General features: G+C 56.2%; 42 protein-coding genes and 1 pseudogene (2 of these 43 running past the window's edge). 29 read left to right on the forward strand and 14 right to left on the reverse strand.

The annotated features are described in order from the left end of the window. Both IAE55_RS24790 and IAE55_RS24795 read left to right on the forward strand, forming a co-directional pair. Window positions 1-295, forward strand: the 3' portion of a protein-coding gene (locus IAE55_RS24790; RefSeq protein WP_192716759.1) for a TetR/AcrR family transcriptional regulator. 293 nt of this gene lie to the left of the window's left edge; 295 of the gene's 588 nt are visible here — the last part of the coding sequence; its start codon lies off the left edge, out of view; it ends in the stop codon at window positions 293-295. A gap of 180 nt (window positions 296-475) precedes the next feature. Next, entirely contained in the window at window positions 476-1,732 is a 1,257-nt protein-coding gene (locus IAE55_RS24795; RefSeq protein ID WP_200634171.1) for an MFS transporter, read from the forward strand. An 81-nt stretch (window positions 1,733-1,813) separates the two neighbouring features. Here IAE55_RS24795 and fumC read toward each other — a convergent pair whose 3' ends face one another. Beyond that, entirely contained in the window at window positions 1,814-3,202 is a 1,389-nt protein-coding gene (gene fumC / locus IAE55_RS24800; protein ID WP_076171931.1) for a class II fumarate hydratase, read from the reverse strand. A 236-nt stretch (window positions 3,203-3,438) separates the two neighbouring features. Here fumC and IAE55_RS24805 point away from each other — a divergent pair, with 236 nt between their 5' ends. Together IAE55_RS24805 and IAE55_RS24810 are read left to right on the forward strand one after the other, a co-directional pair. Further along, window positions 3,439-4,698, forward strand: a complete 1,260-nt coding sequence (locus IAE55_RS24805) for an alkaline phosphatase (RefSeq protein ID WP_105445532.1) — start codon at window positions 3,439-3,441, stop codon at window positions 4,696-4,698. Between the two features lie 172 nt (window positions 4,699-4,870). Further along, window positions 4,871-6,310 carry an amino acid permease gene (locus IAE55_RS24810; RefSeq protein ID WP_105445533.1) on the forward strand — a complete coding sequence of 480 codons (1,440 nt, stop codon included), beginning with the start codon at window positions 4,871-4,873 and terminating at the stop codon, window positions 6,308-6,310. Here the strand turns inward: IAE55_RS24810 and IAE55_RS24815 are convergent. The 3 genes from IAE55_RS24815 to IAE55_RS24825 all read right to left on the reverse strand — a co-directional run bounded on the left by IAE55_RS24815 (window position 6,252) and on the right by IAE55_RS24825 (window position 9,265). Then, complete coding sequence (locus tag IAE55_RS24815; protein ID WP_105445534.1) at window positions 6,252-6,881, reverse strand: LysE family transporter; 630 nt, start codon at window positions 6,879-6,881, stop codon at window positions 6,252-6,254. The genes IAE55_RS24810 and IAE55_RS24815 overlap by 59 nt on opposite strands. Window positions 6,882-7,072: 191 nt before the next feature. After that, window positions 7,073-8,617 (reverse strand): DHA2 family efflux MFS transporter permease subunit, encoded by a 1,545-nt coding sequence (locus tag IAE55_RS24820; RefSeq protein WP_200634172.1) that lies wholly within the window; start codon window positions 8,615-8,617, stop codon window positions 7,073-7,075. 12 nt (window positions 8,618-8,629) lie between these two features. Further along, window positions 8,630-9,265: an HlyD family secretion protein gene (locus IAE55_RS24825; protein WP_105445535.1), complete on the reverse strand. Its 636-nt coding sequence runs from the start codon at window positions 9,263-9,265 to the stop codon at window positions 8,630-8,632. 178 nt (window positions 9,266-9,443) lie between these two features. Here IAE55_RS24825 and IAE55_RS24830 point away from each other — a divergent pair, with 178 nt between their 5' ends. The 3 genes from IAE55_RS24830 to IAE55_RS24840 all read left to right on the forward strand — a co-directional run bounded on the left by IAE55_RS24830 (window position 9,444) and on the right by IAE55_RS24840 (window position 11,580). Beyond that, window positions 9,444-9,992 (forward strand): NAD(P)H-dependent oxidoreductase, encoded by a 549-nt coding sequence (locus IAE55_RS24830; RefSeq protein WP_105445536.1) that lies wholly within the window; start codon window positions 9,444-9,446, stop codon window positions 9,990-9,992. A gap of 10 nt (window positions 9,993-10,002) precedes the next feature. Then, a complete protein-coding gene (locus tag IAE55_RS24835; RefSeq protein ID WP_105445537.1) occupies window positions 10,003-10,407 on the forward strand; it encodes a hypothetical protein in 405 nt (134 codons plus the stop codon). 168 nt (window positions 10,408-10,575) lie between these two features. Continuing rightward, window positions 10,576-11,580, forward strand: a complete 1,005-nt coding sequence (locus IAE55_RS24840; RefSeq protein WP_200634173.1) for an alpha/beta hydrolase — start codon at window positions 10,576-10,578, stop codon at window positions 11,578-11,580. Between the two features lie 82 nt (window positions 11,581-11,662). Here IAE55_RS24840 and IAE55_RS24845 read toward each other — a convergent pair whose 3' ends face one another. The 3 genes from IAE55_RS24845 to IAE55_RS24855 are packed head-to-tail and all read right to left on the reverse strand — an operon-like array spanning window position 11,663 to window position 15,699. Beyond that, window positions 11,663-13,510 carry an ABC transporter ATP-binding protein gene (locus IAE55_RS24845; RefSeq protein ID WP_442793348.1) on the reverse strand — a complete coding sequence of 616 codons (1,848 nt, stop codon included), beginning with the start codon at window positions 13,508-13,510 and terminating at the stop codon, window positions 11,663-11,665. Then, complete coding sequence (locus IAE55_RS24850; RefSeq protein ID WP_200634174.1) at window positions 13,494-15,239, reverse strand: ABC transporter ATP-binding protein; 1,746 nt, start codon at window positions 15,237-15,239, stop codon at window positions 13,494-13,496. Before IAE55_RS24850 ends, IAE55_RS24845 begins: the two co-directional genes overlap by 17 nt. A gap of 10 nt (window positions 15,240-15,249) precedes the next feature. Continuing rightward, window positions 15,250-15,699, reverse strand: a complete 450-nt coding sequence (locus IAE55_RS24855) for a hypothetical protein (protein WP_186382053.1) — start codon at window positions 15,697-15,699, stop codon at window positions 15,250-15,252. Window positions 15,700-16,033: 334 nt separating this feature from the next. On the opposite strand from IAE55_RS24855, the gene IAE55_RS24860 reads away from it, so the two are divergent. Then, window positions 16,034-17,104: a LacI family DNA-binding transcriptional regulator gene (locus tag IAE55_RS24860; protein ID WP_076171904.1), complete on the forward strand. Its 1,071-nt coding sequence runs from the start codon at window positions 16,034-16,036 to the stop codon at window positions 17,102-17,104. A gap of 186 nt (window positions 17,105-17,290) precedes the next feature. Here IAE55_RS24860 and IAE55_RS24865 read toward each other — a convergent pair whose 3' ends face one another. Together IAE55_RS24865 and IAE55_RS24870 are read right to left on the reverse strand one after the other, a co-directional pair. Next, window positions 17,291-18,271 (reverse strand): glycoside hydrolase family 113, encoded by a 981-nt coding sequence (locus IAE55_RS24865; protein WP_200634206.1) that lies wholly within the window; start codon window positions 18,269-18,271, stop codon window positions 17,291-17,293. Between the two features lie 268 nt (window positions 18,272-18,539). After that, the gene (locus IAE55_RS24870) at window positions 18,540-20,384 is read right to left on the reverse strand and encodes an LTA synthase family protein (RefSeq protein ID WP_325168679.1); all 1,845 of its coding nucleotides are present in this window, start codon (window positions 20,382-20,384) and stop codon (window positions 18,540-18,542) included. Between the two features lie 502 nt (window positions 20,385-20,886). On the opposite strand from IAE55_RS24870, the gene IAE55_RS24875 reads away from it, so the two are divergent. The 3 genes from IAE55_RS24875 to IAE55_RS24885 all read left to right on the forward strand — a co-directional run bounded on the left by IAE55_RS24875 (window position 20,887) and on the right by IAE55_RS24885 (window position 26,723). After that, window positions 20,887-23,094: a methyl-accepting chemotaxis protein gene (locus IAE55_RS24875; protein WP_200634175.1), complete on the forward strand. Its 2,208-nt coding sequence runs from the start codon at window positions 20,887-20,889 to the stop codon at window positions 23,092-23,094. Between the two features lie 166 nt (window positions 23,095-23,260). Continuing rightward, the gene (locus IAE55_RS24880) at window positions 23,261-25,576 is read left to right on the forward strand and encodes a helicase C-terminal domain-containing protein (RefSeq protein ID WP_145162794.1); all 2,316 of its coding nucleotides are present in this window, start codon (window positions 23,261-23,263) and stop codon (window positions 25,574-25,576) included. Window positions 25,577-25,748: 172 nt separating this feature from the next. Then, window positions 25,749-26,723 carry a Gfo/Idh/MocA family protein gene (locus tag IAE55_RS24885; protein WP_200634176.1) on the forward strand — a complete coding sequence of 325 codons (975 nt, stop codon included), beginning with the start codon at window positions 25,749-25,751 and terminating at the stop codon, window positions 26,721-26,723. 4 nt (window positions 26,724-26,727) lie between these two features. On the opposite strand, the gene IAE55_RS24890 is transcribed toward IAE55_RS24885, so the two are convergent. Both IAE55_RS24890 and IAE55_RS24895 read right to left on the reverse strand, forming a co-directional pair. Continuing rightward, window positions 26,728-27,402 (reverse strand): CidB/LrgB family autolysis modulator, encoded by a 675-nt coding sequence (locus IAE55_RS24890; RefSeq protein ID WP_089549660.1) that lies wholly within the window; start codon window positions 27,400-27,402, stop codon window positions 26,728-26,730. Next, on the reverse strand, window positions 27,402-27,773 hold the full coding sequence (locus IAE55_RS24895) for a CidA/LrgA family protein (protein WP_089549661.1): 372 nt from the start codon (window positions 27,771-27,773) through the stop codon (window positions 27,402-27,404). Before IAE55_RS24895 ends, IAE55_RS24890 begins: the two co-directional genes overlap by 1 nt. Window positions 27,774-27,973: 200 nt before the next feature. On the opposite strand from IAE55_RS24895, the gene cidR reads away from it, so the two are divergent. From cidR to IAE55_RS24925, 6 genes are all read left to right on the forward strand, one after another. Then, entirely contained in the window at window positions 27,974-28,867 is an 894-nt protein-coding gene (gene cidR / locus IAE55_RS24900) for a cidABC operon transcriptional activator CidR (protein WP_105445544.1), read from the forward strand. Window positions 28,868-29,145: 278 nt separating this feature from the next. Then, a complete protein-coding gene (locus IAE55_RS24905; protein ID WP_200634177.1) occupies window positions 29,146-30,516 on the forward strand; it encodes an MATE family efflux transporter in 1,371 nt (456 codons plus the stop codon). Between the two features lie 157 nt (window positions 30,517-30,673). Continuing rightward, a complete protein-coding gene (locus IAE55_RS24910; protein ID WP_200634178.1) occupies window positions 30,674-31,216 on the forward strand; it encodes a MarR family winged helix-turn-helix transcriptional regulator in 543 nt (180 codons plus the stop codon). Beyond that, a complete protein-coding gene (locus IAE55_RS24915) occupies window positions 31,210-32,937 on the forward strand; it encodes an ABC transporter ATP-binding protein (RefSeq protein WP_200634179.1) in 1,728 nt (575 codons plus the stop codon). Before IAE55_RS24910 ends, IAE55_RS24915 begins: the two co-directional genes overlap by 7 nt. After that, window positions 32,934-34,814: an ABC transporter ATP-binding protein gene (locus IAE55_RS24920; protein ID WP_200634180.1), complete on the forward strand. Its 1,881-nt coding sequence runs from the start codon at window positions 32,934-32,936 to the stop codon at window positions 34,812-34,814. Before IAE55_RS24915 ends, IAE55_RS24920 begins: the two co-directional genes overlap by 4 nt. Window positions 34,815-35,029: 215 nt before the next feature. Continuing rightward, entirely contained in the window at window positions 35,030-36,004 is a 975-nt protein-coding gene (locus tag IAE55_RS24925; RefSeq protein ID WP_200634181.1) for a DNA-3-methyladenine glycosylase family protein, read from the forward strand. A gap of 74 nt (window positions 36,005-36,078) precedes the next feature. On the opposite strand, the gene IAE55_RS24930 is transcribed toward IAE55_RS24925, so the two are convergent. Then, window positions 36,079-36,639 carry a TetR/AcrR family transcriptional regulator gene (locus IAE55_RS24930; protein WP_234489833.1) on the reverse strand — a complete coding sequence of 187 codons (561 nt, stop codon included), beginning with the start codon at window positions 36,637-36,639 and terminating at the stop codon, window positions 36,079-36,081. A gap of 375 nt (window positions 36,640-37,014) precedes the next feature. Here IAE55_RS24930 and IAE55_RS24935 point away from each other — a divergent pair, with 375 nt between their 5' ends. The 3 genes from IAE55_RS24935 (at window position 37,015) to IAE55_RS24945 (ending at window position 41,156) form a co-directional block, all read left to right on the forward strand. Next, window positions 37,015-39,234 carry an MMPL family transporter gene (locus IAE55_RS24935; RefSeq protein ID WP_200634183.1) on the forward strand — a complete coding sequence of 740 codons (2,220 nt, stop codon included), beginning with the start codon at window positions 37,015-37,017 and terminating at the stop codon, window positions 39,232-39,234. A 204-nt stretch (window positions 39,235-39,438) separates the two neighbouring features. Further along, the gene (locus tag IAE55_RS24940; protein WP_200634184.1) at window positions 39,439-40,563 is read left to right on the forward strand and encodes a nitric oxide synthase oxygenase; all 1,125 of its coding nucleotides are present in this window, start codon (window positions 39,439-39,441) and stop codon (window positions 40,561-40,563) included. A 122-nt stretch (window positions 40,564-40,685) separates the two neighbouring features. Next, window positions 40,686-41,156, forward strand: coding sequence for a hypothetical protein (locus IAE55_RS24945; protein WP_200634185.1), 471 nt, complete (start codon window positions 40,686-40,688; stop codon window positions 41,154-41,156). Between the two features lie 153 nt (window positions 41,157-41,309). Here IAE55_RS24945 and IAE55_RS24950 read toward each other — a convergent pair whose 3' ends face one another. Together IAE55_RS24950 and IAE55_RS24955 are read right to left on the reverse strand one after the other, a co-directional pair. Next, window positions 41,310-41,630, reverse strand: a complete 321-nt coding sequence (locus IAE55_RS24950) for an antibiotic biosynthesis monooxygenase (RefSeq protein WP_200634186.1) — start codon at window positions 41,628-41,630, stop codon at window positions 41,310-41,312. 41 nt (window positions 41,631-41,671) lie between these two features. Beyond that, window positions 41,672-43,219, reverse strand: coding sequence for an FAD-dependent oxidoreductase (locus tag IAE55_RS24955; protein ID WP_200634187.1), 1,548 nt, complete (start codon window positions 43,217-43,219; stop codon window positions 41,672-41,674). Between the two features lie 210 nt (window positions 43,220-43,429). Here IAE55_RS24955 and IAE55_RS24960 point away from each other — a divergent pair, with 210 nt between their 5' ends. From IAE55_RS24960 to IAE55_RS25000, 9 genes and pseudogenes are all read left to right on the forward strand, one after another. Next, entirely contained in the window at window positions 43,430-44,371 is a 942-nt protein-coding gene (locus tag IAE55_RS24960; RefSeq protein ID WP_200634188.1) for an aldo/keto reductase family protein, read from the forward strand. A 279-nt stretch (window positions 44,372-44,650) separates the two neighbouring features. Continuing rightward, window positions 44,651-47,121 (forward strand): annotated as a pseudogene (locus tag IAE55_RS24965) (GH39 family glycosyl hydrolase). 305 nt (window positions 47,122-47,426) lie between these two features. Then, entirely contained in the window at window positions 47,427-49,712 is a 2,286-nt protein-coding gene (locus tag IAE55_RS24970) for a beta-glucosidase family protein (RefSeq protein WP_200634189.1), read from the forward strand. Window positions 49,713-49,967: 255 nt separating this feature from the next. After that, window positions 49,968-51,335 (forward strand): MFS transporter, encoded by a 1,368-nt coding sequence (locus tag IAE55_RS24975; RefSeq protein ID WP_145162824.1) that lies wholly within the window; start codon window positions 49,968-49,970, stop codon window positions 51,333-51,335. 131 nt (window positions 51,336-51,466) lie between these two features. Continuing rightward, entirely contained in the window at window positions 51,467-51,874 is a 408-nt protein-coding gene (locus IAE55_RS24980; protein ID WP_076171863.1) for a ribbon-helix-helix protein, CopG family, read from the forward strand. A 149-nt stretch (window positions 51,875-52,023) separates the two neighbouring features. Further along, entirely contained in the window at window positions 52,024-52,440 is a 417-nt protein-coding gene (locus IAE55_RS24985; RefSeq protein WP_105445556.1) for a MerR family transcriptional regulator, read from the forward strand. Between the two features lie 359 nt (window positions 52,441-52,799). Continuing rightward, window positions 52,800-54,758: a methyl-accepting chemotaxis protein gene (locus tag IAE55_RS24990; protein ID WP_234489847.1), complete on the forward strand. Its 1,959-nt coding sequence runs from the start codon at window positions 52,800-52,802 to the stop codon at window positions 54,756-54,758. Between the two features lie 192 nt (window positions 54,759-54,950). Further along, window positions 54,951-56,522, forward strand: coding sequence for a spore germination protein (locus IAE55_RS24995; protein ID WP_234489848.1), 1,572 nt, complete (start codon window positions 54,951-54,953; stop codon window positions 56,520-56,522). 7 nt (window positions 56,523-56,529) lie between these two features. Continuing rightward, a protein-coding gene (locus IAE55_RS25000) for a Ger(x)C family spore germination protein (RefSeq protein WP_200634192.1) crosses the window boundary here: on the forward strand, window positions 56,530-57,671 show its 5' portion. 46 nt of this gene lie beyond the right edge of the window; 1,142 of the gene's 1,188 nt are visible here — the first part of the coding sequence; it begins with the start codon at window positions 56,530-56,532; its stop codon lies off the right edge, out of view.

Consider the following 57,671-nt stretch of genomic DNA (forward strand, 5'->3'; position numbering starts at 1 on the left):
TAACGCGGCTCGTGGGCGCGGCTGCCTCATGACGAACACGACCCTGGGAGCGGTAGCTTATGTCCCGAACGTCGCCAGCCGGATTGATGCGCACTATATGCATACGGAAGGACTGCTGTTCAGCTTCTTGATGCGGGCGCAAAACAAAGGGCTGGTGCGAAGCAAGCAAAGTCCGCGCCAGCTGGCCCGTTTTTTGAACGGCGTCAAGCAGGGCGTCCATGTCATGGCCCGGACGACGGCTGATCGCGGCGTACTGGAGGATATTTGTGCTGTTGCGGTGTCTACGGTTTTTTAAAGATAAATAGAAATGGGGGAAGTTTTCAGCGAGTCTGGACCCTATTTTTTTGAGATTTTCTTGAACGATCGTTCAGATAAATGTAGTTACAGCACCGGCTGCTTCTCCCTTTTGTAGGTAGGAGGCCGATTTTTATACCTTTTCTTGAACGAACATTCCAATAAAAGTGAGGGTGATCATATGAAGCGCATGCTTTGGATCATTTTGATGATGTCGATCGGGGCGACGTTTACGTCCCCGTTATTTCCGCTCTATCAGGAGCGTTACCATTTAAGCAGCCTGCAGATCACGATTTTGTTTGCGGTATACGCCTTGTTCCTCCTGCCGTCACTGCTGATCTCCGGATCCCGGGGAAGCGGTTGGGGGCTCAAGCGGGTGCTACGGATCAGCATATGGATCTCCATATTTGCCACTCTGGTATTTATGGGCAGTCAGCAGGCATGGCTCGTGTATGCCGCAAGGATTCTGGAGGGGATCGCTTACGGGACGTTTACCGGTACCGCGGTGGCGTTTCTGCTGAAGCAGACGCCGGGTGACAAAATCCCGCTGGCCATCACCTTATCGGGTATAACGGTCTCGGTCGGATTCGGTCTCGGTCCGGCTTTGACGGGACTCGTCATTCAGTATCTGCACTTGATGCCGCTGCGTGTTCCTTTCTGGCTGTTGACGGCATTATTGGTGACCGCGTGGATGGCTCTGGAAACGTTGAAGGATGCCGATTTTCTGGCGCAAAAAGGCAAGCCGAAAGCGGCACCTGCACCGATATCGCTGGGAGTGCCGTCTGAGATCAGCCCGCATTTCTGGTCGTTCAGCGCCCTGCCGATCTTTACGTTGTTTACGCTGAATGGTATTATTTTGTCCCTGATTCCTTCCTTTGTGAAAAGCGTGCTCCATTCATCCAACCTGTCCGTCTCCGGCCTGCTGATACTGCTGCTGCTTGGAGGAGGGGCCCTGCTGCAATTGTTGCCGCTGGCGAGCGAACCGGTTACCCGTCTGCGGCTGGGCATCGCGCTGCTGTCGATCGGGGCATGGCTGGTCGTCTTCTCGGGATCCACCGGAAGTATCGTTCTGCTGTGGATCGGGGTGCTGGTTCAAGCCCTTGGCAGCGGCTGGACGTTCCAAATCAGCTTGCGTCTGGCTGGTGAGCTGCCGCACGCCGAGGTTCGGTCAAAGGTCATCACGACCTTTTACCTTGCCGGCTATGCCGGGTTTATCGTACCTGTTGTGGGTACGGGGGTGCTGACGTACTTTTTCGATCTGCATGTGTCGCTCGTGGTGCTGAACACGCTGGCCTCGCTGCTGGTGCTGTACGTGCTCGGTTATTCCGTCCGCTTCCGGCGTTATTACGCCGCTAGAAAGCAGGAGGAAATCCGGCTGGCACACTCCAAAGCCAAACTTGCCTCCGCTGGGGCAGACCAAGGGGCAATGACAAGCTGAGGGGAGTATGGTGAAATAAAAAAGTCGAGTAGGCCAGGAAGATTCCTGACCTTAACTCGACTTTTTTGCTTCTATCCCGAACTATTCCTTCGGATGAATCATTTCCTCCGGACGCACGACCGCGTCGAACTGCTCTTCGGTGAGCAGGTTGCTCTTCAGGGCCGCTTCTTTCAGCGTCAGGCCTTCCTTGTGTGCCAGCTTGGCGACCGCGGCGGCGTTTTCGTAGCCGATGTGCGGATTGAGCGCCGTCACGAGCATGAGCGACTGATTCAGGTTGCGCTCGATGACTGCGCGGTTTGGTTCGATGCCCACGGCGCAATGGTCGTTGAATGAGCGCATGGCGTCGCCCAGCAGGCGGGCGGACTGCAGGAAGTTATAGATGATGACCGGCTTGAACACGTTCAGCTCGAAATTGCCTTGGCTCGCCGCGAAGCCGATCGCTGCATCGTTGCCCATAACCTGGCAGACGACCATCGTCAGCGCTTCGCTCTGCGTCGGGTTGACCTTGCCCGGCATGATGGAGCTGCCCGGTTCATTGGCCGGGATCGTCAGCTCGCCGATGCCGCAGCGCGGACCGCTGGCCAGCCAGCGCACGTCGTTGGCGATTTTCATGAGATCAGCGGCAAGCGCTTTCAGCGCGCCGTGAACATAGACGATCTCGTCATGGCTCGTGAGCGCGTGGAATTTGTTTTCCGCCGATGTGAACGTTTTGCCGGTCAGCTTGCTGATATTGGCTGCCGTCATCTCGCCGAACTTCGGATGGGCGTTAATCCCGGTTCCTACCGCGGTCCCGCCGATCGCCAGCTCGCGCAGGGATTCCAGGCTGCTGCGGATCATGCCTTCGCTTTTCTCCAGCATCCGGTGCCATCCGCTGATTTCCTGGCCCAGGGTCAGCGGAGTCGCGTCCTGAAGGTGGGTCCGGCCGATCTTGATAATATCCATAAACTGCTCGCTCTTCGCCCGGAAAGTCTCCTTCAGCTTCACCAGGGAAGGCAGGACTTGATCCTCCACGGCGATCAGGGCGGCAATATGCATAGCAGTCGGGAAGGTGTCATTGGAGCTTTGCGACTTGTTGACGTCGTCGTTCGGGTGGATACGCTGGTCGCTGCCTTGTTCCTGAAGCAGCTGGTTCCCCCGGTTGGCGATGACCTCGTTTACGTTCATGTTGGACTGGGTGCCGCTTCCGGTCTGCCATACGGCGAGCGGAAAATGATCGTCCAGTTTGCCGGCAATCACTTCGTCGGCCGCTGCGACGATAGCGTCCGCTTTCTCTGCATTCAGCTTGCCGAGCTCTTTATTGGCGAGAGCTGCGCTTTTCTTGAGGATGGCGAATTCACGAATCAGCTCAAGGGGCATTTTCTCCGTGCCGATTTCAAAATTTTCAAAGCTGCGCTGGGTTTGCGCCGCCCAAAGCTTGTCCGCCGGAACCTTGATCTCGCCGATGGTGTCTTTCTCAATTCTGAATTCCAATTGTGTTTCCTCCTTCTCCACTTCTATGAAAAATAGGTCTTCCTGATATGAAATATATCATAATCCGGGGACCAGGAGAAAACAGATTTCACCCAAAGCCAGTTTGGGCCTGTCCGGCCCCGATCCGCTTGCCTCTTCTCAAAGATGAAATACATTTTACAAACTCCGCCATCCCGCTTAACAATCGGCTCCTATAATGGGGACATGCTAGAATCCTTTAAAGGAGTGAATGATGAATGAAACGCAGTAAACGTCTGGTTCAAACCGCTTTCTGCCTGAGCGCGGCGGCAAGTTTAATTTTTACGGGCTCGGTCAGCGCCCAAGGAAACTCGAAAGCCCCTTCACCCAATGCGGGCAAAGCCAAAAACGTGATTCTGTTCGTCGGTGACGGCATGGGCACCGCAGCGCGCGACGCCATCCGTCTGAGCACCGTTGGCGTCAACGGCAAGCTGCAAATGGACGATATGCCATATGTTGGACTTCTTCGCACCCATTCCACGACTACGGTTACGGATTCCGCCGCAGCGGGAACGGCCATTGCCAGCGGCGTGAAGACTTATAATGGAGCCGTCGGTGTGGACGCCAACAAAAAACCGGTCAAAACGCTGCTTGAAATCGCCAAGGAGAAAGGCAAATCCACGGGTCTCGTGACGACAAGCCAAATTACCGATGCAACGCCTGCGGCATTCGCATCCCATGTGGAAGACCGCTCCAAGCAAAGTGATATCGCCAAGCAGTATCTGGAGAAAAAAGTAGACGTTCTGCTCGGCGGCGGTGAGGATTTCTGGTACCCGCAAGGTACGCCAGGTCCGCATCCGGACCAGCCGGCTGAAGATCCGACAGAAGGCAGCAAGGGCACTCAGGGCAACCTGGTGGAGAAAGCCAAGCAGCTCGGATATCAATATGTAACGAACAAAGAAGAGTTGAGCAAAGCGAAGAATGGCAGAATTCTCGGCCTGTTTGCGAATGAAGAAATGTTCCAGCAAAGAGAGGAAGGGCAGGGTGACCTGTACAATCCAACGGTACCGCTCGTGGACATGACGAAAAAAGCGCTGGATACCCTCTCTACCAATAAAAAGGGCTTTTTCTTGATGGTTGAAGAAGAAGGCACGGATGAATTCGCCCACAATGACAATGCCAAGCTGACGATCAAAGCCGGCCAGGAGCTGGACAAAGCCGTTGGCGCAGCTAAGGAATTCGCGAAGAAGCATCCTGATACACTGGTACTTGTGCTGGCCGACCATGAGACAGGCGGCTTGACGATCGAAGAGCCGGATGACAAGGACGAGTCTGGAGACGGCATTTCTAAGGAAGACGGTCCGTTCGCTATCGCGAACTCCAAGGATCAGTTCTATGTGGACTGGACGACTTCCGGCCATTCCGGCGTGGACGTGCCGCTGACGGCCATGGGCAGCGGAGCCGAGCTGTTTGCAGGCGTCTACGAAAACACGTATGTGCATGATGCCATTTTGAAAGCTTGGGGAATCAAAAAGTAACGAATCGTAAAAGGAATCATAAAACTATTGTTTTAAAGCCGCAGTTTGCAGGATGGCGAAAGTCCCTGCAGCTGCGGTTTTTTGGTATTTCGGGGCCCGCCATAAAGTACATAAGATGTCACCTCCCGGGGATGATAACAGAGTTCGACCAATACGGTGGAGGGAATCATTTATGGCACAGAATCAAGGCTCCCAGACGAAAGAAAAGAAACTGAAATGGTGGCAGCTGTCGCTCCTTGGGGTGGCCTGCACGGTCGGTACGGGTTTTTTCCTGGGCTCTCATATTGCGATTGAGATCGGCGGTCCTTCCGCGGTCGTTGCGTACGCCCTGGCGGCGTTCGGGGCCTATTTGGTCTACGATAAGCTGTCTCAAATGACAGCGGAGGATCCGATGGAGGGCTCGTTCCGCTCTTACGCCAAGAAGGCTTTCGGCCGGTGGGCAGGGTTCAGCAGCGGCTGGGTGTACTGGTCGTCGGAGCTGCTTATTATGGGGAGCCAATTAACGGCGCTTGCCTTGTTTTCACGCTTTTGGTTTCCGCAGGTTCCGATGTGGTGCTTTGCGGCGGGGTACGGTGTTCTCGGGCTCCTTATCATTTGGATTGGAACCAAGGGATTCGAGCGAATGGAGAACATTTTTGCTGTGCTAAAAATTGCGGCGATCTTCATGTTTATGGTCATCGCCATTCTGGCGGTATCCGGCGTACTCCCGACCAAAGCTCACGGTCCCGCTTTTCCGCGGGATTGGGTACCGGGCGGGCTCACAGGATTTTGGGCAGCGCTCATTTTTGCTTTTTACGGATACGGGGGACTGGAAGCGTTAGGTCTGATGACCATGAGGCTGAGGGAGCCCAAAGACGCGCCGAAGGCTGGCAAGGTGATGCTGCTGCTGTTAGTGTCCATCTATGTCATTTCCATTGGACTGGCGCTTATTCTCGAGCCATGGAAATCCTATGCTGCCGAGGAGAGCCCGTTTGTGGTGGCCCTTGTCGATTATAAGCTGCCGTTTGTGCCGCATTTGTTTAATGCGGTTCTCATTATTGCCGGCTTCTCGACGATGACGGCCTCGCTGTTTGCGGTGACGACGATGATCGTTACGCTGGCCAGCGACGGGGATGCACCGCCCTTTTTCATCAAGGGCAAGAAGAAGGAAGGCAAAAAGCCCCTGCCGGCTATCGGTCTGACGGCTGTGGGGCTCCTCGCTTCCGTGGTATCCGCTCTGCTGATGCCGAAAAGCGTATATGAGTACATTACGACGGCCGCGGGCATGATGCTGCTGTATAACTGGATGTTTATTCTCGTCACGTCCGGCAAGCTGCTGGAGCTGACCGGATGGGGCAAAGTCAAGCGGTATATCGGCATGGTGCTGATCGCCTTGACGCTGATCGGAACGCTGTTTCATAAAATCAGCCGTCCCGGTTTTTTCATCAGTCTCGGATTTATCGTCGTGATCGGCTGCGTTACGCTGGTCATGCGCCATTTCTGGAACAAAACCGATGGGCCGAAGAAGGGCTCGTACGATACCGAAGAGCACGCAGAGTCTGGCCCAAGAACGATCAGGACCCGAACAAAATTCGGTATGCCTCGTATCCGAAGTAGAGGCCGAATCCGATAAGCGAAATGCCGGAAATGACTGAAATCGCGCTGACCAGGCGCTGCGTGAGCACCCGCCGGAACATGCTGGCTACGATAGCCATCAACACATCCCACAGCATGAGGCCGGCCATGATCGCACAGCTGTACAGGAACACCTCTTTGGCTTCGTACTTAGCTATCATGTCGGCGAGAACCGACCCGTAAATCCCCATCCAGAACAGGATAGACAGCGGGTTAGAGATGGACATGATAAAGCCGGCGCTGAAGGATTTCACATGCGATTCATTACTGCTGCGGGTTTCCATACCCGCTTTTCCTGCGGTCAGGAGGCTTTCTACGCCGATATAAGTCAGGATAAAGAAGCCGAACAGCAGCAGAAACGTTTTCATAAAAGGGATGTTAAGAAAATGAATGACCCCGAAATACACAAGCAGCATGAAAATTCCGTCGGCCACCATGGCTCCGAGGCCCACCAGCCACGCGTGTAAAAAGCCTCCGCGCAGCCCGCGGTCCATCTGTGCCGCATTGATGGGACCGATCGGAGCGGCCAGGGAAAGGCCAAGCAGGAAATGGCTGATCCATACACTCATTCAAAGAGAACCCCCTTCATCGGTCTGTCGCATTGTTACATCCTATGTGAAGGGCCCTGCTTGTACGACTAAAAAAGCAAATCTTGTCCGAAAAATAAAAGAGCCGTTATCCCATGCGGGATAGCGGCTTTGTATATGTACCCCAATCATGAGGTCCAATATCGTTGGTGCTGCGCTTTGGGTCTAGAAGCTTAGGGCTGCTTGGCCGGACTCCCGGACCGTTTGCCTTTGCGCGCCCGGCGCAGGAAGAGGGAAAAGAACAAGGCGGCGATGGCGAACCAGGTCGCAACGATAAAGGCGTCGTTGATGCCGTTGACGCTTGCGTTCGACGACACCAGCCCGAGTACCGACTGCAGTGCCAGCGATACGCCGGTCTCGGCGGGAACCCCTGCGGTGGCGGCAACCTCCTGCCCAAGTGCAGCGATATCCTGCATGATGAACGGATTATCCTCGTTGTACAGCGTGGACGATTCCGCGATGTGAAAAGTGGTCCGCGTCGACATCACCGTCACCAGCAGCGCGGTCCCGATCGACCCGGCCACCTGCCGCATCGTATTGGACATTGCCGTTCCGTGGCTTCCGAGGTAGTAGGGAAGCTGGTTGAGCCCCTCGGTCTGCACCGACATCATGATCAGCGACATGCCGAAGCTGCGAATTGTGTAGAGCATCATCAGATGCGAATACGATGTGGTGTCAGTCAACCGGCTGAATTCAAAGGTCATGACCGCGGTGATGAGCAGCCCGATAATGGCCAGGGGTCGTGCGCCGATTTTATCGAAAATCGCTCCCGAGATCGGGGACATGATCCCCATCAGAATCGCCCCTGGCAGAAGGAGCAGACCGGACTGAAGCGGGGTGAACCCGCGGATATTCTGGAGGTAAATCGGGAGCAGCAGCATCGCCCCGAACATCGTCATGTTGACGAGGCCGCCGACGACCGTCGAAACCGAGAAGATGTCGTATTTAAACACGCGGAAATCGAGCATCGGCGAGTCCATGTTCAGCTCGCGCACGACAAACAGGATGATAAAGACAGCACCCACAATAAGCGAGCCGAGCACCGTGAAGCTGGTCCAACCTTTGTCTCCGGCGGAACTGAAGCCATAGAGCAGAATTCCGAAGCCAAGGGTGGAGAAGATGACGCCCCAGGAATCAAATTTCGGTTTGGTCAGGCGGTTGATATTTTTAAGCCACTTCATGGCGAACAGTATATCAAGAACGGCCAGCGGAATGACCATGAAAAACAGGATCCGCCACGTATAGTGCTCCACGATCCATCCCGATAACGTCGGTCCGATCGCCGGTGCGAACATCAGGGCAATCCCCATCATGCCCATCGCGGTCCCGCGTTTTTCGGGCGGGAAAACCGTCAGGAACACGTTCATCACGACGGGCATAATGATCCCCGCCCCGCTGGCCTGTACAACGCGGCCAAACAGCATCAGCGGAAAGTTGGTGCTGACGGCGCAGAGCACCGCACCGATGGTGAATAGGCTCATGGCCGTAATAAAGAGCACCCGGGTCCCGTAGGACTCAATCAGAAAAGCGGTGACCGGAACGAGCACGCCGTTCACCAGCATGTAGGCGGTGGACAGCCACTGCACCGTCGTTGCGGACACGTTGAAATCGTTCATCAGGTGGGGGATAGCCACGTTCAGCAGCGTCTGGTTCAGGATGGAGACGAACGCCCCGAGCATGAGCACCGTCAACGTCCGCCCCATATGTATATTTTCCATTAGACAAGCCCCCTAAATATGGATTCGAACGGTCGCATTCATGCCCGGAACGAGCCCGAGGCCTTTATACCCTTCAATGGTAACGACGATAGGGATGACTTGCGTCACTTTGGTGTAGTTGGCGTTGGAATTGGTCGTTGGAAACAGCGAGAACGTAGACGCGGTAGCCAGTCCGATTTGATCGATCTTGCCGGTTAGCGTCGTATCTGGAAAAGCATCAACATAGACGTCGACGGTTTGGCCGACCTTGATTTTATCCAGCTTGGTTTCTTCAATATTGGCCGAAATCCACAGGTTGTTCAGGTTGTAGGCTCTTGCCAGCGAAGTCCCTGGGGATACAAAAGAATTGGGAACTGCCGTTTGCTGAACGATGGTGGAGTTCACAGGGAACGTTATATCAAGCCGGGTACCTCCGGAAGTTACGCTTCCTACGACATCGCCGGAATTGTAATATTTACCGACGGATCCGTTCCAGGTCGTAAGCTTGCCGGCCGCTGGTGCGGTGATGGATACCCCTTGTCCGGTGACTTGGGCATTGTCGGTTTTAATGTAGTTGGACGTCTGGTTGTAGTAATAAATGGCCGCGCCGCCCAGGACGAGCACAATGATGACGACTACAACGTTGACCAGCAGTGCACGCGAATTCATAAAAGCATGATCCCTCCTAAAGGTGCTTCCTAGTTATCGATTGAAAACAGATATCCAAGAGCATCTCCTAATTGCCCCATTCATATTCAGCAGAGGAATTTCCCGGATCGCCGCTCGGATAAAGGAACGCCGCCCTGGAGATAAATAAGAAATCCAGTTGATGAAAGGGGAGTTAAACATGAAAGTGTACGTGGTTTACGACAGCGAAAACGGCCACACGGAAGCCTTGGCGCGTTCCGTATGGGAAGGGGCATCGAGCGTAGACGGAGCTGAGGCGGAAATCGCTCACGTTAATGAAGCGGACATTTATAAACTTGAAGATATGGATGCCATCGTATGGGGATGTCCTGGACATTTTGGAACCATCAGTTCAGGACTCAAAAATTGGATCGACAAGCTTGGCTACCTGTGGGCGCAGGGCAAGCTGGTCAACAAAGTCGGGGCCGTATTCTGCACGACGGCGACCGTGCACGGCGGGGTGGAATCCACCATGATCAACCTGCTGACGCCGATGCTTCACAACGGCATGATCGTCGTCGGTCTTCCCGGAAACATACCGGAGAACGCCTTGTACGGATCGTATTACGGTGTGGGTGTGACGTGTCCCGTGGAGCTTTCGGATGACGATCCCAAAAACCTGCCCGGCGAAAACGACCTCGCCCTGGGCCGAGCATTAGGCAAGCGCGTAGCCGAATTGGCCGGACGATTCTCCTCGGCAGCAAGGTAAGGTACAGGCTATGATTATCGCCTTTATCGTTCTGGCTGTCCTCGCCCTGGTTTTTCTTTTTATTTACAATGCCCGGATGTCCAAGAAAGCAGCGAAAAAGCAGGCAAAGGAACCTTTCCAAGAAACGGCGGAGCCAACTGCTCATCTTGAACCTGTGAAGGCGGCGGAACCGCCGCCGGCAACCACCGGACCGGTGGTCTCTGAACCGGTAAGAAGACCCGAGCCGGTGCCGGTGACAACCCGGAGGCCGCAGGCTGCGGAGCAGCAGGGCGACCGGGCTTACCGCGATGCTCTCCGGCAGTTCGCGGGAGGCACGCCGGCCAAGGAGGAGGAGCCGCCCGCGCCGAAGCCGGACTACAGTACGGACAACGCCTACCGGGAAGCGCTGCGGTCGATGGCGAAGAACAAAAAGTAGCACGATCCTGCAGCACTGCGAACAGCCGCTTTCGGTGATGGACCGAAGGGGCTGTTTTTTGGTGACCGAAAGGAACGGACGCAGAACCGCCATTGTATGCCGTGCTGCGGAATGTTATTTTATACATATCCAATAATCGCCTAAGACCGGGAGGGAAAGATCACCATCATGTTCACCGCCGTATGGGTCGCCATCATTTGCCTGGCCGTGATCGTTTTGCTGCTGGCCGCGGCAAGTGCTTATTTTTATAATGTGGGCATCAAGCGCAGCACGAAGGAGTTTTTGGAAGCCGATCCGGCGCTGGTCAAAGAAGAGCACCCCTGGGAGCTTGAGGAGGAGTGGCTCCACAGCCAGCCTGTTGAAACGTTGGAGCTGATGTCCTCGGACGGAATTGCCCTCAAAGGATATTTCATCCCCGCAGCCACGCCTGCCCGCGAAACCGCCATCGTCGTGCACGGCTATTCCAGCCAGGGCCGGGAAATGGGGGCTTTTGCTAAGCTCTACCATGAGATGGGCATGAACGTGCTGATGCCGGATAACCGGGGGCATGGCCAAAGCGGAGGGAATTACATCGGGTTTGGCTGGCCGGACCGCAGAGACATTTTGCGGTGGATCAGCACGGTCATCGACCGTATCGGACCCGGGGCGGAAATCATACTGCACGGCGTATCCATGGGTGGAGCGACGGTGCTGATGGTAAGCGGGGAGGAGCTCCCCGGGCAGGTGAAGTGCATCGTATCGGACTGTGCATACACGTCAGTGCGTGACATTTTGACCCATCAGCTCAAGCAGATGTATAAGCTCCCGCCATTTCCGCTGCTGCCGGCAACCAGCCTGATGTGCAAGCTGCGGGCAGGATACTCCTTCGGAGAAGCCTCAGCGTTGAAGCAGGTCGCCCGGACGAAGCTCCCGATTCTGTTTATTCACGGGGACCGCGATACCTTTGTCCCATACGCGATGCTGCACCGTCTTGTGGATGCCGCGGCAGGAGATAAGGAAGTCTATGTGGTTCAGGGGGCTTCGCATGCGAATGCTTATTTTGTGGACAAAAAAGAGTACGAACGCAGGATACGCCAATTTATTGGGCGTTATATCCGGTTAGAGGAGGGGACGGAAAAGGAGATGATTCCCGAATCGGAGCCGCAGGCTGTTCTGACCCCTGTGGAGGGTTAAATCCTGACCTGACAACATCGTTCAATCAAAAAACTCCGGAAGCGCCCATGAAGGCATCCGGAGTTTTGTTATGATTCCCCAATTATATCGCCCGCTGAAACTGGCTGGTGTACAAGTCATAATAAAAACCTTTGGCTTCCAGCAGCTGACGGTGGTCCCCCTGCTCGGCAATGCGTCCGCCGTGGATGAACAGAATCCGGTCCGCATCCTGAATCGTGCTCAGCCGGTGGGCGATGACAAAGCTGGTCCGTCCCTTCATCAGCGTCTGCATCGCTTCCTGGACATGCATTTCGGTCCGGGTATCGACGCTGCTGGTGGCTTCATCCAGTATAAGGATGGCCGGATCGGCGAGGATCGCCCGGGCGATGGTCAGCAGCTGGCGCTGGCCGTGGCTCAGATTGCTGCCCTCAGCGGCCAGGATCGTATCATACCCGTCCGGCAGACGGGATATAAAGCGGTCGGCATTCGCCAGCCTGGCGGCATGCTCCACTTCGGCATCGGTCGCATCTAACCGTCCGAACCGGATGTTTTCACGAATGCTGCCGGAAAAAACGTAGGCGTCCTGGAGGACGATCCCCACCTTGCTCCGCAGGCTGTCTTTATCCATATCGCGGATGCTCACCCCGTCGATGCAAATGTCGCCATGGTCGATCTCGTAGAACCGGGTCAGCAGGTTGATGATTGTTGTTTTGCCTGCACCCGTCGGGCCGACGAGGGCGATCATCTGGCCGGGCTCGGCGGTAAAGGATACGTCCTGGAGCACCGGCGTTCCCGGTTTATAGCTGAAAGTTACATTCCGGAATTCGACGCTGCCCTTCACCTCTCCAAGCTCCGCGACGGCCCGCTTGTGGTCTTCGGCATACTCGGTGTCGAGGTCGAAAATCTCAAACACGCGCTCGGCCCCCGCAATAGCGGACTGCATCAGGTTGAACTGGTTGGCCAGTTCGGTGATCGGCCGGCCGAACTGCTTGGAGTAGTTCAGAAAGCTGACGACGATGCCGACGGAGGTGTGCCCTTGCAACACCATCCAGCCGCCGTCCGCCGCGATCAGGGCGAAGCTGAGGTTGTTCACCATGTTCATGACCGGCCCGACCATGCCGGAGGCGATCTGCGCACGGATGCCGACCTGATTCAGCTTTTGATTGATCTTCTGGAACTGCTCGACCGCGACAGGCTCCCGCCGGAACAGCTTGACGATTTTTTGCCCGCTGACGGTCTCCTCAATAAAGCCGTTGAGCTCGCCGAGGTGCTGCTGCTGGGCTTTGAACAGCTTTCGGGTCAGCCGCGTGATTTGTCGGGTAGCCACGAGCACGAGCGGAATGCTGATGAGGCTGACGAGCGTAAGGGGCAGGTTGAGCCTCAGCATGATGACCAGCGATCCGGCCAGCGTAATGATGCTGTTCAAGAGCTGCGTTACGCTCTGGTTCAGCGTGTTCGACACGTTCTCGATGTCATTGGTCGTGCGGCTCATCAGCTCTCCGGTTGGATGGGTATCGAAAAAGCGCAGCGGCAGCTGCTGGTATTTATCGAACAGGTCCTGGCGGAGGGCTAAGACGGTGCGCTGGGAAACGGCCGTCATGACGTACACCTGAATCCAGGAAACGATGCTGCCCAGTGCATAGATGCCGATCATCAGCAGGCAGAGCGACCAGAAGCCGTCATGCTCTTTCGGCATAATGAAGCGGTCGATCGCTTTGCCGAGCAGGAAAGGGCCGATCAGGGAGATGACCGCGCTGAGAATGGTCGTAACGTATACGATAATCAACCCGAACCGCTGGCGGCTCAGATAGGCCCACAGTCTTCTGAGGGTAGCGCCAGCCTGCTTGGGTATGGCTTTCTGCATGACCATGTTTCGGCCGGGTCCATGACCCATCATGGGAGGGCCCCCGTGGCGCGGTTCTGTGCCGGCGGGTTTAGTTGGCTGCGGCATGCGTATCTTCCTCCTTCCGCTGCGAACGGTAAATATCCTGATAAATCGCGCTGGTCCGCAGCAGTTCTTCGTGGGTCCCCCGGGCGGCAATGGAGCCGTTCTCCAGCACCAGAATCTGGTCGGCCTCCATGACCGAGCTGATCCGCTGCGCGATGATGATGTTGGTGCTGCGGTTCATCAGCTCCTTCAGCGCCGCCTGGATGCGCGATTCGGTACCGACGTCGACCGCGCTCGTGCTGTCGTCCAGGATGAGGATCCGCGGCTTAACGAGCAGCGCGCGGGCGATCGACAGGCGCTGCTTCTGCCCGCCGGACAGGTTGACGCCTTTTTGCCCGATCACGGTCTCATAGCCGTCCGGCATCTGCATGATAAAATCGTGGGCCTGGGCGGCCTTGGCCGCCGCGGTCACTTCCTCCAGCGGAGCGCCGGGCTGACCGTAACGGATGTTATCCAGCACTGTGCCGCTGAACAGCACGGACTGCTGCAGCGTCATGCCCACCATCCCGCGCAGGATGTCCAGCGGGATGGCGCGGACATCCGTGCCGCCGATGAGCACGCGGCCGCCGGTGGCGTCATAGAGCCGCGGGATCAGGTGCACGAGCGAGGATTTGCCGGATCCGGTAACGCCTAGAATGGCGGTCGTCTGCCCCGGCTTGGCTGTAAAGCTGATCCCGCTGAGCACCGGATCGGCATGCGGATGCTCCCCGTAACCGAAGGATACATTCTCGAAGACCACGTCCGCGGCCGCCGGTTCCTTGGCCTGGGCGCCGGTGGGATCGACAATGTCCGGCTGCGCGTTAAACACTTCCTGCACCCGGGCCGCGGAGACTCTGGCCCGGGAGATGAAGGTCAGCATGTTGCTTACCATCAGCATGGCGAACAGGAGCTGGGTCACGTAATTGATATAAGCGATCAAATCGCCGGCGGGAAGGGATCCGCCGCGGGTAAGGGCGCCTCCGTACCAGAGCACCGCCACGATGCTCAAATTCAGGATCAGCGTCATGACCGGCATGTTCAGCCCCAAGAGCCGGTTGGCCGAGATGGCCTCCTTCGTGTATTCGCCGTTAGCGCCTGCAAAGCGCTTGCGTTCATAGCCTGCGCGGACGAAGGCCTTGACGACCCGAATGCCGGCGAGGTTCTCCTGCAGGACGCCGTTCACCTGGTCAAGCATCGACTGAACCCGGCCGAACAGCGGAAAAGACTTCCGGATCAGAAGCACCAGAAATACGACCAGGACAGGGATTGATACCGCCAGGACCAGCGTCAGCCGGGGGCTGATCCAGAGGGCCAGGATGAGGCTGCCGAGGAACAGCAGCGGGGAGCGGATGCTCCGCAGGATCATCTGGACCACTGTCTGCAGCTGAACGACGTCATTCGTCAGCCGGGTGATGAGCGATCCGGTCTTCAGCTCGTCCAGATTGCGGAAGGAAAAGGTTTGTATTTTCCGGAACAGATGATCCCGGATATCGGTGCCGAAATGCTGAGAGGCATAAGTTGAAAAGATGGTGCACCCCACGCCGCCAAGCAGGCCGACTACGGCAACCCCGATCATCAGAAGACCTGTTCGCTCGATGTACGCAAGGTCGCCGGGGACAATTCCTTTATTAACGATGTTCGCCATCAGCGCTGGCTGCAGCAGGTCCATGGATACCTCAAGCAGCATCAGCAGCGGAGCCAGCAGGGCCGACACTTTATATGGGCGAAGGTAGGATATCATCAGTTTCCACATGGGCGGGGCCTCACTTGGTATCAGAATCGGCTGCCTGCGCCTGGCCTCCCGGCGAAGAACCCGGGGCTCCGCCATCCCCCGTTTCGCGCAGCTCGAACGTATGGATGTACTCCTGGATCATCTGGTCAACGGCTTTCAGCTCACCGGTAATGACCTGCTGGATCGGCTGGAACTCGGGCTGGCTCAGCTGCTGCATCAGCGTGCTGCGCATGACCTGCATACGCTCCAGAAACATCAGCACGCGGCCGCGCCGAAACGTCTGGGCGCTCTGAAAGCTCCGGCCGCTCTCGTCGTCGCTGTGATGCTCCCTTTTGCCGCGCCGGCCGTGGTCGTGGTGCCCGTGTCCGCGGCCCCCGCCGCGCCGATCGCCTCGCTCCCAGCGGCCGCCACCCTCCAGTATCCGGGGATCAGCAGCTAATTCCGGCTGCCGGCCTGCCTCGTTGTTCATATCTTCTTTCATTGACGTCACTCCTTAGAATTAGTGGATGTGTATACGTGTACTTCCGTTTGTATACAAATGTATACGATTGTGTAATGAGAGTCAATTCTTTTTACCCTAAATCTGGAAAAGTCTGGCTTTCACTGTTCTTCGTTATCGTCTCTATATAATGCCGGCGTCCATTTTGTTATAATGTTGTTGATTCTGCAGACTAACAAACATGGTTCCAGAAACGGCTGTATCCGGACCCGGAGCATCACCGGCGTCTAAACCGCCTTGGAAGCGGCACGCCCGATGCAGCCCTTTACGATATTCGTAACATGAATGACAGTTTATTTGAGGTGAAATAGAGACGATGGCCAAAAAGATTACGATGCAGCAAATCGCCGACCACCTGGGCGTATCGAAGTTCGTTGTATCCAAGGCGCTGTCCGGCAAGGGCGGAGTCAATGAAATGACCCGGGAGCGGGTGATCCAGGCGGCTTCCCAGCTCGGGTATTTTTCGCAAAAGAAAGCCTATATGAGAAGCCCCCGCACGGAACCCAACACGCTTAAGCGCAGCGGCGCCAAGCATTCCGTGATCGTCCTGATGCCCAATATCCGTTTTCAGAACAGGGAATCGCTGTACTGGGGCAAGATTATGGAGGGGATTTCGATCAGCCTCGAGGAGCGGGGACTGGGCATGGTGATCATCTCTGAGCAGAACGTGGACAACTTTGTCAGCCTCCTGAATCCGGAAGGGATTCTCGGACTCATTGGGGTCGGGGAAATTTCCACGCCGCTGCTGCTGGAGGTGCACCGGATGGGGCTGCCGATCGTGCTGGTCGACATGGAGGATCCGCTCATTCCGTCCGACACGGTCTTTGCGAACAATATGGATGTGATGGCCCGGCTGACGACCCACCTGATCGGCATCGGCCATCAGCGGCTGCAGTTCATCGGAAACGACCGGTATTCGCGCAGCTTTCGGGACCGCTCCATCGGCTACCGGACGGCGCTGGATGAGCAGGGGCTGCCGAGCCAGGAAGGGCTGGTCATTCCGCTTCCCGATCTGGAGAACGGCAGCTTCGAGCCCGAGATCCGGTCGTGGATCTCGCGGAAAATCAAATCCAAATCGCTGCCGACCGCACTGGTCTGCGCCAACGATGCGATTGCGCTGACGGCCCGGGATATCCTGATCGAGCTTGGCGTGCGGGTTCCGGAGGAGGTGTCGGTCTCCGGATTCGACAATATCGCCGATGCGGCCAAGGGCAGTCCGTCCCTGACGACCGTCCATGTTCCGAAGGAGGCGATGGGCCGCCGGGCTGTCGAGAAGCTGCTCGAACGAATGGACAAGGCGGATACGCCTCTGGAAAAAATCCTGCTCGCCGGCGATATCGTCTACCGCGATTCCACGGCGCCGGCGCCGGATGGCTCCGGGAGCTGACCTCACGGCAGGTACGATACAATCTCAGCCGATCATAACAAAAAGCATCCCGCCCAACAGGCAGGATGCTTTTTATTGATAAAGGAAGTTCCGAAGTTTCCGGAGAGTGCACAAGGTTGCCCGTATGTGCGGGCTGAAAGAGCTGAAATCGCGAGGTTCTGTCTTCCTGTGCGCCCTCTAGATCGCTTACGGCTGAGCAGGCAGTCCACCGAGTTCGCGGATTTGCGCCGTGTAATGATCGCGGATGAGGCTCTCCGCCTTTTTTGCATAAGGGCAGTAATCATCATTCCCGGCGGCGTCCTCTGGTGCATACAGTGCTGCCGGCCAGTCCCACAGCATAAATCCTCCCACCCATGAACGGCTGGCGCAGGCTTCAAACATCCGCTCAAAATAAGCGGCCTGTTCGTCCTCGTTTGGATCTCCGGGCAGTCCCCAGTCGTTTGGAATCCGGCTCGATCCGGTCCGGCTAGGACATCCCGCCTCCATAAAGAAGAAGGGCTTGCCGTACCGGCGGACGACCGGCTCAATGCGCTCCAGCTGTTCTTGCCAGCTGTCGATCGGGTAATAGCCGCTGGATGAAATGACATCCACTGCATCCCACCAAGCCACCTGATCTTCCTGATATTTGTCGCAGTTATAGGTAATGATGCCGGAGTATACTTGCCGAACCTGGCGGATGAGCTCGCGCCATTCCAGTTCCCTGCGGTCGGTCTGCACCATCTCGCACCCGATGCACAGCATTTCGCAGCCGGTTTCCTCGGCCATAGCCGCATTGTGCAGCATAAACCGGATATAAGAGTCAAACCACTCGGACCATTTCGGTTCACAAGGCACGTCAATATCGAAAAAGTTAATATGGGCCCGCCAAGTTCCGTCGGCGCAGTTGACGACCGGTTTCAGGCAGACGCGCAAGCCGAGACGCTTGGCGGAGGCAATCGCATGGCGAACCTCTTCATCCGTTACGGTCGGCTCTTCCGCAAAATGGATTTCCGTCGAATGAGCCGTATCCTGCAGGGCCGCAAAGGTGACGGCCGTCCAGTTCACGCCGAGGCGGGTTACCATTTCCTCCATCGAATGTCCGGCCTCAGGGGTGTTCCATGTTCCCCGGATGCCGGTCCATCCCCAGGTCATGCCGCCGATATATCCTTCCAGCAAGTTATTGCGCATCAAATTCACCGTGTGCACCTCTTCTTGTGTTATTTTGTTAGTATAATTCGTTATTTAGTTATGATAACTTTATATACTTGTTATAAACAAAATACGCCTGAAGATCAAGTGTGCGGATGAGGAAATATGATGATTATAGGTAGTCTGCTCGTATTGGTGTGGAGATAGGTTGTGTGAAAAGTAGATAACACATTGATAACAACGGCAAAAAAATAAAAGCCCTGCCCGTAATTGTACAGGCAAGGCTTGATATGCATGAGGCCATTCTCTATTTAAGCGGCTGCTGATTCACGTAGCTGTCGGACAGGTTCAGGAGCTTAAGCGCCCGGTTATATTCATCTTCGGTGGTCCCGCCGTCCACTGAGGTCCGGCCGCTCAGCGGGTACTGCGCTCCATCCTCGTATCCGGCTCCCGACACGAAGAGCGCATTACCGGTCAGGAAGGAACCGGTCGGCAAATAATACCGCTCCGGAATCAGATTGGAGCTCTGATTTAAGAGATCCTGCCCGAAATGAATATGGTCTTTGACGGAAACGCCCGTCAGATTGGCGACCGTCGGCAGGATGTCGACCTGTCCACCCACCGTGTTGTTCACTTCCGGATGTTTGATCGAGCCGCCCGCCAGAATCAGCGGAATGTTAATCATATCTGAATAGGAATATTCATGTCCGTAAATTTCCTTCATCAATTCTTTATCATCACGATCCAGGGAGTACAGCGGAAGTCCCATGTGATCCCCGTAGATGACGATGAGGCTGTCGTCCCAGAGGCCGTTATTCTTCAGTTCATCGATAAACTGTCCCAGCGCATAATCCGCATAATTCTGGGCGCGGATATAATCCCCGACGAACGTACCGTCATACCGCTCAGGGAGCTGCATGTGGTATTTTCTCTCCGGAATCGTAAACGGATGATGCGCCGACATCGAGATGACCTGGGCATAGAACGGTTTGTCTTCCTGGTCCATTTCCTTCATTTTCGCGGCAGTCTTCTTATACAGCACTTCATCCGATGGGCCGAAGAAGAAGGAGTCTTCGTCACCGAAGAAGGACTTGTCGTAATAATGCTGGAAGCCAAGGGACGAATACAGCTCCCCGCGGTTCCAGAACTCTACGTCGTTCGTATGGAAGGTCGCGGTCGCGTAACCGTTGCTCTCCATCAGCCTCGGCAGGCTCGGCAGCTTCTTGTCGACATAGTTCTGTGTGGCCGCCCCGCTCGGCGGAACATAGAACGAGGTGTTCACGACGAATTCGGCATCCGATGTATTGCCTTGGCCGACCATTTGGTTGAAGTTCGGGAAGTAGTACTGCTCTTTGGCCAGCTTGTTCATATTAGGCGTAATTTCCTGGCCGTCGATCTTCAGGTTGATCAGGAAATTCTGAAACGATTCCAGCTGGATAATGATCACGTTCTTGCCTTTGGCATCCCCGAAATGCTGCGGCTGATCGGTCTTCTTGATGCCTTTGAGCTCATCGATCGAAGCCTGGGTAATGCTGTTCAGCGGAACGATGTCCTCTTTCTTCTTGGAGAAAATCGTATACGCCTCATAATTCAAAATGCCCATTTGCTGGGCTTTTTTGATCTCGTTCATGCTGGCCCGGTTCGGAACGATATTAAACAGGCAGATTACGAGGGACAGGATGAACAGCACGGTAACGACGCTCCGGCGGGCCCGGCGGCTGGTCTGATCCTTCCATTGCCGCGCTTTACGGCCGCGCACCATGATGACAAAGATCACGACGATGTCGGCGTAGATCAGCAAATAGTAAGGGTCCATCAGCGAAAAGACACTGTTGCGGACGGCCGTAACCTGGTTGACCTGCTCCAGGGCATGATAAGTCGCGATGACGCCATAGTATTTGAAGTACATAATGACGGCGAAAAAGATCGTGGTCAGCAGCAGGTTGGCGATGACATAAGCGCCGAATTTCCGCTTGCCGGCAAACCACTCAATCAGACAGAACACGAGCCAAATAAACGGAATTTCGGTAATGATGGGCTTCCAGGGCATCAGGTCATTAAACGTAACGGCCCATGCCAAATACCCCTTTAAAAGTAAAAGAATGGTGAATAAGACAAACGGTTTTCGCAGAAATCCACGAAGTGAAGACACGTTACCAACTTCCTTCCTTTTAATGACGGGCTGACCTGGCTGATCTAAGCCGGGCAGCTGAGTATATCGCGCGAAAAGCTGGATGATTGCGCATAAAATTGAATATCCTGCGGTTGCTTGAGCCCTTTTGTCGCATGGAATCGAGGGCAATAGGTTTATTATGCCTTCGGCTCAGAAAGATGTCAAAAGGCGAATCCTTGTCATTTCTAGTTATCATTTACCATATTGGGAAGTAAATGAACCGCTTACGCCGCTCCTCTGAACCATTCTTTGAAAACGTCCGGAATTCCGATCCGCCGAATAAAGGCGGGCTGAGCCGTAACACCACGACACCCCGCTAAGCACTGCGGTACACTGCTTATTTCCCACCGGTCAATAACCCCCTAAAAACTGTAAAATATTGTGTTGAACCGGGCCTGCATTTTAGGTAAAATGTGCGAAAACCATATTGTGTTAAATAAGTTAACGCGAAATGTCATGTTCGCAGAAGGGGTTGAGGGGGATGTTTGACTGGCTTGGCTTTACAACGGGGCTGCCGCTCTGGTGGTCGTACCGGTTAAACCGTCATTTGAAGGAGGATATCGAAAACATTTTTGAGGGAATCGCCCAGAATCGTATACAAATATTAGAGAGCTGGGTTACGGAGTATTGGTCCCATTTAGAGCGTTTGAGCATACAGCTTGGCCCAAACTTCGGCCATATCGTCCAGGATCCTGCCGGGGCCGCTGCCTTGGAGCCGCTGTTCGCTTCCTATATGAAGAGAGGTGCCGATTTCTCGGAGATTTTCCTGATTCGTGACGACATGAAGGTGGTATACTCCACCCATCCGTCCCGCATTGGGGCAAGCTGCAGCCGGGAGGGTCTGATCGAGCCGGGGCTGAAGTATACGCTGCAGGGGAGTCCTTGCCTGTTCGGCCCCTATTCCGACCCGGCCACATTAGAGGTCGGCCCGAGTACTTCGGCGTTTCACGACGCGATGACGCTGTTGTTTATTCTGCCGGTTATGGAGGATGGCGTATGGAAAGGGGCACTGTGCGGCCGGGTTCCAAACGATGTCCTGGGAGACTTGATCCAACGGGAGCAGGGGCATGTATATCCCGATTCAGGCGATAACTACATTTTCATGGCCAAGCCGGGACTGAACAAGAACATTGCGCCCGGAACGGCGCTGTCGCGGAGCCGCTTCGAGGACTTTACCTTTACGCACGGCGATAACCTGAAAGAAGGGGTGCGGACCGACTACGGGACGGTTCAGGTAAAGAACCATACCGAGCTGGAACTGGTGTTCAAGGACCCGGCCACAGGAGAACTGCATCCAGGAGTAGCGAACACGATACAGAACGGAAGCAATCTGTTTGTGGAGTTTCCGGGATATTCGGACTACCGGCACATTCCGGTGATCGGTAAAGGGGTTACTTTTCAGCTTCCGCATTGCCCGGACGTATGGGGGATGATGTGCGAAGGGGATTTGGAGGAAGTGTACCGCTTCCGGAGCTTCGGTTGGAAGATGAAGAAAATGCATCTGATGACAGGCCTGGCGGGCGTGGTGCTGAACGGTCTTCTATTCGGCCTGTTGGCCTGGAGTCTGCCTCCGGTCACGGGGCTGATCGCGGTTCTGGCGGCAAACCTGCTGTTCGGCTGGATTGCGGTCTCCGTTCTTGAACGCAGGGGGACGCGGCGGACGGCGGAGCATTTTCGCAGCCTGAGCCGGTTCATCCGAATCAATGCCGAAGGCAAAGGGGATTTGACGCAGCGGCTGGACCTGCGCGAATTTGCGGATGACGAGGCCAAGGAGCTCGGCAAATGGGTAAACAGCATGATCGATGCCCTGGAAGGCATCATGCTGCAGGTTAAGCAGGCGGTCCAGGACGTTCAGGACAGCCAGCATGTGCAGCATGCGACAGCCCAGTCGACCGCCAGCTCCACGGAGCGGGTGAGCGGGAAGGTTCACAGCATGATCCGCGGCATCCGCGGCCAGTTGAAGGATATTGACGTGGCCAAGGACGTGTCAGTGGAGATGAGCGTTACCCTGCGGGAAATCGAAGGGGCGGCCGCTCAGCAAATTGCGGTGGCGCAAAGCGAAGTGCAGCATATCGGCGACAAGATGAAGCAAATTCAGGACAAGGTGGAGGAGAGCCACCGGACCATTCGGACGTTTATGGAAACGACGCGGGATATTGCCGGCCTGCTGACGGCAATCGAGAACATTTCCAAGCAGACCAATCTGTTATCGCTGAACGCGTCGATCGAAGCGGCGAGGGCGGGCGAGCACGGTCAAGGCTTCTCGGTAGTGGCGGGGGAAATCCGCAAGCTGGCCGAGCTTACCCGGCATTCCACCGAGCAGATCCAGCGGACGCTGCGGCAGATCGGCGGGCAGGTAGAACTGGCCTTTGCCTCCATGGACGAAGGCAGCCGGGCGGTGGATGAGGGCACGAAAATCGTCGCTTCGGCCTCTGAAATGCTGGGACAGGCTGGCAGCCAGGACAGCCTCAAGACCAAGATGGTCGGTGAAGTGGTGGGCATCATGGAAAAGGTAGCCGCCGTCAGCATCGAAAACCGCAGCATATCAGCAGAGGTGGAAGGCACGCTGCAGGAGCTGCAGGAGGACATGCAGCATGTTCGCGGCACATCGGAAAGTGTGGAGTCCATCACCGGATCGCTGCTTCAGCTTGTCAACCAGTTCCGCCTGACCGAGACGCGGAGAAGATAGCAGGAAGACGGTGGCGCCGTGTGACCTGACGCTGCCTGATGAGTTCATTAGACAAAGCTCGTGCCCCTTTATCAGGGCGGCACGGGCTTTTTTTAGTGGATAGCGAATTGGGACTGCCTGCTCCAGTTATGGTATGATGGGAAAAACAAGGGGAACGGGTGATCCTATGTCTGAAGAGAACCGGGAGCGGGCGGAGGTTCGGATATCGGTCCGGCCGCTGGTGGAATACGCTTTCTCAAGCGGGGATATCGATTCCGGATTCCGGTCGGCCACCGCCATGGTCGAAGGTACACGAATCCACCAGCAGGTGCAGAAAACTTACGGGGAAGGCGACCAGAAGGAGGTGTTCCTGAAGCGGGAAATCCCGTTCGGGGACCTGACTTATGTCATCGAAGGAAGATGCGATGGCCTGATCCAAACGGATGACGGCTGGATGATCGATGAGATCAAATCGACCGCTGCGAGCCTGGATGCGATGGAGGGGGATGGAAAGCCCGTTCACTGGGCACAGGCCCAAGTTTACGCCTATATTTATGCCATGGACCACGGCCTGGATCGGATGACGGTGCAGCTTACCTACGTCGAGACGCATACCGGCACGGAGCGCCGTTTCCGGCGGATGCTGACGCTGGCGGAGCTCGAGGCCTTTGTGATGGGGGTGCTCGAGGTCTACACCCCGTATGCCGCGCTCCGGCTGAAAAATGCGCATCTCCGGGACGAGAGCATCCGCGCGCTGCCGTTCCCGTTCGACACTTACCGGGAAGGACAGCGCAAGCTGGCGGGAGCGGTCTATCAGGCGGTGAAGGAGAAGCGGAAGCTGTTTGCCAAGGCCCCGACGGGGATCGGCAAGACGATGTCCACGCTGTTCCCGTCCGTGAAGGCGATCGGGGAGGGGCTGCTTGGGCAGATCTTTTATTTGACGGCCAAGACGATCACCCGAACGGCCGCCGAGCAGGCCTTTGCGCTGATGCAGGCCAAAGGGCTGCGGATGCAGACGGTGACGATTACGGCCAAGGACAAAGTCTGCTTTCAGGAGGAGACGGTCTGCCGGAAGGACGCCTGCCCGTTTGCGGACGGCTACTATGACCGGGTTAACGGGGCGATTCTGGACATGCTGTCCCAGGAAACGGTAATGGACCGCGCCGTCATTGAGCGTTACGCGCGCAAGCATCAGGTATGTCCCTTTGAGTTTTCGCTGGACGCGGCCTACGCAGCGGATGCGGTCATTTGCGACTATAATTACATCTTCGATCCGCGGGTTTCGTTCAAACGGCTGCCCGAGGAACAGAAGAGGCAGACGGTGCTGCTCGTGGACGAAGCCCATAACCTCGTTGATCGGGGCCGGGACATGTTCTCGGCTGAGATCGGCAAGGCGGCATTTCTCGAGTTGAAGCGTGGATACAAGGGCGTGGATGCCCGGGTTCAGAAGGCGGCGGATGCGGTCAATAAATTTTTTATCGAACTGAAAAAGGAAATGGGTGAAGCCCGCCAGAAGCAGTGGCAGGAACAGCCCCGGGAGCTGAGTGAGCTGCTTACGCTGTTCATCGCCGAAGCCGAGCGGGAGCTGCTGGCTCCCAAAGGTGATCCCGGGCTGCAGGAGCAGCTGCTGGATGCCTATTTTGCGTCGCAGCAATATATCCGGATCGCAAAGCTGTATGACGAACGCTTTCTGACGTATGCCGAGATTCACGGCGGCGACTGCGTGCTGAAGCTGTTCTGCATGGATCCGTCCTACTTGCTCGCGCAGGCGGGAAAAGGCTTCCGCTCAACCGTGTTCTTCTCGGCAACTCTGTCTCCACTGTCCTACTATAGGGACATGCTGGGCGCCGGCGAGGAGGACTACAGCTTGTCCGTGCCGTCGCCGTTCAGCCGGGAGCAGCTGGATGTGCGCATCGAGCCGCTGTCTACCAGGTACCGGGACCGGGACGACACCCGGGACGCGCTGGTGAAGCTGCTGCATGGCCTCATATCGGAGCGCAAAGCGAATTATATGGTCTTTTTCCCGTCGTACCAATATATGCGTATGGTGGTCGAGCCTTTTGCGGAGCTGCACCCGGAGGTTGGCATCATCGTGCAGGATACCGGAATGGCCGAGGAGGAGCGGGAGCGGTTCCTCGCGGCGTTCCAGGCGGACAATGAGGATACGCTCGTCGGCTTCGCCGTGCTTGGGGGCATTTTCTCCGAAGGCATCGACCTGCAGGGGGATCGGCTGGGAGGCGTCGTCGTGGTCGGCGTGGGCTTGCCACAGCTTGGTTTTGAACGGAACCTGATTCGGGATTACTTCAATGAAAACGGGAAAAGCGGATATGATTACGCCTACGTGTTCCCGGGGATGAACAAGGTGCTGCAGGCCGGAGGGCGGCTGATCCGCTCCGAGCAGGATACGGGCGTGCTGGTGCTGGTCGACGACCGTTTTCTCCAGCGGCACTATCAGGGGCTGCTCCCGGATGAGTGGAAGGGGTTCACCGTCGGGAAGCCTTAGACGGGCGAGACGCGGCACAGCAAGTGGTGAGCCGGGCAGCTTGGTCTCGTCGGGATTTGATGCGGCGAACGGGATGGATACGAGGGCGTGCGATGCGTTCCCAACAAATCGTAGCCAAACGGGACGGACCCCGGTATAGTGGAGAAAACAGGATAAGGTGGGATCGCGCAGGATGACACTTCGTATCGGATTGATCGGAACCGGATGGTTCAGCGGCGTACATGCCGACAACTTGGCGGGGATGGATGGAGTAAAGCTGACGGCGGTTTGTGGTACAAGCCTGGAGAAAGCAGAACGGATGGCGCGGCGTTACGGCGCCGAGGGATATGAGGATCTGGATGCTATGCTGGACGCGGGACCACTCGACGCGGTGTATATCTGCGTGCCGCCGATGGCACACGGCGAAATCGAAATGAAGCTGATTGAGCGCGGTATTCCGTTTTTGGTGGAAAAACCGCTTGGGCTCGACACCAGCTTGCCGGAACAAATTCTGGCCCGGGTCCGCGAGACGGGGCTGTTGACGTCGGTGGGGTACCATTTCCGCTACCAGCACAATGCGGCGCGGCTGAAGGAGGAACTGTCGAACCATACGACCGGTATGGTGCTGGGACGGTGGATGGACAGCATGCCGGGCGTGTCCTGGTGGAGACGGCAAAGCGGCTCCGGCGGGCAGTTCATCGAGCAGACGACGCATATGGTCGACATGCTTCGGTATACGGCCGGTGAAGTGGAAGAAGTGTATGCGCTTTACGGGGACCGGGTCAAGCGGAGCCGGGTGGACGGCGTAGAGGTCGCCGACGTAGGAACGGTCACGCTCCGCTTGGCGAGCGGCGTGGTAGCGAACATTTCCAACACATGCATCCTGCCGGAAGGCGGCGGGCTGAGCCAGACGGGACTGACGTTCTACACCGACCGGGGGATTGTCGATTGGAACCCGCAGCGGCTGCAGCTGGCGGCGCCCGGCGTCACAACGGAATATACGGAGCAGGGGAGCCCCTATGTACGCGAAACGGAAGCGTTTCTCCATGCGCTGCGCACCGGAGACCGCTCCCGTATTCTTTCAAGCTATGAGGATGCCTGCCGGACGCAGGCCGTGACTTGTGCCGCGTTGGCCTCGGCATCTACCGGCAAGCCGGTCCGCCTCTAACTCCTTACCACATCAGCATGAGCAGCGGCGCCGCGCCGAGCGTGAACAGGGCGGCCAGGATCATTGAGACGCTGGAGATCGCTCCGCTCATCGAGCTGAAGCCGAAGGCCACGGACGTCCCCGTCCCGTGGGCGCTCGTGCCGAGCAGCACGCCGCGGGCGATTTCGTTCTCGATCCGCAGGAGGCGCAGAATCATCGGCCCGAGCACGGAGCCGAGCAGGCCGGTCATAATGACAAAGACCGCCGTAATGTTCGGCACCCCGCCGATGACCTGCGATACGTTCATGGCGATCGGCGTCGTGATCGAGCGGGGGATCAGGCTGGTCACCAATGAAGTGTCCAGCTTCAGCCCTTTGGCGAGCACCGCCGAAGAGATCATAGCCATGAAGGAACCGGTAAGCACGCTGACGACGATTTCGACGGCGTGCTTTTTGAGTACTTTAAAATTTTTATAGAGCGGCACCGCAAAGGCGACCGTCGCAGGCTGGAGCATATCGCTCAGCCATTTCCCGCCGGCGTTGTAATGTTCATAGGGAATATGCGTGCACAGCAGGAAAATAATAATGATGCAGGGCGTCACCAGCAGCGGCGACAGATACACTTTGGGATACCGCTTATACAATCGTTTGGCTGCCATGTAGATCACGAGGGTTAGCAGCAGACAGATGAGACCGATCATCATGACACCTTCCGTTCTTTATGTTTGGCAATGCGTGCGGCGGTCAAGCCGGAGCTGGCCATGACCACGACCGTGCTGAAAATAACGACGAGCAGGATTCGCACCCCGTCGCTCTCCAGCATCGCAAAATATTTCATTACCCCGACGGCGGCCGGGATAAAGAAGAGCAGGAGCTCGGCGAGCAGCCAGTTCGCTCCGACTTCGATCCATTCGAGCTTGACGACGCCGGATTCGAGCAAAAGAAACAACACGATGATTCCGAGAATGCTGCCCGGCACCGGCAGATGCAGCAGACCGGCCAGCTGGTTCATCGCATATGAAAACAGCATTAAAACGGCGACCTGAAAGGTCCCTTTGACGGCATGCTTCATCAATTGTTTTCGCCTTCCTTTCATTTATAATGAAAATTTTACAGCATTCATTTTCATAGGTAAAATGCATATATCGAATAGATATCATTCCATATGGCTATGGCATAAGGATGACGTATAAGTTGAATAATTGAAATGGATGGTAGGGCAAGTACGTAAAATGTCCCCGATTGACTTACTCAAGGGAAGGAGAATGACGTATGGACATCCGCCAATTGCAGTATTTTATGGAGGTCGCCCGGCTGCAGAGTTTTACGAAGGCGGCGGAATCGCTCTACATCACGCAGCCGTCGATCAGCAAAACGATCCGCAACATTGAGGAGGAGCTGGGCGTCACCCTGTTTGACCGTTCAGGCAAAAAGGTGGTGCTGACCGATGCGGGCCGCATTATTTACGAGCAGGCCCAGCCGATCGTGAAGTCGTTTCAGAGCTTGTCCTCCGAGCTCGGCGATTTGAAAAACCTGAAGAAGGGCCATATCCGCCTCGGCCTGCCGCCGATGGTCGGATCGAGCTTTTTCCCTGAGGTGATCGGGCAGTTTCATCAGAAATACCCGCAGGTGACGATGCAGATCTTTGAGGACGGCGCCAAAAAGGTTGAGGTCGACGTGGAGAGCGGTTTGCTCGACATTGGCGTCGTGGTGCTGCCGACCGACGACTCGCTGTTTCACTCGTTTTCGTTCGTCCGGGAAAACCTGATGCTGCTGGTGCACCCGTCTCACCGTCTTGCGCATCGCGAGTGCGCCGGTCTTGCCGATCTGGCGGAAGAGAACTTCGTGCTGTTCCGGGAGGACTTTGCGCTGCATGACCGGATCATTACGGAATGCGTCAAGGTCGGCTTCCAGCCGCATATCGTCTACGAAAGCTCCCAATGGGACTTGATCAGCGGCATGGTCGCCGCCAATTTGGGCATCGCCCTGCTGCCGGAAACGATCTGCCGGGAAATCAACCGGGAGCGGATCCGGATTATGCCGCTGGTGGAACCGGTCATCCCGTGGCAGCTGGGGATGATCTGGCGTAGGGACCGTTACCTGTCCTATGCCGCACGGGAATGGATCGCGTTTACGCAGGGGAAATTGATGGAGGACAGGGGATAACCGGGCAGACTGGAACAGCATTATTTTTAATGAGGTTACAAGAAAAAATCACATTTACCCACACCTCCTCAGACCTCCTAATTTTGCTTTTAAAGCGTTTTGGATTCAAACATGTATCTCATTATTATTTTTATATTTCGCAACCCTTAAACGGCCGTGTAGATGCCTTAAAACTCGTGTTTTCATGCGATTTCAGTCTGATATAATAAAAGATGGAAATGCGCATTTCTACGGAAACTACGAGCGAAAAGGACTGATTTACCATCAACCACGATGAAATGAGCAGCCGGTTTGCTGCGGGGAGCATCCCCAAGCTGCTGTTGTCTCTTGCACTTCCGGCGATTGCGGCTCAAATCGTCAACGCGCTGTACAATGTCGTCGACCGGATGCTGATCGGCAGGATGCCGGGAGGCGGTACCTTTGCATTAACCGGACTGGGCATCGCCTTCCCGCTGATCATGACCATCTCGGCGTTTGCGGCCCTCATCGGCCTTGGCGGCGCTCCGCTGGCCTCCATGAAGCTGGGGGAAGGGAAACCAAAGGAAGCGGAGAAGCTGCTCGGCAGCTGCTGCCTGATGCTCCTGCTTGTTTCAGGAGTGCTGACGGCGGTGCTGCTGTGTTTTCACCGTCCCCTGTTAATCGCCTTCGGGGCGAGCGGTAAAACACTGCCCTATGCCAGCGATTATATGGGCATCTATTTGCTGGGGACGGTCAGCGTGCTGATGTCCCTTGGGCTGAATTCTTTTATTTCCATTCAGGGTTTTGCCAAAACGGCAATGGCCACAGTCTGTGCCGGAGCCGTACTGAACGCCATCCTGGCACCCCTTTTTATATTTCCGATGCATATGGGAGTCCGCGGGGCCGCCTTGGCAACGGTCATTTCCCAGACTGCGTCCGCTATATGGGTGCTGTCGTTTCTTACATCCAGGCGCAGCCACCTCCGCCTTCGGCTCCGGAACCTGCGGGTGAACCCCCGGATGGCGTGCCGCATCCTTGCGCTGGGGCTGTCCCCTTTTATCATGCAGTCGACGGAAAGCCTGATCCAGATCGTGTTTAATATTTCCCTTGCACGGTATGGCGGCGATTTGTATGTGGGCGCAATCAGCATTCTGACCAGCCTCATGCAGCTGTTTTCCTTGCCTTTATCCAGCTTTGCGCAGGGAGCGCAGCCGGTCATCGGCTACAATTATGGATCGGGAGACTATGCAAGGGTGAAGGCAGCAATCCGGTTTTGTACGACCGTTTGCGGTGTCCTCGGCATCGTGATGTGGGCGGTGGCGGTGTTCTTGCCGCGGTTTCCCGTCATGATTTTCACGGATCAGGCTGAATTGATTGCGCTGACGGAAAGGCTGATGCCGGTCTTTTTTCTGGGGACATGCATTTACGGCATTCAGCTGGCGCTGCAGCAGATGTTTCTTGCGCTTGGGCAGGCTAAGGTGTCCATCTTTATTGCCGTCCTGCGTAAAATTATTTTGCTGATTCCTTTGGTTTTTGTGCTGCCGGAGTTTATATCGCCCAAAGCCGATGCCGTCATTATGGCCGAGCCGATTGCAGATGCCTGCGCGGCGGTCACCTGCTGCATCTTGTTTGCGGCGACGGTCAAACGTCTGCTGCGGAATCCTGATCTTGCAAGCACAGCCGATCCATGAACAAAATATTGTTGGACTTTATTAGATATGTTTTAATTGACATATAAAACGGAAAGGTCATATAATTAGGTTGCCTATTTAATTGGTAACCTAATTATTTTTTTGTGCGGGATATCATCCTTCATAGCACGTTTGGGAAAGGAGGATTGTTGGCGTCATGAACGACGATGGCAACAACCGTCAGAAAGCCTTCTGCCAGGGTACCGAACCGCAGGAGCATGATCAGCACCACGAAACCGTTGTCCAGCTGCTTCAGGCGGTCATGCGATTTAACAGGGGTGAGTTTCGCCACCGGGTAATCGAAGGCTTGAAGATGAGCGAGATGGGGCTGATGGTCCTGCTCATGCGTCATGTCGAGCCGGATAGCCCGGGACTGAAGGTGTCCGAGATCAGTGGGATGCTGGGGGTCACTTCTCCGACCGTCACCCAGTTTGTCAAGGCGCTGGAGAAGAAGAAATGGATCGTACGGACGCCGGATGAGGCGGACCGAAGGGTGGTCCGGATCAAGCTCAGCGAAGAGGGGCGAGAAGCGATTATCCAAGCCCGTAAGGCGACGATCCATTCCTTCAAGGGGCTTGTCGATCACCTGGGCATCGAGGAGAGCGAGAAGCTGTCCGAGCTGCTGACCAAGGCTTATAAGTATTATGAAAGCAAAACGCAGAATGATTCATCGGATGGAGGTGAAGTGCCAACATGCTGAAGCTTTTTCGTTCATTGAAGCCGTTCTGGCTTCTGATCCTGTTCACATTTGTGCTTGTGTTTCTGCAGTCCATGTCGGACCTGTATCTCCCGACGCTGATGTCGGACATCGTGGATAAGGGCATCATCGAGGGAGACATTCCTTACATTTGGAAAATCGGCGGCTTTATGCTGGCCGTAGCTCTGGGGGGAGCCATTTGCTCCATCGCCGCGAGCTACCTGTCCGCCAAAGTGGCGGGCGGATTCGGCAGATCGATGCGCAGCCGGGTATTCCAGCATGTCCAGAATTTCTCCCTGCAGGAATTTGACAAGCTGGGCACGGCTTCGCTCATTACCCGCACCACCAATGACATCGCTCAGACCCAGCAGGTGCTGACCATGATGCTGCGGATGATGATCAGCGCGCCGATGATGTGTATCGGCGGGATTATTATGGCGGTGTCCAAGGACGCCAAGCTGTCCCTGATCATCGTCGTGATCGTTCCGGTGCTGGCTGGCTCTATTGCCATCATAGCCGGTATGGGAATGCCGCTGTTCAAGGCGATGCAGGTCAAGCTGGACAAATTAAACCGGGTGCTCCGCGAAAACCTGACCGGGATCCGGGTCATTCGTTCGTTTAACCGGATTCAGCATGAGCAGGAGCGTTTCAAGGAAGCCAACTACGATCTGACCAGCACAGCGGTCCGGGTCAACAAAATCATGGCGGCCATGATGCCGATCATGATGATCGTCATGAACTTATCGACCATCGCCATCGTCTGGTTTGGCGGCCTGCGCATTAGGGACGGACATATGCAGGTCGGGGACCTGATGGCTTTTATCCAGTACGCCATGCAGATCATGTTCTCCTTGATCATGGTTTCCATGGTCTTCGTCATGGTACCGCGCGCTTCCGCATCCGCTGCGCGGATTAACGAGGTGCTCAGCATTACGCCGGATATCGACGATCCGCTCGTTGCACAATCCTCTGAAGAAGGACGCGGCTATTTGGAATTCCGGGACGTGACGTTCAGCTATCCGGGAGCGGAGCAGCCGGCGCTGTCGGGGATTTCATTCACCGCCAAGCCGGGGGAGACCACGGCGATTATCGGCGGCACCGGTTCCGGCAAGTCGACGCTGCTCAGCTTGATTCCGCGCTTCTATGATGTAGCGGAAGGCAGCGTGCTGGTCGACGGGGTCGACGTCCGCGAGATGACGCAGGAGGAGCTGCGCGCCAAGATCGGCTTCGTGCCGCAGAAGGCGCTGCTGTTCACCGGGACGATTGCGGACAATATCCGCTACGGCAAAAGGGACGCCACCGAAGAAGAGATCCGCGAAGCGGCGGATATCGCCCAGGCGACCGAATTTATTATGAATATGAAAGACGGCTTTGAGTCGGAAATTGCCCAGGGCGGAAACAACGTGTCCGGCGGGCAAAAGCAGCGCTTGTCCATCGCGCGGGCGCTGGTACGCAGACCGGAAATCTATGCGTTCGACGACAGCTTCTCGGCGCTTGATTTCAAGACGGATGCGAAGCTGCGCAGCGCGCTGAAGCCGGTGACACGGGACGCTACCGTTCTGCTCGTGGCGCAGCGGGTCAGCACGGTCATGGACGCCGACCGGATCATCGTCCTCGACGAAGGGCGGATTGCCGGCATCGGCACCCACCGCGAGCTGATGGAGACCAGTGACGTTTATCGCGAAATTGTATCCTCACAGCTGTCAGAGGAGGAGATCGCATGAGTGAGCAAACAAGAAGACCCGGACCCCGGATGGGAGGACCCCGGCATCCCGGCGGCCATCCCGGCCAAATGATGCCTGCGCAGAAGGCCAAGGACTTCAAGGGCTCCCTGAAGCGGCTGATCGGCTACCTGCGGCCGCGGCGGGGGACGCTGATCGTTATTTTTCTGACGGCGATTCTTAGTACGGTGTTCAGCATCGCGAGCCCGAAAATTCTCGGCAAGGCGATTACCAAGCTGCTGGAAGGCGTCATCGCGATGGCGAAGGGGACGCCGGGCGCTGGCATTGACTTTACCTACATCACCCAAATCCTGCTGATTCTGATTGGTCTGTACTTGTTCAGCGCAGCGTTCAGCTATATTCAGCAGTATCTGATGGCCGGCGTGGCGCAGAAGGTTGTGTACGATATGCGGGAGCAGATCAACGCGAAGCTGTCGCGCCTGCCGCTGAAATATTTTGATTCCCGGACGCATGGTGAAATCTTGAGCCGCGCGACCAACGACGTCGACAACATCAGCACCACGCTTCAGCAGAGCTTGACGCAGCTGATCACGTCGATCGTGACGCTGGTCGGCGTCATCGTGATGATGCTGTCGATCAGCCCATGGATGACGCTGATTCTGATCGTGACGCTTCCGCTGAGCTTCATCGTCATTAAAGCGGTAGCTTCCCGGTCCCAGAAGCATTTCATGGCCCAGCAGGCCTCTTTGGGACAGCTCAACGGCCATGTGGAAGAAATGTACACAGGACATAAAATCGTGAAGGCCTTCGGCCGCGAGCGGGAGTCCGTCGAGGATTTCAACAAAATCAACGAAAAGCTGTACAGCTCCGGCTGGAAAGCCCAATTCATCTCCGGCATCATCATGCCGATGATGATGTTTATCGGCAATATCGGTTATGTGCTGGTCTGCGTGGTCGGCGGGATCTTCGTCACCCACGGCCGTATTACGATCGGGGATGTGCAGGCGTTTATCCAGTACGCCAGACAGTTTACCCAGCCGATTATGCAGACGGCCAACATTGCAAACATCATCCAGTCCACCATCGCTTCGGCGGAGCGCGTGTTCGAGCTGTTGGATGAAGAAGAGGAAGTGCCGGAAGCGGCGGATGCGGCTGTCCTGAACAATCCGAAGGGTGCCGTGCAGTTTGAGCATGTGCGGTTCGGATATAAGGAAGACGCGATGCTCATTGAAGACATGGACATCGACGTGAAGCCGGGACAGACGATCGCCATCGTCGGGCCGACCGGTGCCGGCAAGACGACGCTCATCAACCTGCTCATGCGTTTCTATGAGCTGAACGGCGGGGCGATCACCATCGACGGCGTGAACATTACCCACTTGAAGCGCGGCAATTTGCGCAGCATTTTCGGCATGGTGCTCCAGGATACCTGGCTCTTCAACGGGACGATTATGGAGAATATCGCTTACGGCCGGGCCGGCGCCACGAACGAGGAAGTGATCGAGGCGGCCAAGGCGGCTCATGCCGATCACTTCATCCGTACGCTTCCGGACGGCTACGACACCGTGCTCAACGAAGAAGCGTCGAACATTTCCCAAGGGCAGAAGCAGCTGCTGACGATTGCGCGTGCCATTCTGGCCGACCCGTCTATCCTCATTCTGGATGAAGCGACCAGCAGCGTCGACACCCGGACGGAGGTCTTTATTCAGAAGGCGATGAACGACCTGATGAAGGGCAGAACGAGCTTCGTCATCGCCCACCGGCTGTCCACGATCCGCGACGCGGATCTGATTCTGGTCATGAACCAGGGCAGCGTGATCGAGAAGGGCAACCACGAGGAGCTTCTGGCCAAAGGCGGCTTCTACGCCGATCTGTATAACAGCCAGTTTTCCAGCGGAAGCATTCAAGAGGTTGTCTGAGGGTGAAGGCGACCTCACCCGCGACCCTTATCATCCGCATTTCAAAAGAGCAGCCATGACGGCTGCTCTTTTTTTTGGAATATTGGCAGTTTATGCTTGAATATCGAACGTGTGTTTGTCAATATTGATCTTAGAAGTTCATTCAGGAATAAAAAACGCAGACCGAACCTGCGGCGAATGCTTGATCACTTTACAGGAGTCAGGAGGTACGGAACATGAAAGAAACGATCTCGCTGCTTACGCCCTTTAGCATCGAACGAACCATGGTCGCGGTCAGGGGGCAAAATCCCCGGCTCGTGCTGGCTCATCCGGAATACCCGGTATTCACGAAGGTGATTCCGGCGGAAGGGCGCGACATTCCGGTCACCGTGTCCTTGGTGGAGACCAGCCAGGGACCGGCGGCGGAGGTGGAGCTGCTGCAGGCCTGCAATTCGAAGGAAACCGAAGCCATCCGGGTATATGTAGGCAAAATGCTGTCCAACCATGTGGACCTCAGGCCGTTCTATGCGCAGCTTCAGGATGAGCCTGTCATCGGCTCCATCCTTCCGGGGCTGCACGGGCTGAAAATACTGCTGGAGCCAAATTTGTTTCAAAATCTGGTGCGGACAATTATCGGCCAGCAGATGAACCTGAGCTTTGCCGCTTCGCTCGTCTCGCGAATCACCGAGCAGTACGGCACCCCTGTGACGATCGGGGACCATACGCTCTACAGCTTCCCGAAGCCGGAAGCGCTGGCCGCGCTCGAACCGGACGAGCTGCTGCCGCTGCAGTTCAGCCGCCGCAAAGCCGAGTATATTACCGGCCTGGCGCGGCAAGTAGCGGACGGCTCCCTCGAACTTAACGCCATGCCGGACCTTGCGGACGAAGAAATTTTCAACCGGCTGCTCCCGATCCGCGGCGTCGGCAAATGGACGGTCGAGTGCTTCCTGCTCTTCAGTGTAGGCCGAACGGATTTCTTCCCGGCTGATGACATCGGACTGAAAAATGCAATGAAAGTGCTGTGGGGCTTTGACAGCCAGCCGGCTTCTCCGCTCATGCTGGAGATCAGCCGCAGCTGGTCGCCATGGCGGAGCTACGCCGCTTACTACTTATGGGCTTGGCTCGACGATTGGAAGCTGCGGCAGAAGCAGGAGAAGGAACAGAAGAAGCCTGTCCGCGGCAAGTCGGCCCGAAAAGCCTCGGAAGCATAGCGGCGGCTGAGCTACGCCATAATCGAGCTGCATGCCGCCAACCCATCGGGGCCGCCTTCAGCCAGTCCTAACCGCTACGCTTCCTGCACGCCGACCCCGTTCCAGAACATGTTGACGATCTCCTGGGCCAGTTCGCCCGCAGACGGGGCGAATTCTTTGGCAATCTCCCGGTTGCCGATCATCAGCATGGATGCCAGCGTGTGCGCCATAAGGAGCGGGTGTGCGGAGCGCACCTCCCCGTTTTTGATCGCCTCGGTGAAGCTGACGGTCAGCACATCGTGAATCTGGTCCTCGCTGACGCGGATTTCCTCCAGCTGTTCGGGCGCCAGCGAGGCGCTGGCATCGCGCATGATCGTTTCAAAGTCCCCATGCGGGAAACGAAGCTTGTTCTCGGCCAGCTCCACGAGCCGGTCGTAGAGCGGCTTGTCCTGCTGCATAATCCGCAGGGAAGCATTGCGCGCCTTCTGCATCATGGTGGTGACGGCTGCCGTGAAGAGCTGGGCTTTATTTTCAAAGTGATAGTAAATGGAAGCCTTGGTTACGCCGCATACCTGGGCAATTTGCTGCAGCGAGACCGGCTCATAGCCGTACTCCATGAACAGGGCGGAAGCTGTTTTCAGGATGAATTCGTTCATGGGAGTGTCCTCCTGCCGGCGTTTGGGCCGGCCCGGGGAGCGTTTGGCCGGATGTTTTCCCTGGGATTGTTCCATATCGTTGTCCTCCATAATCTAAGTAGTTGATCGTTGTCCTCCAGGAATTCCACAATCCTGTTCTAAAACCTGATTGATAATTAACCTTCCGGTATATATAATTAATGTGGCATGGCAACAGCGGGTGTGCCTTTCATTGAAATACTGCGATTGTATGCCGCCTGATAAGGCTGAAAAGTACGGCGGTCCGTACTGTCCCATATTGTATCACGGAGCCTGCGGAAGCCGCACTTTATCGGCATGAACATGTACTTATACTATACCATTTTGGCACCTGTAACAGGTGGGGAGGAGCAGAATATGGGGGATTCCGGATACGGGCGCTGGGTCGCCGGAAAAAGAAGCAAATGGATCACGCTGGCCGTTTGGGTCATCATCGTGGGCGTGCTGAGTGCCATCTGGCCGATGGTCAACAGCGAGGTCCAGAATAATGCGGCCAATCTGGACGACGCCAAGCCTTCGGTTCAGGCTGAACGCATCGCGGAGGAGCAGTTCAGCAGCGATGCAGGGGTTCCCGCCCTGCTGGTCTGGCACCGTGAAGGCGGGCTGAAAGACGATGATTTACAGCATGTACAGAGGGTGTATGCCGAATGGAGCGCGAATCCGGTTCCTTATCAGGATTCGGTTCCGCCATTTCACCAAATGCCGGCGGCTGCGCTGAAAGCGATGCTGTCCGAGGACCAGAGCACGCTGGTCACCCCCGTGCTGTTCCAGAAAAGCGCAGACAGCGACCAGCTGAAAGAAGGGGTGGAGCAGCTGAAGTCCGGGATTACGCATGAAACCGGGCAGGATCCCTTCGCCGCAAGCCATAACTCCGGTTCGGACCTCAGCGTCCGCGTCACCGGTCCGGTCGGCATTTCGATCGACGCGACCGGCCTCTTCAAGAATGCGGATTTCAAGCTGCTCATGTCCACCGTCATTTTGGTGCTGGTCATCCTGCTGCTCATTTACCGCTCGCCGATTCTGGCGCTGATTCCGCTGATCGCGGTCGGCTTTGCGTATGGCGCAGTCAGCCCCCTGCTCGGACTAATGGCCCAGAAGGGCTGGATCACCGTCGATTCCCAAGCCGTTTCGATCATGACGGTGCTGCTGTTCGGGGCCGGGACGGACTACTGTCTGTTCCTGATCTCGCACTTCCGCCATTTGCTGAAGGAAGAAGAGAACAAGACCCGGGCGCTGCTGCGGGCCGTGACGGAATCCTCAGGCGCGATCGCCATGAGCGGCTTCACGGTGGTCCTGTCGCTGCTGGCCCTGCTGCTGGCGAAGTACGGAGCATACCACCGCTTTGCGGTTCCGTTCAGCGTTTCTATTCTCGTGATGGTGATCGCGAGCTTGACGCTGGTACCTGCGCTGCTGGCGATTTTCGGGCGGACGTCGTTCTTTCCGTTCATTCCCCGCACGCCGGAGATGGAAGAGGAACGCGCCCGCAAGAAGGGCAAACCGGTACCCGCCCGCAAGCCAAAGCGTCCCGGCTTTGCCAGCCGGCTCGTGGTCCGCAGACCTTGGATGATCGTCATTGTGACGGTGATCGTGCTGGGCGCGCTCGCTTCTGTATCCAGCCAGGTGAAGTTCACCTACGATATTATGTCATCTTTTCCGAAAGATATGGCCTCGCGTGAAGGCTTCGATACGATCGGGAAGCAGTTCAGCCCCGGGGAGCTGGCTCTGGTGAAAGTCATGGTCGATACGGAAGGCAAACCGGACGGCCTGGATCAGAAGCTGAAGGAGCTGCCTTATGTGGATGAGGTGTCAAAAGGGCAGCCGGGCAGTCAAAACGCCAATATTATCGCGTATGACGTCACGCTCGACATGAATCCTTATTCCAGCGAAGCGATGGACCAGATTCCCCACCTGCGGAGCACGGCAGAGCAGGCGCTTCAGGCGGCGGGTGTGGGTTCCCCGGCGGATAAAGTGTGGATCAGCGGCCAGACCGCCGAACAATACGATACCCGCGAGACCGGCGACCGCGACACAATGGTCATTATTCCGGTCGTCATCGGGATGATTACGCTGCTGCTGCTCGTGTATTTGCGGTCGATCACCGCAACGGTGTATTTGATTTTGACTGTTATTTTGTCTTATTTCTCGGCGCTTGGCCTGGGCTGGCTCATCATCCATTACGGGCTTGGAGCGGACGCGATCCAAGGAGCGATTCCGCTCTATTCATTCGTGTTCCTGGTGGCGCTGGGCGAGGACTACAACATCTTCATGATCTCGAGCATCTGGAAAAAACGGAAGCATATGCCGTTAAAGCAGGCGATCCAGGAGGGTGTGTCCGAGACGGGCTCGGTCATCACCTCCGCCGGCCTCATTCTGGCCGGGACCTTCGCGGTGCTCGCCTCGCTGCCGATCCAGGTGCTGGTCCAGTTCGGCATCATTACCGCCGCGGGTGTCCTGCTGGACACCTTCATCGTCCGGCCGTTTCTCGTGCCGGCCATTACGGCGCTGCTGGGCCGCTTTGCTTTCTGGCCGTCTTCTCATACGGAGGCCGAGAACACCAAGGCCGGCATGCCGTCCTGATCCATCATAAGGAGGAGTCCCTGTTTTTCAGGGGCTCCTTTTTTGTAACTTCCACCGAACATCTCTCGTCCGCCGCCCAACCCGACTCATCCAGCCCGCCGCAAGATTCACCATTTGCTCAAGCCTTACACGGCTGTGACTTCAGCGTCTAGCTTATAATAGGGAGAGACAGACCCTTTTTACGAACGACGAGGTGAACGCGGCATGAAGGTGTATGACGTTCTGCAGAAAGATGCGGAAGAATATATATTATTGTGTTATCAGGAGCTTGGCAAGACAGAGGCCGAGACCGTCCGGAGGCTCGCGGAAATCAGGGCCAGCATTGAAGAGACCGGAACGTATGAGCATACGTACGAGGAACTGGTTCACGGGGCAAAAATGGCCTGGCGCAACAGCAACCGCTGCATCGGCCGCCTGTTCTGGGACTCGATGCAGGTTATCGATGAGCGGGGCCTTGAGCGGCCCGACGACATTGCCGAGGCGCTGCTGCGTCATATCGAACGCGGCACGGGCGGCGGCAAAATCGTGCCGACGATCACAGTATTTAGGCCGTCGGTACCCGGCATGAGCGATATCCGCATCCTGAACCACCAGCTGATCCGCTATGCAGGGTACGAGAACGGCGGGATGATCACCGGTGATCCGGCTTCCGCCCTGTTTACGAGGCTGTGCATGAAGCTGGGCTGGACGGGAGAAGGGACGCCCTTCGACGTCCTTCCTCTTGTCATTCAAGGCGGGGAAGGCGGGCCTGAGCTGTTTCCCATTCCGCCGGAGCTGGTCATGGAAGTGCCGATCACGCATCCGGATATCCCCGCCTTCGCCGAGCTGGGCCTGCGCTGGTACGCCGTGCCGATCATTTCCGATATGGAACTCGTGATCGGCGGCATCCGCTATACGGCGGCTCCGTTTAACGGTTGGTACATGGTGACCGAGGTCGGTGCGCGAAATTTCGCCGATGAACAGCGGTATAACATGCTGCCGCGGGTGGCGGAGCTGATGGGCTTGTCCACAGCGAGTGAAACTTCGCTCTGGCGGGACCGCGCACTCGTCGAGATGAACGTCGCCGTGCTGCATTCCTACAAGCAGGCGGGGGTCAGCATGGTGGATCATCATACGGCGGCTTCCCAGTTCCGGCTGTTTGAAGAGCGGGAAGCCAGGAGCGGCAGAGAGGTCACCGGGAACTGGACGTGGTTGATCCCGCCGTTATCGCCGGCGACGACTCATATTTTTCACCATTCGTATGACAACACGGTCAAGACGCCAAACTTCTTTAAGAGAGAGGCGTCAAACGCTACGCCGGAACAAGCGAGATGCCCTTTTCACCATTAGCTGATCGCCTCAGACACCCTGCAGACCCGAAAAAAGTGCTTGATTGCTTGTTGCTTTTCGCCTGCTGCGTCGTATAATGATTTATTAGGTTATTTGACATTAAAGGGGATAAAGATAGAGCGTTGAACACCATACATTTGAACGAAATCATCCGTGAGCTGGTCGGACGGTCGGGACTGGGCGTTCAGGTCCGTCTGAGAACACGGTCCCGGGATGGACGCCTGATCGGCGGCAAGTACGGGATGGTTTCCAAGCGGATCACGATGTACACCGGTGTGATCGAGGAACAATGCATGCAGATGTTCGGATCATTGGACCGGGTGGAGGAGTATTTTACGATTGTTCTGGCCCATGAGCTGGGGCATGCTGCGGATCTGGAGCTGCCTGCGCTCTCCGAATCGCTGGAAGACATGAATCTTACTGAGGAACAGCGGATGCGCGTGGCGCTGCAGATTGAAGAGAACGCATGGAACTATGCGCTGGAGCTGATTCCCGAAGCGGATCTGCCCATGATGAGCGCCATTATCGACGAGTCGCTGTATGCATACCGGCTTCAGGTGGAGGAAGCGGGAGCCGAGGCGGGCATCGCCTGATGTCAGTCGAAACCGGCTGCCGCGCGGTCAGAGGCGGATCAGCTGCATCTTATAAAATAATAAAGGATAGGCTCGGCAGACCCTTTGGATCTCTCGAACCTATCCTTTTTTGGTTGAACGGGCAAAATCCGCCTGCCCTACAGCATCGACTGCTTATTCCCCTGCGTTCAAGGGGCTGACGACGAGCTCATACTGGTTCAGCGTAGAGCCGAGAAGGACGTCCTTGCTGCCTCCGGCCCCGCGGTGAGAAGCGCGGAAGGACTCGCTCTGCGTCCAGTTTTTAAACGACGCCTCGTCCTCCCAGACGGTGGACACCTTCAGCTCCTCGGCGTCCGCCTCCTTGCTCTTGCCCAGCCATACCTCCATCCGGACAAAGCCTGGCATGTCCTGCACGCCCTTGGCATTCGCAAAACGCTCGGCCACGGCTTGTCCGTGCCCTTCCTTGATCAAAATCGTATTGGTGATGACTATCATAAGGAATCGCCTCCGATTGTGGTATCGTTCCTTAATTCAGTCTACTCGTGTGCATCCAGTTTCTCAAGCGGCTTGATAGCTGGTCCTTCAAACACGACCCCGTCATAGGAAAACCGGGAGCCGTGGCAAGGGCAGTCCCAGGTCCGCTCCGCCGCGTTCCACTCGGTTTCGCAGCCCATATGCGTACACGTGTTATCCACCAGATGAAGATTGCCCTCCGGGTCTTTATAGGCACCGGCTTTTTTACCGTTATGGCGGACCACGGCGCCTTCGTCAGGATTCAGGTCTTCGATCCGGGTGTGGACGAGGCCGACTTTGCCGGAAATCAGTTCTCCGGCCACATCGGCATTTTCCTTCACCAGGTTTATAATCGACGGGTCGGCGAGGAAACGGGACGGCGTGTACAGCTCGCTGTACGGATTGTCCCTCCCGATGATTTGATCCGATAACATCCGCCCGGCGAGGGTACCGCTGGTCATGCCCCATTTGTTGAAGCCGGTTGCCACGTAGATCCCTTCGTCCTTGGACGTAATTTGTCCGATGTACGGCACTTTGTCGATGGTGACCAGATCCTGGGTGGACCAGCGGAAAGGTATGCCTTTGCTGCCCAGCAGTTTGCCGCCATAGGCTTCGAGCGCTTCATAGTAGGAGAAGGTGCACATATGCTGCCCGGTTTTATGCCCTTCGCCGCCGACGATGACCACCTCTTCGCCGTTCCAGGAGGCGGCCCGCAGCGAGCGCGTCGGCTTGTCCGCACTGATATACATGCCGCCGGCAAACGCCGTTTCCGGCTTTATAGCCAGCGCATACGAGCGGTCGGCATGCAGCCGCGCGAAATAAAAGCCGCCTTCATCGAGGAACGGGAAGTGGGTAGCAGCGACGACATGGCTGCATTGAATCTTGTGGCTTCCGCGATAGGTGACGACCGTTAACGGCCCCTCCTTGTCCACCTTATGCACCGTCGTATTCTCATATACTTGTCCGCCAGCCTTCACGAATTCCTCCAGCAAACGCCGCAAATAATGCAGCGGATGGAACCGGGCTTGTCCCGGCAGCTTGATGGCACCCGATGCGAACTGAGGAATCGGCAGCTTGTTTACCCATTCGCCGGGGATGCCCAGCTTCTCATAAGCTTCGAATTCCTTCTCCAGCTTATTGAGATCCTTATCCTTCTCCATGTATACATAGGCGTCTTCCTCATGGAGACCGCAGTCGATATTCAGCTTGGACGCCGTATCCCGGATGAATTGCAGCGCATCCCGGTTAGCGTGATAATACATGGATGCCCGTTCCTGCCCAAAATGGCTCAGCAGTTCATCGTACAGCATGCCGTGCTGGGCTGTAATTTTGGCGGTCGTATGTGCGGTGGTGCCGTTCAGTACTTTCCCCGCTTCGACCAGGGCCACCTTCAGCCCTTCCCGGGCAAGCAGGTACCCGGTCGTAATTCCCGCAATTCCCGCTCCTACGATAGCAACGTCCACCTTGATGTCTTCCGCCAGACGCGGAAAGGAAGGGAGGTCCGTTGTCGCTCTCCATAAAGATTCAGGGTACTGCGGCAGCTCATTGGATATCGGTTCAGATGGTTGCATAGCATCGTAGCCTCCTAAGTATTTTCATTTCATTTATTACCACTTTTCGCCAAAAAGAAACGGAGCCTGCCCGGGAGGCGGCTTTTCTTCCCTGCGGGGGTTGTTTACAATAGTAGAGAAAGCCTAAATCGTCCTGCGGGCGGGCAGAAAACCTGCCTTAGGGCGGCCAATGGGGAATCCCGATATGAACAAGGAGGCGCTGATGCAACGATGAAATACCGGAGACTGGGAAGAAGCGGACTGAAAGTGAGTGAAATCAGCCTGGGCAGCTGGCTGACTTACGGCGGATACGTGGAGCGCGAAAATGCGGTTCAGGCGATCCGGACGGCCTATGACGAGGGCGTAAATTTCTTTGACACGGCCAATGTGTACGAGCGGGGTGCGGCCGAGGAACTGTTGGGGCAGACGCTGAAGGCGTACCCGCGGGAGTCTTACGTGCTGGCAACCAAGGTGTTCGGAAAAATGGGGGACGGGCCCAACGACCAGGGACTGTCGCGGAAGCACATTATGGAGCAGTGCGATGCCAGCCTGAAGCGGCTGGGCCACGACTATGTGGACCTGTACTACTGTCACCGGTATCATGCCGATACGCCGATCGACGAAACGCTGCGGGCGCTGGATGACCTGGTTCGCCAGGGCAAGGTGCTGTACGTCGGCGTCAGCATGTGGACCGCGGCGCAGATGGAGGCCGCGCTTGGCACGGCTGACTGCTACCTGCTGGACCGCATCGTCGTAAACCAGCCGGTATACAATATGTTTCAGCGGGAGATCGAGCACGAGGTTATTCCGCTCGGCGAAGCGAAGGGCATCGGCCAGGTCGTCTACTCGCCGCTGGCGCAAGGCTTGCTGACAGGCAAATACACAGCGCCCGGCCAGGCTCCGGAAGGCAGCCGCGCCGCCAAGCTCGGCTGGAAGGAAGACCGCATCAGCGAAGAGAAGATCGCCAAGGTGCGCCAGTTGGAGAAGGTCGCCGCCGAGTTGGACATCAAGGTAGGCCAGTTGGCCCTTGCCTGGATTCTGCGGCAGCCGAATGTGGCAAGCGCGCTGGTGGGTGCGAGCCGTCCGGAGCAGGTCACCGAGAACGTGAAGGCTTCGGGCATTGAGCTTTCGGCGGACGTGCTTGAACGGATCGAACAAATTTTGAACTCATAATGATCGAATAGGGCATGGCGAAGGCCGTCCTGCAGCGGGTATCCCGATACCGCGCTGGGGGCGGTCTTTTTTTTCTACAGACCGAGAATATATCGCTCGTCTATGCCAACCGGATAACGGGAATGCTCTAGATACGCCAAGAGCCCCCGCCGGGCCGCAGCTTTACATCGGGCGGAGCAGCTTGTAAAGTAGTTCTACGTTGAATCTGTTGCGGCAAGAAGCCAAGTGGAGGAAATCGGATTGAAACACAGATACGAGTTTATCGAACACCATGAGCATATGCCTTTTACGCTGTTCATCAACAGCATTGACCATATTCCGTTTCATTGGCATAAAGAGCTGGAGCTGATCTACGTCCTCAAAGGCTCGGTGGAAATCCATGTCGCCCAGGAGCGGCTGATTCTGCGGGAAGAGGACCTGCTGGTCATCAACAGCATGGACGTGCACAAAATCGATAAGACCGGCGAGGCCAACGTCCTGCTTACCCTGCAGGTCGATCCAGGGACGGTCCAGGCCCAGCCGCAGCAGTCCAAAAACCGGATCGACTGCAGCTCCTTGAACGCCCGGGGTGCGGACGAAGCCCGCTTTGCGCCCATCCGCTCCGGTCTTGCCCAAATGATGTGGGAGCTGAACAAGCGGGAGGACGGCTACAGCGACAAAGTGATGGGGCATCTGCACCTTTTGCTGGGCCAGCTGGTCCGATATTTCGCGACGGCGGAGCGGCTGGACGACAGCGCGAATGCGAGCGACGTGGATCTCGAGCGCCTTCGCCGGATCATTCAATACGTGGACGAGAATTATATGTACAAAATCAACCTGAACCAGATGGCTGAACAGGAGCATCTGAGCTTCTATTATTTTTCCCATTTTTTCAAAAGCAAGATCGGCATCTCCTTTCAGAAATATTTGACCCTCATCCGTTTGGAAAAAGCGGAGACGATGCTGAGGGAGACGACGAGCAACATTATCGACATCGCCGCGGACTGCGGGTTCGCCAATGTGAAGCTGTTTAACAAAAGCTTTAAGGAAAAAATGGGCGTGACGCCTTCCGAGTACCGGCAGAAGCATGAGCGGCAGAGCGGGGGAGCGGATGACAAGCATCTTCCTTTTACGAGAGATACATCGGAGAGCGGCTCCTACATCAAGGTCGATACGGTAAAAGTGCTGGAGGGCTTGTACCGGCATCTGCCGCAGGTTGAAGCCGCGGCACCGTCCGTGCCGCCCGCCCCTGCCCGGAGCGTTGAGGAAAGCCTCGTTCTGGATGCGGCCGCTCCCGGAGATTCGTACGAGCCTCACTGGAACCGGCTGCTGACAGCGGGAAGGGCCGCCGAAGGGCTGCGCGAAGACTGGCGGAAGCAGCTGGCGGAAATCCAGGCGGAGCAGCCGTTTCAACATATCCGGTTCCACGGTATTTTCAATGACGAGATGATGATTTACGACGAATTGGGGGACGGGACTCCGCGGTACAATTGGAGTTATGCCGATGAACTGTACATTTTTTGCTGGGGCAAGGGATACGTCCCTTCGTTGAGCTCGGGTTTATGCCCGGCAAGCTGAAGCGTTCGGACGAGACCCTCTTTTGGTGGAAAGGGAACATATCGCCGCCGAAGGATATGGCCAAGTGGTCGGAGCTCATCCGCCAGTTTGTCCGGCATCTGGTCAACCGCTACGGCATGGAAGAGGTGCGGCAGTGGTACTTTGAAGTGTGGAACGAGCCGGATGCCATCGAGATCTGCTGGTCGGGGACGAAGGAGGAATATTTCGAATTTTACGCCGCCACCGCGCTGGCGATCAAGTCGGTCTCCCCGGATCTCCGGGTCGGCGGGCCGGCGCTGAATTATATTACCGTGTGGGAGACGGACTGGATTCAGACCTTCCTGCAGTACTGCCACGAGCACCGGGTGGATATCGATTTCTTTTCCTTCCACAGCTATTCGGAATATTGGCCCGGGGACGAGCACTCCGGTGGTCTATCCCATACACAGCCGCCGGAATTTTTAGTGGATACGATCCACAAAGTCCGCGAACGGATCGCCGATTCTCCGGCGGAGGCATTGGAGCTGCATCTGACGGAATGGAACTTTTCCTTGTATCCGCACAATCTGCTGCATGACACTATGTTCATGGCGCCGTTTATTATCAAAAACGCGGTCGATTCCATCGGCCTGCTGCAGTCGCTCGGGTTTTGGACGTTCACCGACATTTTTGAGGAGATGCGGGCGGGCGACAGCCCGTTTCACGGCGGATTCGGGCTGATCAGCATGCACGGGCTCAAGAAGCCCTCCTATTACGCTTTTGCGCTGCTGAACAAGCTCGGCCGCCGGATCTTGGCCAGAGGACCGTATTATATCGCGACCGAGGAGAACGGAGACATCCAGGTGCTGCTGTACAACTATACACATGTGGACAGCTTGTAGGCCAAGGGCGAATGGTCGGGCATCAGCGAGCAAAACCGGTACGACGTGTTTGAAAGCAAGGAGGCGCTTGACGTCAGCCTTGACATTCGCGGTTTGCAGGGGGATTACAAGGTGTCGCACTACACCCTGGACCGGGAGCACGGATCGGTGTTTGACGCATGGCAGGCGATGGGAGCGCCGGACTTTCCCACTAAGGATGAGGTCGCCTATCTGCGCCGCCAAAGCGGGCCCGACTTGAAGGTCTCCCAAATCCGGGACGCTTCTTCCTATACCGTTCACGTCACCGTACCGCCGCACGGCGTGCAGCTGATCACGCTCCATAAACAGTATTGAACATAGCTCCGAAATTTCCCGTTCCTGTGCCGGACGGAAATTCGGGGCTGTTTGCGATATGCCTGCAGCAGCCGAAGATGACCGCAAAAAAAGGGGTGCTTTTAGGCAAAAGAGAACAAGAACGGGCTTTTGCTTCAGGGTTAGAATGAGAACAAGCAGTCATTTGTTGATTCTGCAAACGTCTACATGGAATGAACTAAAGATATGGATGTTATAGGCCCAATTGGACCGTTATATAACAGGAAGTTTCAAGCAAAACTTTAGTTCAAACTATGAACAATCCATGATTAAAGGAATGAGTCATCATGAATACATCCATAGATAAGCTGCTGAAATCGCTGACCCTGGAAGAGAAAGCCGCGCTCGTCGCGGGAGCCGACATGTGGAAGACCCAAGAGATTGAACGGGCGGGCGTTCCGTCCATTACGATGTTTGACGGTACCAACGGCGTCCGCAAGCCCGGAAGCACGCAGGAAATGGGATTGTTTTCGGAAAATATGCCGGCGACCTGCTATCCGACCGGCGTGGCACTGGGGTCCACCTGGAACACGGAGCTCATTGAGGAAGTGGGCGAAGCCCTCGGCCGGGAAAGTCTGGCGCTGGATACGCAGATTCTGCTTGGACCCGGCGTCAATATGAAGCGCTCTCCGCTTGGCGGACGGAACTTCGAGTATTATTCCGAGGACCCGGTGCTGACCGGGGAGCTGGGCGCGGCCATGGTGAACGGGCTGCAGCGCATGGGCGTCGGCGCATCGGTCAAGCATATTGCCGGCAACAATCAGGAGACCGAGAAGATGGTTTCGAATTCCGTTGTGGATGAACGCACTCTGCGGGAAATCTACTTGACCGCGTTTGAAATCATCGTCAAGAAGGCGAATCCTTGGACGGTGATGACCTCGTACAACCTGCTGAATGGAACTTATACCAGCGAGCATGATTTTCTGCTGCGCCAGGTGCTGCGCGAAGAATGGGGCTATGACGGGGTCGTCATGTCGGACTGGACGGCCGTCCACGACCGCCTGAAGAGCCTGCGGGCCGGGCTTGACCTGGAAATGCCGGGACCGGCGAAATACAACGCCGTGAAGCTGGTTTCCGCCGTGCGGAGCGGCGAGCTGGACGAGAGCGTGCTGGATGCGTCTGTGCGGCGCATGCTGGAGCTGGTCGCCAAGGTCACCGCCGCAGCCGGCAGCAAGGAGGCGCGGCAGCCTTGGGACGTGGACGCGCACCATGAGCTGGCGCGCCGGGCCGCAGCGGAGAGCATCGTTCTGCTGAAGAACGAGAACGGCATCTTGCCGCTTGCGGCCGGGAAGCTCCGCCTTCTGGCCGTTATCGGCCAGAAGGCCAAGAAGCCGCGCTACCAGGGCGGCGGCAGCGCACGGGTAACGCCGACCCGCCTGGACATCCCGTACGATGAAATCGCGGCGATGGCTGGCGGGGAGGACCATCTGGCGTACGCGGAAGGGTACCGCAACGACAACGAGCCGGACGACGCTCTGATCAAAGAGAGCGTGCGGCTGGCCAGCCAGGCAGAAGCGGCTGTCCTTTTCGTCGGCCAGCCTGAAGGCACGGAATCCGAAGGTTACGACAGCAAGACGATCGACCTGCCGCCGGCCCAGGTGAAGCTGATCCAGGAAGTTGCAGCGGCTCAGCCGAACTGCATCGTCATCCTGTGCAACGGTACGGCGGTGGCGATGCAGGAATGGATCGGTGGCGTGCCGGCCGTGCTGGAGATGTGGCTGTCCGGACAGGGCAGCGGCCGGGCAGTGGCGGACATCCTGTTTGGGCGGGTGAACCCTTCCGGCAAGCTGTCCGAGACGTTCCCGGTGAAGCTGTCAGACACGCCGTCCTACCTTACATTCGGCGACGGCAACCAGCAGGCGGTGTACAGCGAAGGGATTTTTACCGGTTACCGCTATTACGACAAAAAGGAGCTTGAGCCGCTGTTCCCGTTCGGCCACGGCTTATCCTACACGTCGTTTGAGTACGGCAGCCTGCGCGCCCGCACTGCCAGCGGGGTGACGACGGTCGAAGTGGATATCCGTAACGCGGGGGAACGCGCGGGTCAGGAGGTCGTCCAGCTCTATGTTCAGGACGAAGAGAGCCGCCTGATCCGGCCGGTCAAGGAGCTGAAAGGCTTCTGCAAATTGCAGCTGGAGCCCGGGGAAACGAAGACTGCCGTCTTTACGCTGACCCCGCGGGACTTCTCTTACTATGATCCCAAGCGGGGACAATGGGTGGCGGAAAGCGGGTGGTTCACGCTCATGGCCGGCAGCTCCTCTGCCGATATCCGCGCGACGGTACGGGTAGACATGGCCTTTGAGGCGCAGCAGAGTCCAAGTCTGCACCGGTACAGCCTCATTTGCGACTGGATGGAGGAGCCCCGGTCCCGGGAAGTGCTGGAGCGGTTCATGGAGCGTATGAACGGGCAAATTTCCGATCCGATTTCGCTAAGCGAACAATCGCTTGAGTTTCTTGGTGACTTTCCGCTCATCAAGCTGATCCAGCTGTACGGTCAGGAAATGCTGATTGAGCGCTCGCCTGAATCGATGGTCGACGAGCTGCTTGCTTCGGTTCACCAGACGAAGGTTTAAGCACAGTCCATAACGTTCACTCTATAAGGTACAGCTGTTCATTGGAACGGCTGTACCTTTTTTGCGCTTTTCGGGCATCATGATTCCCCTAACTGCCGCCGGAACCCGGATGCGTCCGGACCGGTTCAACAAAAAACGTGAAGGTTCTGAGCAAAAAACGCGATGAAAGCGATATCAAGCGTTTCCTATAATTGAATATATCAGGAGCTCACCTAAACATCCTGAATGAAGAATTTTTGAAAGTGGGGCAATCACATGGGAGCTAAAACATCAGCGGCATCAGTGTACGGCAAGCTCAGCTCATTCAGAATGATGGGATACGGGCTGGGCGACGCAGCCAACAACTTCGTGTGGGGCATGACGTCGGTATATCTGATGTTCTTCTACACGGACGTCTACGGCATCAGCCCGGCGGCCGTCGCATCGCTGTTTCTGGTCGCCCGGTTCTTGGATGCCATTTTTGACCCGATCATCGGGATGATCGTCGATAAAACGAATTCAAGATGGGGACGCTTCAGACCTTATTTATTGTTCGGCAGCATTCCGCTGTCGGTTATGTTCGTATTATGCTTCTCGACGCCGGATATGGGGAACACCGGTAAACTGGTTTATGCGTACGTGACTTATATTTTGCTCGGATTTCTGTATTCCCTGGTCAACATTCCTTATTCGGCTATGTCGCCTGTCATTACACAGGATCAGAGAGACCGCACGAAGCTGATGACATACCGCATGATCTTCGCCAATGTTGCGACGCTCATCGTATCGTATGCCACCAGCCCGCTGGCCAGCTGGTTCGGCGGCGACAACACCGCCAAAGGCTATCAATACACGGTGGGGCTGTACGCCATCGTAGCGATCGTGCTGCTGCTGGGCTGCTTCAAGAGCACGCAGGAGCGGATTCCGATCCAGAAGGAAGTCAGCACCACGGGCGGATTGAAAACGTTAGCGAAAAACAGACCGCTCCTGCTCTCGTCCTTTGCCATGATGCTGAGCGGCGGGGCCAACACGATTTTCTTCGCCATTCCGGCGTATTATTTCAAATATAATGTAGGCCGTGAGGACCTGGCGGCGTATTACATCCCGGTGGTCCTCCTGATGGGCATGATCGGCATGGCCTGCGTTCCTTTTGTGGAAAAGAGAATCGGCAAGAAAAACACACTTCAGCTCGCCTTTTTGATTACGATCGTCGGCAGCGTGTGTCTGTACTTTACGAGCTACAGCAGTATTACGCTGATTTTTATCTTCTCGGCTTTGATCGGCTTGACCCTCACCGTACCGTGGGTCGTCGGCTGGACGATGGCGGCGGACTCGGTCGACTACGGCGAATGGAAAACCGGGGTTCGGGCCGAAGGTATCAGCTACGCTTCCTTCAGTTTCGCCCAGAAGGTCGCGACGGCGCTTGCCGGCTCGCTCTCTGGTATTCTGCTTACGCTGACCGGGTATGTGGCTAACCAGGCACAGACGGTTACCGCGCTGCACGGCATCGCTTTTTCGCTCACGCTGGCTCCGGCCATTCTGACGCTGGGCGCGATGGTCCTGATCTTCTTCTATAATTTGACGGATCGCAAATACACCGAAATCATTCAGGAGCTGGAACAGCGCAAAGCGCAGCAGGCTTAAATTACAATGCAGCTGGACAAGGCAGTCAATCTAAGGGTTGGCTGCCTTGTTTTTGATATGTGTGTTGACATTGTGTACACATTGTGTGTAATATCGTACGTATATTGATGCTAAAATAGGAGGAACGACCAATGGATTCAAGTTTGCATATCCGTCTCCCGAAAGAGCTGAAAGAAAGCTTTCAGCAGGCGGCAAAGGATAATCATAAGGATACTTCCACCCTGGTCAGGGACTGGATTGCCGATTATGTCGCCGAGCACCGCAAAACCGACGAAGAAACGGCGGCTGATTTGTATGTGGCGGGTTACCGGCTGCAGCAGGAGCTAGGAGGGAGGGAGCAGATCGATAAGGACTTTGTAAAGCAGCTTCAGGAGTTCTCTCTAACGGATCAAAAACAATTCACGCACCGCATCCTTTCGATGTATCTGGAACATGATCTGACCGTTCCCGCGATTGTGCAGAAGCTTCATGGCGGGTTTGCTTATTCCCAAATGTTTTTGCTTGGTTTGATCGGAGAAAAACCGAAGGACAGCGTTTAGTGCTTTCTCCCCCCTATTCATGAGCGCCTGACGGCGTTTCGATTGTTTTCTCATTTGCCTTGAGTCCCCCGCCTGCCGCTCTCCGCGCATTGGCATTCCGCCGGGGAGAACGATATACTTGGGGGAGAATCTTGAATGGGAGGAACGGAATGGACTGGCTTAAAATTGATGATGTGGCGAAGGAAACCGGCCTGACCAAGCGCACGATCCGCTACTATGAGGAAATCGGCCTGATCAAATCACCCGAGCGCTCTGACGGAGGCATGCGTTTATATACAGAAGATGACGTGCAGCATTTGAAAAATATCGTGTTGGCCCGCAAGGTGCTCGGCTTTTCTCTGCAGGAGATTCAAGAGTATTTGCAGATTCATGAGCAGGTGGAGCTCCACCGCAGCAAGTTTTCGTCCTCGTCTGACGATGACCAGCGCACGGCTGAGCTGGAGCAGATGGGGGAAGCGGTTACCAAGCAGATCGGCCTGCTGGACGTCAAAATTGAGGAGATCGCCCGCGTTCGGGAAGAGCTGGTGGCGCTGCAGGAACGGATTACGAACGCGTTAAAACGATAGTCTGCCTTCAGAGGCAAACAGCGATGATTTTATTTACCGGGAGTCAATAATCAGCAGCAAGTCGGCAAGCAGTCTGGGTGCATAGCACCAGGCTGTTTTTTTGTGCAAAACGCCGTATCCCTCGGAGAAAATGCCTTGAACTCTATCGGATGAATGACACCTGAGAGATGCTTTTACTAGTTCTTATTACCTATTGATAAGTTCAAAAATTTTAAAGAAAATGGATATATGTAGAAATGTTATGGGGATGAGCAAGAACAATCTGTGATAATGTGCTCATATAGACCGTGACTCAAGTAACAAGTTTGAGGGTGGGAGATACAGATTACCCAGTAGAAAGGAAACTGCTAGTGAAACGAATGTCGCTGTCCATTAAACGAAAGTTGCTGGTATCGTATCTCGTCGTACTGATCATTCCCAGCGTCATGATCGGAATGCTGTCTTACCAGTCGGCCAAAGGGAAAATTGAGGGAACGCTGATGACCAACGCTCTGGAGAGCAGCCAATCCGCTGACCGGATCATCACGCAGAACATCCAGGCCAAGGTGGATGATCTCGCTTACCTGATTCAGCAGCCTTATGTAGCCAGTGCTGAAAGCGATCCCACCGGCAAGGGAGGCGAGCTCAAGGCTCAGCTGAGGCAGTATCTCACCCTGCATAAGGAGGTCAAGGATATATTGCTGGGCACGGATAGCGGCGATTTCGTCCGGGCCTCCGAGGACCCGCTGCCGGAACGGTACGACGTCCGCAAGCAGGACTGGTATATCCGGGCGATCAAGCAGGGGAAGGGCGCGACCATCTCGCCTGTGTTTAAAGCGGCCAACGGCCAAATGTCCGCTTCCATCGCCCAGATGCTCCCTTCAGGCAAAGGCGTCATGTCGATCGAGCTCAATCTGGATACGATTCGCAGCCTGACCCAAATGAAGCTGGGCAAGGACGGATACATCGTGATCGTCGATACGGCAAAAAACTATGTGGTGCATCCGGACAAGACGGGGGAACCCGCGGAAGAAGTAGTGACCAAGCATCTGTTTGCCGGCCAAGAAGGAACATTCAGCTATACATACGAAAATGAGAAGAAGCGGGCGTCCTTCACGACGAACGAGCTCACCGGGTGGAAAATAGCCGGAACGATGTACGACAAAGAGGTAGCCGGTGCCGTCAGCGGCATCCGCAACACGGTGATCCTGGTCATTTCGATATCCATTCTGGCCGCCCTGGCCATCATCCTGTTCAATATCCGCTCGATCATTAAGCCGATTTCCGCGCTCACCTTGGCGACCGAGCGCATCAGCAAGGGGGATTTGCGGGAGGATCTGGACACGGCGAAGAGGGATGAGATCGGCAATCTCAGCCGTCACTTCCAGACGATGGTGGACAATCTCCGCACAATGATCGTCAGTGTCCAGGAAATCACGGATCACGTGAATGCGTCTGCCAAGGGGCTGGCTGCAGGCGCTGATCAGACGACCAAAGCGATCGAGCATGTGACCGAAGCCATCCAGGAGGTCGCCGCCGGAAGTGAGCAGCAGCTTCGCAGTGTGGAGCAGAGCATGGTGAGCATGGAGGTCATGTCCAAGGAGTCCCAGCGGATTCGGGCCAACATGGACGATGTCATGCAGACGATGCAGCGGACGACCCAGTCGGCGGAAGAAGGCAACGCGGCCGTGATCAGCGTCACGGACAAAATCCAGAGCATCCACGAGACGGTCAGCGATCTCGACGGCATCGTGGATACGATGAACGAGCGTACTTCCCAAATCGGCGAAATCGTCAATTTGATCACAGGCATTGCCCAGCAGACCCATCTCTTGGCGCTGAACGCGTCGATCGAAGCGGCCAGAGCCGGAGAGCATGGACGGGGCTTCGCGGTCGTTGCGATCGAGGTGCGGAAACTGTCGGAGCAGTCGGAGCAATCGGCCCAGCGGATCGAGGCGCTCGTCAGCGGCATGAAGGGCGAGATGACACGGATTCTGTCCGCCATGAACGACGCGAAGACGAGGGTGTCCGAGGGCATCGAAGCGGTGGATTTGACAGGACGGTCGTTCACGCGGATCCGCAAGGCCGTCAAAGGAGCCAGCGCGGACATCGCCTCGGCCGCCGAGGCGTCGCGCTCGCTTGCGCAGAGCGGCGAAAGCGTCGAACAGTCGATTCGGCTCATTCAGGGGTATTCGGAAGCTGCCGCAGGCAACACACAGGCCGTATCGGCTTCTGCCCAGGAACAGCTTGCCTCCATTGAGGAGATTGCCTCTTCGGCGGCCAGTCTGAACAAGCTGGCTGAGCAGCTGCTCGAACAGGTCGCACAATTTAAAATCTAACGGCGATGAATAGGCAGGCGCCACCCGAAGCTGCAAGCGGGTGGCGCCTTTTTGTACATTCCCCGAGCCATCCACATAATTTATCCATTTCTGGCACAACCTACGGTTAAATTCCTTCTTGCTGGCAAGGAGCGGAAATCGAGGTGACTAGTGGAGATGAAAAAAGGCGGTGCAACACCGGATAAGCCGCGCATGGCCCTTCCAACAGGCAGGGCACTGGGTCTGCCGTCTCCTTCGTTGGATAAGGTGCCGATCCAGAAGGATCTGAAAGCCAATACGGAGTTGCTGAAGGATGTTTTCAAGGACTGCTCGGACATGGTCTACCGGAGCATGGAGGTTGCCCCGGGCGTTAAAGCCCTGCTCGTATTTGTGGAAGGGATCGTGTTCTCTGAAGAGCTTCAGATCCATATGATCCAGCCCATTGTCCAGGGGTTGGTTCGCCTGAAGAATGAGGGGGACAAGGACAAGGAACAGGACCCCGATCTGGAGCCGCTGGAAAATACGCGCGTATCCCTGTCCCAGGTCAACAGCGCCACCATGTGGGGGGACGTCATCGAGGGGCTGATGAATTCCAGCGCGGTTATCCTGGTAGACGGGTATTCGGAAGCCCATCTGTTCAATGTGAAAGGCGGACTGCGCCGAACCGTATCCGAACCGGAGACCGAAGCGGTCATCCGCGGGCCGCGCGAAGGATTTACGGAAATGCTTCGCATCAATACGGCGCTGCTGCGCTTCAAGATTAAGTCCCCGAGGCTGAAGATGAAGAGCATCGTTCTCGGGACAGAGACCAAAACGGATGTGGTCATTTCGTACATCGAGGGACTGGCGAATCCCAAGATGATCCGGGACGTAGAGAAGCGGCTCAAGGACATTGAAATCGACGGAATACTGGAATCCGGGTATATCGAGGAGATGATCGAGGACCATCCGTATTCGCCTTTTCCCCAGCTCCAGTACACCGAGCGCCCCGACACCGCAGCAGCCCAGCTGCTGGAGGGACGTTTTGCCATATTCACGGACGGTACGCCGTTCGTTCTCATCGGTCCGGTGACCTTTTTCCAACTGATGCAGGCGAGCGAGGATTATTACGAGCGGTTCTTCATCACGAACTTCATCCGGTGGATCCGGTATTTATTCGTGTTTATCGCCCTCTTCCTACCTGCATTGTATATTGCTACGACGACCTATCATCAGGACATGCTGCCTTCGACCCTGGTGCTCAGCATCGCGGCTGCCCGGGAGGCAATTCCGTTTCCTGCGCTCGTCGAGGCGCTCATTATGGAGATTTCCTTTGAGGCCTTGCGCGAGGCAGGCGTAAGGCTCCCGAAAACCGTCGGCCAGGCAGTCAGTATCCTGGGGGCACTCGTTATCGGTCAGGCTGCGGTCGAAGCCGGCATCGTATCGGCCCCGATGGTCATTATCGTGTCGATGACGGGGATCGCCTCCTTTACGATTCCGCGCTTCAACCTGGCCATCACAGTCCGCCTGCTGCGGTTTCCGCTGATGATTCTGGCCGGGGTGTTCGGATTGTTCGGCATCGTGCTGGGCACGGTCTGGATTCTGGTCCACGTGACCCAATTGACCTCCTTTGGCGTACCGTATATGTCCGGCATCAGCCCTTTCCATGTTCAGGATAACAAGGACGTGTTCGTTCGCGCCCCATGGTGGAAGATGAAGCGGCGCCCATCCTGGGCATCGAAGAAAGACCGGGTGCGCGAGAAGAAGGAGATCAACGGTACCCCGCAATCAAACAAGGTGTGGTGATATGGACATGATCAAGAAATGGGCGGTAGCCGGTCTATTGCTCCTGAGCCCGCTTGCGCTGGCCGGCTGCTGGGACCGTAAAGAAATCAACGACGTTGCCTTCGTCATCGGATCTTCCGTCGACAAGGAAAACGGGATGTACCGAAGTGCCCTCCAGATCGCCCTGCCGGGGAATTTAGGCGGGGCAGGCAGCAAAGGCGGAGGCGGAGGCACCAGCGGCGGAAAGTCCTACTACCTGGAATCGAAAACGGGCATTACGCTGCGCAGCGCCAATATGGAAATCCAGGCCGGCAACTCCCGGAACCTTTCCTTCTCCCACCGGCGCGTGCTGCTTATCGGCGAGGATTTCGCCAGGGACGGCATTGCACCGATGCTGGACCAATTTGCCCGGATTCCTCAGAATCGCCTGTCATCGCTGGTGGCGGTGACAAGCGGATCGGCGTACAAAATTTTGGACGCCGCAGCGCCGATGGAGCAATTCTCCAGCGAGATGATCCGGGAGCTGATCAACGAATTCACGAAAAGGCCCGACTCGCTGAAACAGCTGGTCAACACGCTCATGACAGATGGCGTGGACGTGGCCCTTCCGTTCCTGTCTATTCAAGAAGCGGTACCTCCGGGCGTGGGAACATCCAAAAATAATATCCAGGTTACGGGCCTGGCCCTATTTGATGAAGACAAGTTCGTGGGAGCCCTGGAAGGGCAGGAAGGCAAAATCATCAATCTGGCCATGAACCAGGCCCCCTCACCGGATATTATCGTCGACGGGCCCGGAGGCAAGGGGCACATTTCCATCCGTTTCAGTGAAAATGAGGCCAAGCTGAAACCGGTTGTCCGCGGCAACGATATCACGATGACCATCGAAATTTACGCCAAGGGCGCCGTGTACGAAAATGATTCAAACAGCATTATCAGCGATGAGCATAGCCTCCGGGACCTGGAGCGCCGGGCCAGCGAGGAGATTGTCGATAAAGTGCAGCTCGCCATGCGGTCTCTGCAGCATAAATACAATTCGGATATTCTGGGATTCGGCAGGTCGATCTACGAGAATGACCCTAAGGCTTGGCAGAGATTTAAGGGCAATTGGAAGAAAGTATATCCCGAGGTCAGGGTTATCGTAAAACCTGAGCTTCATATCGAGAATATCGG

Origin of the sequence: Paenibacillus sp. S28, from assembly GCF_016624415.1 — a bacterium.
GTDB classification, from domain to species: domain Bacteria; phylum Bacillota; class Bacilli; order Paenibacillales; family Paenibacillaceae; genus Paenibacillus_AQ; species Paenibacillus_AQ favisporus.

What these genes read in the sequence shown, in the direction of transcription:
- IAE55_RS24890 (WP_089549660.1), bottom strand. Translation starts at nt 27,402, where the DNA reads ATGATCGGTCTCATCTGTCTGCTGCTAACCCTCGTGATCTACATGGCA.
- IAE55_RS24855 (WP_186382053.1), bottom strand. Translation starts at nt 15,699, where the DNA reads ATGAAAGAAGATATGAACAACGAGGCAGGCCGGCAGCCGGAATTAGCT.
- IAE55_RS24930 (WP_234489833.1), bottom strand. Translation starts at nt 36,639, where the DNA reads ATGAACGAATTCATCCTGAAAACAGCTTCCGCCCTGTTCATGGAGTAC.
- IAE55_RS24995 (WP_234489848.1), top strand. Translation starts at nt 54,951, where the DNA reads ATGGCCCTTCCAACAGGCAGGGCACTGGGTCTGCCGTCTCCTTCGTTG.
- IAE55_RS24880 (WP_145162794.1), top strand. Translation starts at nt 23,261, where the DNA reads ATGTCTGAAGAGAACCGGGAGCGGGCGGAGGTTCGGATATCGGTCCGG.
- IAE55_RS24925 (WP_200634181.1), top strand. Translation starts at nt 35,030, where the DNA reads ATGAAAGAAACGATCTCGCTGCTTACGCCCTTTAGCATCGAACGAACC.
- IAE55_RS24975 (WP_145162824.1), top strand. Translation starts at nt 49,968, where the DNA reads ATGGGAGCTAAAACATCAGCGGCATCAGTGTACGGCAAGCTCAGCTCA.
- IAE55_RS24910 (WP_200634178.1), top strand. Translation starts at nt 30,674, where the DNA reads ATGAACGACGATGGCAACAACCGTCAGAAAGCCTTCTGCCAGGGTACC.
- IAE55_RS24970 (WP_200634189.1), top strand. Translation starts at nt 47,427, where the DNA reads ATGAATACATCCATAGATAAGCTGCTGAAATCGCTGACCCTGGAAGAG.
- IAE55_RS24885 (WP_200634176.1), top strand. Translation starts at nt 25,749, where the DNA reads ATGACACTTCGTATCGGATTGATCGGAACCGGATGGTTCAGCGGCGTA.
- IAE55_RS24990 (WP_234489847.1), top strand. Translation starts at nt 52,800, where the DNA reads ATGTCGCTGTCCATTAAACGAAAGTTGCTGGTATCGTATCTCGTCGTA.
- IAE55_RS24915 (WP_200634179.1), top strand. Translation starts at nt 31,210, where the DNA reads ATGCTGAAGCTTTTTCGTTCATTGAAGCCGTTCTGGCTTCTGATCCTG.
- IAE55_RS24835 (WP_105445537.1), top strand. Translation starts at nt 10,003, where the DNA reads ATGATTATCGCCTTTATCGTTCTGGCTGTCCTCGCCCTGGTTTTTCTT.
- IAE55_RS24815 (WP_105445534.1), bottom strand. Translation starts at nt 6,881, where the DNA reads ATGAGTGTATGGATCAGCCATTTCCTGCTTGGCCTTTCCCTGGCCGCT.
- IAE55_RS24810 (WP_105445533.1), top strand. Translation starts at nt 4,871, where the DNA reads ATGGCACAGAATCAAGGCTCCCAGACGAAAGAAAAGAAACTGAAATGG.
- IAE55_RS24960 (WP_200634188.1), top strand. Translation starts at nt 43,430, where the DNA reads ATGAAATACCGGAGACTGGGAAGAAGCGGACTGAAAGTGAGTGAAATC.
- IAE55_RS24865 (WP_200634206.1), bottom strand. Translation starts at nt 18,271, where the DNA reads ATGCGCAATAACTTGCTGGAAGGATATATCGGCGGCATGACCTGGGGA.
- IAE55_RS24860 (WP_076171904.1), top strand. Translation starts at nt 16,034, where the DNA reads ATGGCCAAAAAGATTACGATGCAGCAAATCGCCGACCACCTGGGCGTA.
- IAE55_RS24980 (WP_076171863.1), top strand. Translation starts at nt 51,467, where the DNA reads ATGGATTCAAGTTTGCATATCCGTCTCCCGAAAGAGCTGAAAGAAAGC.
- IAE55_RS24955 (WP_200634187.1), bottom strand. Translation starts at nt 43,219, where the DNA reads ATGCAACCATCTGAACCGATATCCAATGAGCTGCCGCAGTACCCTGAA.
- IAE55_RS24985 (WP_105445556.1), top strand. Translation starts at nt 52,024, where the DNA reads ATGGACTGGCTTAAAATTGATGATGTGGCGAAGGAAACCGGCCTGACC.
- cidR (WP_105445544.1), top strand. Translation starts at nt 27,974, where the DNA reads ATGGACATCCGCCAATTGCAGTATTTTATGGAGGTCGCCCGGCTGCAG.
- IAE55_RS24805 (WP_105445532.1), top strand. Translation starts at nt 3,439, where the DNA reads ATGAAACGCAGTAAACGTCTGGTTCAAACCGCTTTCTGCCTGAGCGCG.
- IAE55_RS24940 (WP_200634184.1), top strand. Translation starts at nt 39,439, where the DNA reads ATGAAGGTGTATGACGTTCTGCAGAAAGATGCGGAAGAATATATATTA.
- IAE55_RS24840 (WP_200634173.1), top strand. Translation starts at nt 10,576, where the DNA reads ATGTTCACCGCCGTATGGGTCGCCATCATTTGCCTGGCCGTGATCGTT.
- IAE55_RS24795 (WP_200634171.1), top strand. Translation starts at nt 476, where the DNA reads ATGAAGCGCATGCTTTGGATCATTTTGATGATGTCGATCGGGGCGACG.
- IAE55_RS24875 (WP_200634175.1), top strand. Translation starts at nt 20,887, where the DNA reads ATGTTTGACTGGCTTGGCTTTACAACGGGGCTGCCGCTCTGGTGGTCG.
- IAE55_RS24950 (WP_200634186.1), bottom strand. Translation starts at nt 41,630, where the DNA reads ATGATAGTCATCACCAATACGATTTTGATCAAGGAAGGGCACGGACAA.
- IAE55_RS24830 (WP_105445536.1), top strand. Translation starts at nt 9,444, where the DNA reads ATGAAAGTGTACGTGGTTTACGACAGCGAAAACGGCCACACGGAAGCC.
- IAE55_RS24935 (WP_200634183.1), top strand. Translation starts at nt 37,015, where the DNA reads ATGGGGGATTCCGGATACGGGCGCTGGGTCGCCGGAAAAAGAAGCAAA.
- IAE55_RS24905 (WP_200634177.1), top strand. Translation starts at nt 29,146, where the DNA reads ATGAGCAGCCGGTTTGCTGCGGGGAGCATCCCCAAGCTGCTGTTGTCT.
- IAE55_RS24895 (WP_089549661.1), bottom strand. Translation starts at nt 27,773, where the DNA reads ATGAAGCATGCCGTCAAAGGGACCTTTCAGGTCGCCGTTTTAATGCTG.
- IAE55_RS24825 (WP_105445535.1), bottom strand. Translation starts at nt 9,265, where the DNA reads ATGAATTCGCGTGCACTGCTGGTCAACGTTGTAGTCGTCATCATTGTG.
- IAE55_RS24920 (WP_200634180.1), top strand. Translation starts at nt 32,934, where the DNA reads ATGAGTGAGCAAACAAGAAGACCCGGACCCCGGATGGGAGGACCCCGG.
- IAE55_RS24850 (WP_200634174.1), bottom strand. Translation starts at nt 15,239, where the DNA reads ATGTGGAAACTGATGATATCCTACCTTCGCCCATATAAAGTGTCGGCC.
- IAE55_RS24845 (WP_442793348.1), bottom strand. Translation starts at nt 13,510, where the DNA reads ATGCCGCAGCCAACTAAACCCGCCGGCACAGAACCGCGCCACGGGGGC.
- IAE55_RS24820 (WP_200634172.1), bottom strand. Translation starts at nt 8,617, where the DNA reads ATGGAAAATATACATATGGGGCGGACGTTGACGGTGCTCATGCTCGGG.